Annotated in this window: 47 protein-coding genes (1 of these 47 running past the window's edge); 6 read left to right on the top strand and 41 right to left on the bottom strand. The window is 67.3% G+C overall.

What is annotated here, in order from left to right; genetic code table 11:
* From ABZW74_RS07065 to ABZW74_RS07010, 12 genes are all read right to left on the bottom strand, one after another.
* Positions 1–924: the 5' portion of an FMN-binding glutamate synthase family protein gene (locus ABZW74_RS07065; RefSeq protein ID WP_240855394.1), read on the bottom strand. 420 nt of this gene lie to the left of the window's left edge; the window shows 924 of its 1344 coding nt (coding positions 1–924); its start codon is at positions 922–924; its stop codon lies off the left edge, out of view.
* An 80-nt stretch (positions 925–1004) separates the two neighbouring features.
* Positions 1005–1688, bottom strand: a complete 684-nt coding sequence (locus ABZW74_RS07060) for a protein glxC (RefSeq protein WP_240855573.1) — start codon at positions 1686–1688, stop codon at positions 1005–1007.
* A gap of 44 nt (positions 1689–1732) precedes the next feature.
* Positions 1733–2629, bottom strand: coding sequence for a glutamine amidotransferase (locus ABZW74_RS07055; protein ID WP_240855397.1), 897 nt, complete (start codon positions 2627–2629; stop codon positions 1733–1735).
* A gap of 105 nt (positions 2630–2734) precedes the next feature.
* On the bottom strand, positions 2735–4078 hold the full coding sequence (glnT, locus tag ABZW74_RS07050) for a type III glutamate--ammonia ligase (RefSeq protein WP_355275201.1): 1344 nt from the start codon (positions 4076–4078) through the stop codon (positions 2735–2737).
* Positions 4079–4275: 197 nt separating this feature from the next.
* Entirely contained in the window at positions 4276–5628 is a 1353-nt protein-coding gene (locus tag ABZW74_RS07045) for an ammonium transporter (RefSeq protein WP_355275200.1), read from the bottom strand.
* Positions 5629–5690: 62 nt separating this feature from the next.
* Entirely contained in the window at positions 5691–6725 is a 1035-nt protein-coding gene (locus tag ABZW74_RS07040) for a DUF3445 domain-containing protein (RefSeq protein ID WP_355275198.1), read from the bottom strand.
* Positions 6722–7717 carry a PDR/VanB family oxidoreductase gene (locus tag ABZW74_RS07035; RefSeq protein WP_355275196.1) on the bottom strand — a complete coding sequence of 332 codons (996 nt, stop codon included), beginning with the start codon at positions 7715–7717 and terminating at the stop codon, positions 6722–6724. The genes ABZW74_RS07040 and ABZW74_RS07035 overlap by 4 nt, the downstream gene beginning before the upstream one ends.
* The gene (locus ABZW74_RS07030) at positions 7714–9228 is read right to left on the bottom strand and encodes a DUF3445 domain-containing protein (RefSeq protein WP_355275194.1); all 1515 of its coding nucleotides are present in this window, start codon (positions 9226–9228) and stop codon (positions 7714–7716) included. The genes ABZW74_RS07035 and ABZW74_RS07030 overlap by 4 nt, the downstream gene beginning before the upstream one ends.
* Positions 9225–10220 carry a PDR/VanB family oxidoreductase gene (locus ABZW74_RS07025; protein WP_355275192.1) on the bottom strand — a complete coding sequence of 332 codons (996 nt, stop codon included), beginning with the start codon at positions 10218–10220 and terminating at the stop codon, positions 9225–9227. Before ABZW74_RS07025 ends, ABZW74_RS07030 begins: the two co-directional genes overlap by 4 nt.
* A complete protein-coding gene (locus ABZW74_RS07020) occupies positions 10217–10831 on the bottom strand; it encodes a dimethylamine monooxygenase subunit DmmA family protein (RefSeq protein ID WP_240855405.1) in 615 nt (204 codons plus the stop codon). Before ABZW74_RS07020 ends, ABZW74_RS07025 begins: the two co-directional genes overlap by 4 nt.
* A gap of 6 nt (positions 10832–10837) precedes the next feature.
* On the bottom strand, positions 10838–11224 hold the full coding sequence (locus tag ABZW74_RS07015) for an ethanolamine utilization protein (protein WP_240855407.1): 387 nt from the start codon (positions 11222–11224) through the stop codon (positions 10838–10840).
* A gap of 219 nt (positions 11225–11443) precedes the next feature.
* Positions 11444–12787 carry a glycogen debranching protein gene (locus ABZW74_RS07010; RefSeq protein ID WP_355275189.1) on the bottom strand — a complete coding sequence of 448 codons (1344 nt, stop codon included), beginning with the start codon at positions 12785–12787 and terminating at the stop codon, positions 11444–11446.
* Between the two features lie 81 nt (positions 12788–12868).
* Here ABZW74_RS07010 and ABZW74_RS07005 point away from each other — a divergent pair, with 81 nt between their 5' ends.
* On the top strand, positions 12869–13549 hold the full coding sequence (locus ABZW74_RS07005) for an SDR family oxidoreductase (protein ID WP_355275187.1): 681 nt from the start codon (positions 12869–12871) through the stop codon (positions 13547–13549).
* 498 nt (positions 13550–14047) lie between these two features.
* Here ABZW74_RS07005 and nusB read toward each other — a convergent pair whose 3' ends face one another.
* From nusB to ABZW74_RS06990, 3 genes are read right to left on the bottom strand one after another with little or no spacing between them, the layout of a single operon-like run.
* Positions 14048–14530 carry a transcription antitermination factor NusB gene (gene nusB, locus ABZW74_RS07000; RefSeq protein WP_240858427.1) on the bottom strand — a complete coding sequence of 161 codons (483 nt, stop codon included), beginning with the start codon at positions 14528–14530 and terminating at the stop codon, positions 14048–14050.
* 6 nt (positions 14531–14536) lie between these two features.
* A complete protein-coding gene (gene efp / locus ABZW74_RS06995) occupies positions 14537–15100 on the bottom strand; it encodes an elongation factor P (protein ID WP_240858445.1) in 564 nt (187 codons plus the stop codon).
* A 36-nt stretch (positions 15101–15136) separates the two neighbouring features.
* Positions 15137–16252 (bottom strand): Xaa-Pro peptidase family protein, encoded by a 1116-nt coding sequence (locus ABZW74_RS06990; RefSeq protein WP_240858450.1) that lies wholly within the window; start codon positions 16250–16252, stop codon positions 15137–15139.
* Between the two features lie 131 nt (positions 16253–16383).
* Here ABZW74_RS06990 and ABZW74_RS06985 point away from each other — a divergent pair, with 131 nt between their 5' ends.
* Complete coding sequence (locus ABZW74_RS06985) at positions 16384–16890, top strand: B-4DMT family transporter (protein WP_240858452.1); 507 nt, start codon at positions 16384–16386, stop codon at positions 16888–16890.
* A 330-nt stretch (positions 16891–17220) separates the two neighbouring features.
* Here the strand turns inward: ABZW74_RS06985 and aroB are convergent, their stop codons facing one another.
* The 8 genes from aroB to alaS all read right to left on the bottom strand — a co-directional run bounded on the left by aroB (position 17221) and on the right by alaS (position 26615).
* Positions 17221–18360, bottom strand: a complete 1140-nt coding sequence (gene aroB, locus ABZW74_RS06980; protein ID WP_240858464.1) for a 3-dehydroquinate synthase — start codon at positions 18358–18360, stop codon at positions 17221–17223.
* Positions 18357–18851, bottom strand: coding sequence for a shikimate kinase (locus tag ABZW74_RS06975; RefSeq protein ID WP_240858673.1), 495 nt, complete (start codon positions 18849–18851; stop codon positions 18357–18359). Before ABZW74_RS06975 ends, aroB begins: the two co-directional genes overlap by 4 nt.
* Before the next feature lie 64 nt (positions 18852–18915).
* Positions 18916–20124 carry a chorismate synthase gene (gene aroC / locus ABZW74_RS06970; protein WP_240858475.1) on the bottom strand — a complete coding sequence of 403 codons (1209 nt, stop codon included), beginning with the start codon at positions 20122–20124 and terminating at the stop codon, positions 18916–18918.
* 62 nt (positions 20125–20186) lie between these two features.
* Positions 20187–20570 carry an A24 family peptidase gene (locus tag ABZW74_RS06965; RefSeq protein ID WP_240858481.1) on the bottom strand — a complete coding sequence of 128 codons (384 nt, stop codon included), beginning with the start codon at positions 20568–20570 and terminating at the stop codon, positions 20187–20189.
* A 133-nt stretch (positions 20571–20703) separates the two neighbouring features.
* The gene (locus tag ABZW74_RS06960) at positions 20704–21594 is read right to left on the bottom strand and encodes a shikimate dehydrogenase (protein ID WP_240858490.1); all 891 of its coding nucleotides are present in this window, start codon (positions 21592–21594) and stop codon (positions 20704–20706) included.
* The gene (locus ABZW74_RS06955; protein WP_240858497.1) at positions 21585–23489 is read right to left on the bottom strand and encodes an endolytic transglycosylase MltG; all 1905 of its coding nucleotides are present in this window, start codon (positions 23487–23489) and stop codon (positions 21585–21587) included. Before ABZW74_RS06955 ends, ABZW74_RS06960 begins: the two co-directional genes overlap by 10 nt.
* Positions 23490–23508: 19 nt before the next feature.
* A complete protein-coding gene (gene ruvX / locus ABZW74_RS06950; RefSeq protein WP_240858503.1) occupies positions 23509–23940 on the bottom strand; it encodes a Holliday junction resolvase RuvX in 432 nt (143 codons plus the stop codon).
* Positions 23937–26615 carry an alanine--tRNA ligase gene (gene alaS / locus ABZW74_RS06945; protein ID WP_240858518.1) on the bottom strand — a complete coding sequence of 893 codons (2679 nt, stop codon included), beginning with the start codon at positions 26613–26615 and terminating at the stop codon, positions 23937–23939. Before alaS ends, ruvX begins: the two co-directional genes overlap by 4 nt.
* Before the next feature lie 283 nt (positions 26616–26898).
* Between alaS and ABZW74_RS06940 the strand changes: the two genes are divergently transcribed.
* A complete protein-coding gene (locus ABZW74_RS06940; RefSeq protein ID WP_355275181.1) occupies positions 26899–27390 on the top strand; it encodes a hypothetical protein in 492 nt (163 codons plus the stop codon).
* Between the two features lie 12 nt (positions 27391–27402).
* On the opposite strand, the gene ABZW74_RS06935 is transcribed toward ABZW74_RS06940, so the two are convergent.
* From ABZW74_RS06935 to aspS, 6 genes are all read right to left on the bottom strand, one after another.
* Positions 27403–28776, bottom strand: a complete 1374-nt coding sequence (locus tag ABZW74_RS06935) for a replication-associated recombination protein A (protein ID WP_355275179.1) — start codon at positions 28774–28776, stop codon at positions 27403–27405.
* Between the two features lie 11 nt (positions 28777–28787).
* On the bottom strand, positions 28788–29927 hold the full coding sequence (locus ABZW74_RS06930) for a phosphotransferase (protein ID WP_240858548.1): 1140 nt from the start codon (positions 29925–29927) through the stop codon (positions 28788–28790).
* A 151-nt stretch (positions 29928–30078) separates the two neighbouring features.
* Complete coding sequence (locus ABZW74_RS06925) at positions 30079–30996, bottom strand: transglutaminase family protein (RefSeq protein ID WP_240858550.1); 918 nt, start codon at positions 30994–30996, stop codon at positions 30079–30081.
* Positions 30993–33704, bottom strand: coding sequence for a circularly permuted type 2 ATP-grasp protein (locus tag ABZW74_RS06920; RefSeq protein WP_355275214.1), 2712 nt, complete (start codon positions 33702–33704; stop codon positions 30993–30995). Before ABZW74_RS06920 ends, ABZW74_RS06925 begins: the two co-directional genes overlap by 4 nt.
* A gap of 26 nt (positions 33705–33730) precedes the next feature.
* Positions 33731–37198: a transglutaminase family protein gene (locus ABZW74_RS06915; RefSeq protein WP_355275176.1), complete on the bottom strand. Its 3468-nt coding sequence runs from the start codon at positions 37196–37198 to the stop codon at positions 33731–33733.
* Positions 37199–37341: 143 nt separating this feature from the next.
* The gene (gene aspS, locus ABZW74_RS06910; RefSeq protein WP_240858556.1) at positions 37342–39186 is read right to left on the bottom strand and encodes an aspartate--tRNA ligase; all 1845 of its coding nucleotides are present in this window, start codon (positions 39184–39186) and stop codon (positions 37342–37344) included.
* A gap of 196 nt (positions 39187–39382) precedes the next feature.
* On the opposite strand from aspS, the gene ABZW74_RS06905 reads away from it, so the two are divergent.
* Complete coding sequence (locus tag ABZW74_RS06905; protein ID WP_355275174.1) at positions 39383–40246, top strand: neutral zinc metallopeptidase; 864 nt, start codon at positions 39383–39385, stop codon at positions 40244–40246.
* Positions 40243–41910: a DUF885 domain-containing protein gene (locus ABZW74_RS06900; RefSeq protein ID WP_355275172.1), complete on the top strand. Its 1668-nt coding sequence runs from the start codon at positions 40243–40245 to the stop codon at positions 41908–41910. The genes ABZW74_RS06905 and ABZW74_RS06900 overlap by 4 nt, the downstream gene beginning before the upstream one ends.
* 307 nt (positions 41911–42217) lie before the next feature.
* Here the strand turns inward: ABZW74_RS06900 and hisS are convergent, their stop codons facing one another.
* Both hisS and ABZW74_RS06890 read right to left on the bottom strand, forming a co-directional pair.
* Positions 42218–43486, bottom strand: coding sequence for a histidine--tRNA ligase (gene hisS, locus ABZW74_RS06895; RefSeq protein WP_240858574.1), 1269 nt, complete (start codon positions 43484–43486; stop codon positions 42218–42220).
* Complete coding sequence (locus tag ABZW74_RS06890) at positions 43483–44235, bottom strand: MBL fold metallo-hydrolase (RefSeq protein ID WP_240858579.1); 753 nt, start codon at positions 44233–44235, stop codon at positions 43483–43485. Before ABZW74_RS06890 ends, hisS begins: the two co-directional genes overlap by 4 nt.
* Before the next feature lie 375 nt (positions 44236–44610).
* On the opposite strand from ABZW74_RS06890, the gene ABZW74_RS06885 reads away from it, so the two are divergent.
* Positions 44611–45498, top strand: coding sequence for a peptidylprolyl isomerase (locus tag ABZW74_RS06885; protein ID WP_276614953.1), 888 nt, complete (start codon positions 44611–44613; stop codon positions 45496–45498).
* A gap of 21 nt (positions 45499–45519) precedes the next feature.
* On the opposite strand, the gene ABZW74_RS06880 is transcribed toward ABZW74_RS06885, so the two are convergent.
* From ABZW74_RS06880 to ABZW74_RS06835, 10 genes are all read right to left on the bottom strand, one after another.
* Positions 45520–48063, bottom strand: a complete 2544-nt coding sequence (locus tag ABZW74_RS06880; protein WP_355275169.1) for a RelA/SpoT family protein — start codon at positions 48061–48063, stop codon at positions 45520–45522.
* 165 nt (positions 48064–48228) lie between these two features.
* Entirely contained in the window at positions 48229–48804 is a 576-nt protein-coding gene (locus ABZW74_RS06875) for an adenine phosphoribosyltransferase (RefSeq protein WP_355275167.1), read from the bottom strand.
* A 39-nt stretch (positions 48805–48843) separates the two neighbouring features.
* The gene (locus ABZW74_RS06870) at positions 48844–50511 is read right to left on the bottom strand and encodes an ABC transporter substrate-binding protein (RefSeq protein WP_355275165.1); all 1668 of its coding nucleotides are present in this window, start codon (positions 50509–50511) and stop codon (positions 48844–48846) included.
* Between the two features lie 9 nt (positions 50512–50520).
* Positions 50521–51750, bottom strand: a complete 1230-nt coding sequence (gene secF, locus ABZW74_RS06865) for a protein translocase subunit SecF (protein ID WP_355275163.1) — start codon at positions 51748–51750, stop codon at positions 50521–50523.
* Positions 51747–53426 carry a protein translocase subunit SecD gene (secD, locus tag ABZW74_RS06860; RefSeq protein ID WP_355275161.1) on the bottom strand — a complete coding sequence of 560 codons (1680 nt, stop codon included), beginning with the start codon at positions 53424–53426 and terminating at the stop codon, positions 51747–51749. The genes secF and secD overlap by 4 nt, the downstream gene beginning before the upstream one ends.
* Before the next feature lie 196 nt (positions 53427–53622).
* Positions 53623–54045 (bottom strand): preprotein translocase subunit YajC, encoded by a 423-nt coding sequence (yajC, locus tag ABZW74_RS06855; protein WP_240858611.1) that lies wholly within the window; start codon positions 54043–54045, stop codon positions 53623–53625.
* 163 nt (positions 54046–54208) lie between these two features.
* A complete protein-coding gene (ruvB, locus tag ABZW74_RS06850) occupies positions 54209–55309 on the bottom strand; it encodes a Holliday junction branch migration DNA helicase RuvB (RefSeq protein ID WP_240858615.1) in 1101 nt (366 codons plus the stop codon).
* A complete protein-coding gene (gene ruvA, locus ABZW74_RS06845) occupies positions 55310–55903 on the bottom strand; it encodes a Holliday junction branch migration protein RuvA (RefSeq protein WP_240858621.1) in 594 nt (197 codons plus the stop codon). It abuts the gene before it with no gap.
* Positions 55900–56469, bottom strand: coding sequence for a crossover junction endodeoxyribonuclease RuvC (gene ruvC, locus ABZW74_RS06840; protein WP_240858627.1), 570 nt, complete (start codon positions 56467–56469; stop codon positions 55900–55902). Before ruvC ends, ruvA begins: the two co-directional genes overlap by 4 nt.
* Before the next feature lie 196 nt (positions 56470–56665).
* Positions 56666–57292 carry a DUF5701 family protein gene (locus tag ABZW74_RS06835; RefSeq protein WP_240858629.1) on the bottom strand — a complete coding sequence of 209 codons (627 nt, stop codon included), beginning with the start codon at positions 57290–57292 and terminating at the stop codon, positions 56666–56668.
* Positions 57293–57671 lie beyond the last annotated feature (379 nt).

Here is a 57671-nt window from a genome sequence, read left to right as displayed (position 1 = left end):
ACCGGACACGATGAGCTGCACGCCGTCCTTGCCCGCCCGGTGCACGCCGAGTTCCTGCAGCGCCTGCACGGCCTGCGGGATGGCGGCCAGCGTCGGGATGCCGACGTGCTCGATGAACACTTCCTGGGTGGCGGCGGTGCCGCCCTGCATGCCGTCGACCACCACGACGTCGGCGCCGGAATGCACGGCCAGCTTCACGTCGTAGTAGGTGCGGGTGGCACCGACCTTGACATAGATCGGCTTCTCCCAATCGGTGATCTCGCGCAGTTCGTTGATCTTGATGGCGAGGTCGTCGGGTCCGGTCCAGTCCGGGTGCCGGCAGGCGCTGCGCTGATCGATGCCCTCGGGCAGCGTCCGCATCGCGGCCACACGCTCGGAGATCTTCTGGCCCAGCAGCATTCCGCCGCCGCCGGGCTTGGCGCCCTGTCCGAGCACCACCTCGATGGCGTCGGCCTTGCGCAGGTCGTCCGGGTTCATCCCGTACCGCGAGGGCAGGTACTGGTAGACCAGGTTCTTGGACTGTCCCCGCTCCTCGGGGGTCATGCCACCGTCGCCGGTGGTGGTCGACGTCCCGACCTCCGACGCGCCACGTCCGAGCGCCTCCTTGGCCCCCGCGGACAGGGCACCGAAGCTCATGCCGGCGATGGTGACCGGGGTGTCGAGGTGCAACGGGTACTTGGCATTTCGGGTGCCGAGCAGTAGGTCGGTGTCGCAACGCTCGCGGTAGCCCTCGAGCGGGTACCGCGACATCGACGCTCCCAGGAACAGCAGGTCGTCGAAGTGCGGCAGCTTTCGCTTGGCGCCCCAGCCCCGGATGTCGTAGACACCGGTGTCGGCGGCGCGCTGGATGGCTGCGATGGTGGTGCGGTCGAAGGTGGCGGACTCACGGAGCCCGCGCTGCTCGATGCTCAGGTTGTCGGTCATGATGTTCTTTCTGTGGAAAGGTGTAGCGGCCCTTCGAGGCTCGTCGCTAGCGCTCCTCGCACCTCAGGGACCGGAAGGCGTCAGTACGCGGACGTGTTGTCGCTGTGGAAGTGGTAGAGCTGACGGGCCGAGCCGTAGCGGGTGTAGGTGCTGGGATCGTCGTCCTTGTAGCCAGCGGCCTTCAGCAGTCCGGCAAGCTCTTCGAGGTGCTCGGCACGCATCGGCTTGGCGACGCAGTCGGCGCCGAGGGATTCGACGTTGCCGCGCAGATAGATTCGCGTCTCGTAGATCGAGTCGCCGAGCCCGTGTCCGGCGTCGCCGCGGATCACCAGGCGTCCGGCCTGCGCCATGAAGGCGCTGTTGTGGCCGACGCTGCCCCCGACCACGATGTCGATGCCCTTCATCGAGATGCCACAGCGGGCCGCGGCATCTCCCTCGATGACGAGCAGTCCGCCGTGCGCGGTGGCGCCGGCCGATTGGGAAGCGTTGCCCTTGACCACGACGGTTCCGCTCATCATGTTCTCCGCGACACCGGTGCCGGCGTTGCCGTCGATGGTGATCTCGGCCTGCTGGTTCATTCCGGCGGCGTAGTAGCCGACATGGCCGTTGACGGTGATCTTGACCGGCGCGTTGACGCCGGCGGCCACGCTGTGTGCGCCGGCCGGGTTGTCGATGACGATCTCGCCCGACACGTCGCCGTGCAGGGCCGAATTGACCTCGCGCAGAGGAGTCTCGGCGAGATCGAAATGATGAGCGGGATTCATGGTCTCCTCCTTCGGGATCGAAAGTTGTGGTTCCAGGGTTGCGGTCAGCGTGTCCATGCGTAGACCACCTCGGGCTCGGGCTCCCAGATGCGCGCGTTTTCGACGCCGGGAAGTCCTGCGAGAGCACGGTATTCGCTCGCCATCGCAACCCAATCGTCGGTCTCGGCGATCACCGCGGGCTTGCAGGCGATAGCATCGCGGACCACGGCGAAGGAGTCGCGGTTGGACACCAGCAGGGTGTAGAAGCCGTCGAAGGTGGCGCAGACCTCCTTGAGTGCGGTCTCGACGTCCTTGCCGGCGGCGAGTTGGTGGGCGACGAACCGGGCACCCACCTCGGTGTCGTTCTCGCTGTCGAATTCCACACCGGCAGCACGCAGGTCGCGGCGGATGCTCGCGTGGTTGGAGAACGAACCGTTGTGTACCAGGCACTGCTCGGGCCCGACGGCGAACGGGTGTGCTCCCGACGGGGTGACCGCGGACTCGGTTGCCATGCGGGTATGCCCGACGCCCTGCCAGCCCGACGCCTGTGCGAGGCCCCAATCTGCAGCGAGGTCGCGGGGTGCGCCCACGCCCTTGAGTACCGTGAGGTCGGCACCGAAGCCGGCGACGAGTGCGCCGGGATATGCCGCACGCGCAGCGCCCAGGAGTTCTTCGGAGCTCACCGGCGCCGACAGCACGAGGGTGGCGTCGACGTTCTGTGCGGCGACCGAAACACCCAGTGCCGCGCCGATCTTCGCCGAGGCATCGGCGGGTGTCACGTCGACCGCGAGCAGGCTGACGCAGCCGTGCCCCGACGGCGACCATGCCTCGTTGCCGTAGACCGCGATGCCGGCCGAGTCGGCGCCGCGGTCCTGCATCTCACCGAGCATCTCGGCGAGCAGGGCGCCCAGGCGCGGGTACAGATCTGGGTTGCGGAGATGGAGTCCGACTATGCCACACATGATTTGGGTCCTTTGCTGTGGTGGGTTCGGTATGTGTGGTCTCGACACGACGCCTCGCCTAGCGGCTCGGTGTCGGCTCGACCAGCGAGATGGGTGGGTGGGTGATCAGAAGGCGGTGAGGTAGGCGTCGACCTCCCACGGGGACACCGACGAATGCCATTTGAAGAACTCCTCACGCTTGAGGTTGGAGAAGTAGCTCGACGGCCGGTGATCTACCGCCCAGTCGTCGGGAAGCGCAGCGTCGAGCGCACCGAGGATCACGTCGTCGGACTCGAACGCCTCGACCGCGTGCAGCAGGGTGAGCGGCAGGTCCGAGATGTGGCCGGGGCAGGTCCCAAGGGCGCCGGGATCGAGACTGCGCTTGATGCCATCGAGGCCCGCGCCGAGTGCGGCCGCGATGGCCAGGTAGGGATTTGCCGAGCCGTCGCCGCCGCGCAACTCCACCCGCTGTTCGTCGGGGATGCGGACGTAATGGGTTCGGTCGTTGCCGCCGTAGGTCGCCTTGCGGGGTGCCCAGGAAGCTCCGGAACGGGTGGCGGTTGCTCCGGTTCGCTTGTAGGAGTTGACCGTCGGGGCCATCACCGCCTGCAGGGCGGGAGCATGTTCCAGAACACCGCCGACGAAGGCATATGCCTCCGCCGTCAGACCCAGGCCGCGCTCGTCCTCCTCGACGTTGCCCGGGAAGACCGGCTTGTCCGCCGAGGTGAGGGACAGATGGAAGTGCAGTCCGGAGCCGGTGCGCTCGGCGAAGGGCTTCGGCATGAAGGTGGCGATCATGCCGCGCTCGGCGGCGATGGTGGAGAGCAGGTAGCGCAGGGTGACCACCCGGTCGGCGGTGGTGAGTGCGTCGGAGTAGGCGAAGTTCTGCTCGAACTGGCCGTTGCCGTCCTCATGGTCGTTGGCGTAGTTGCTCCAGCCCAACTGATTCATCGCGGTGGACACGGCGGTCAGGTGGTCGTACATGCGGGTGAGGCCGCGTACGTCGTAGCAGGGCTGATCGGAGTCGTCGGAATCGTCTGCGGTGACCAGCGAGCCGTCCGCTGCCCGCTTCAGCAGGAAGTACTCCACCTCGGCGCCCACCCACGGCTCGAATCCCGCGTCACCGGCCTGCACGATCAACGACTTGAGGATGTTGCGTGGTGCGAACGGCCACGGCTTGCCCTCGACATGGGGATCGCAGTGGACCAGCGCGAGGCCGTCCTTGATGAAGGGAATCGGCAGGAAGGAGCTGACGTCCGGGATGGCGATCAGGTCCGGGTCCTTGGGTTCCTGGCCCATCGCACCGACCGCGTAGCCGGCGAAACCCACTCCGTCGGTGGCGAGTTCGTCGACGGCCTCGACCGGGACCAGCTTGGCGCAAGGCTTGCCGCGGAGGTCGACGAACATGGCGAGGATGAACGTGGTGCCGTGCGCCTCGCAGAGACTGGCGAGGGTGGGGGTTTCGGTCATGGCTTTCTCCGGTCGGTGGTGTTGGTAACCAGTATGTCTACTGTTGGTGTCCTTTGTCTACTTGAAGTAGACCCCCGAGTTGTTACGATCGTGTTTCTCGGTCGTGAGCGGTCGGTGTCGTTTCCCTGAGCACTTGGCCTGCGGAAACGACGGCAGGGGGCCCACCGCGTCGGTGGACCCCCTGCCGCTACTGCCGATCAGGACTGGCCGGCCGGAACTGATTGAGCCACAGCCTGTTCCACGCTCTCTGTGGTGTGACGCGACTGCGCTCCCAGGCCGGGACCGTGACCTACACCCGACGCCGGGATCTCGTAGGCACTCTCGGCGTGGATCGTCGAGTCCAGGCCGGTGGTCTCGGTCTCCTCGTCGACGCGCAGACCGATGGTCTTGTCGAGGGCCTTGGCGATCAGCCAGGTCATGACGAAGGAGAACGTGCAGGTGATCGCGATGCCGCCGAGTTCTCGCCACAGGATGTCGAAGTCGCCGCCGAACAGGATGCCCTGGACACCGGCCGGGGCCGACTCGGCCGCGAAGAGCACGATGCAGAGCGTGCCGACGATGCCGCCGACACCGTGCACGGCGAAGGCGTCGAGCGTGTCGTCGACCTTGAACTTGGACTTGAAGCTCAGCAGCAGGGCGACCACGGCCGAAGCGATCAGGCCGACCATCAGCGCACCCAACGGGTTCATCGTGTTGGCCGACGGCGTGATGCCGACCAGGCCGGCAACGGTGCCGGTGATGAGCCCGAGCGACGTCGCATGTCCCTCGCGCCACTTCTCGATGATGAGGAAGCCGATCATGCCCGAGCAGCCGGCCAGCAGCGTGTTGAGGATGACGACCTGGGTCAAGAAGCTCGCACCGAGCGCGCAGCTGCCGTTGAACCCGAACCAGCCGAACCACAGGATGCCGCCACCCAGCAACGCCAAGGGCACATTGTTGGGTCGCTCCAGACGCTTCCGGCGTGCACCGAGAACCAGCGCGAGTGCCAGCGCAGCAACACCGGAGTTCATGTGCACCGCGGTACCGCCGGCGTAGTCGTGAATCTTCAGGTCGTTCAGCAGGAATCCGCCCTGCGCGTCGTCGGTGTCGGCGCTGAACACCCAGTGCGCGACCGGCAGGTACACCAGGATCAGCCAGATCGGGGCGAAGACGAGCCAGGCGGAGAACTTCATCCGGCCCGCTGCACCGCTGGCCACGATGGCGATGGTGATGGCCGCGAACAGAATGAACCATGCGACGTAGTACAGGGTCTCGGTGGTACCGGTGCCCTCGTCGGACATCCACTTGGTCAATCCGAAGTAGTCGGTCGGGTCGCCGATGATGCCCCAGCCGCCGACCGACGGCCCCGACTGCAGGCCGTATCCGAAGAGCACATAGATGATGGCCGTGATGCCCAGGGTCGACAGGACCATGGTCATCATGTTCAGGATGTTCCGCGATCCGACCATGCCGCCGTAATACAAGGCGAGGCCGGGAAACATGAGCAGGACAAAGACGAATGCCGCGAGCATCCACGCCAGATCGGCGTTGGCGGCGATTACCGGTTCCATAGGGTGTTCCTCGGGTTGACGACAGGGTGTGTCGGGGTGGGTGATTCAAACAGCAGCGGGCGTCATTGCCCGCGGAGGTACGCGACCACGTCGTCGCGATAGTCGAGAAAGCCTTTGTACGATGCGATGTCCGGACTCAACGTCTCGATGACCGTGGCCAGTTGAGCGGACCATTCCGGAATCCGGCGCACCTCCTCGAGCGATGCCATGAAGGTGCGGATGTTGAAGGTGACCGCACCCGACATCGGCAGCCGGACAAAGTGTTCGAGCTCGATGCGGAGGCGCGCTCGAGCGAAGTCTCCCTCGGTGACCATCTGCGGAACGTCGTTCACCCATTCGGGCAGCTCCTCGAGACTCACGTCGAGTTTGTCGGAGTCCGATGCCGACAGGGTCCAGTTGACGCGCCGGTACACCTGGTCGGCGGGCAGGCGCCGCAGAAACTGCTCGGCTCGGGCCACGATCCCGTCCCGCGTGAGACCCGGTACCGGGGCGTGGATCTCGTACATGTCCATACCGACATCGAAGGAGACCGACCACGCGGCGGCGAAGGTGACCACGCCCGCGTCGAAGTAGAGGCGGCCGTCCCGTTCGACGACGAGCAACAGATCGTCGGGCACCTCCCGGGCCAGGAAATCCAACGGGCCGTTCGGCAGCGTGTCGTACTCGCCCAGGACAAACTCCTGGTCGGTGCCGAGAAGATCATTGCGCCAACGGAATCGGCCGTCACCCTGCTCGGTGAGATGCATCAGGTCGGGGTAGGTGAGATCGAGGTCACGCAGGTAGTAGAGGAGCAGATCCCAGCAGGCCAGTTCCATGCCGGGCATCACTCGCACACGCGACGGATCGGCGTCGAGTATCCGACGTCGTTCGGTCATGTAGTGCAGGTACTCGGCGCCGCCGAGGTCAACCAGGTGCCTGCCCCATTCACCACCACGGGTCCGGCGCGGCACCCGGGCCGGTTCGACGTTCACGGTGTAGGTGAACTCGGCGAGCTCGTCGGGGAACGGCCAGGGCAGGTTGGCCAGATGGTCGACGGGCTGGTCGAGATACCGGGCGACCTCCCCGTGAGTCGAGATCTCGTGCGGTGCAATGCTCATAGGTCCACCTCGATATCAGCGCCGCGGGACACGCAACACAGCATCGCGTCTCCGGCGGTCTTCTCCTCCTGGGTGAGCACGAAGTCACGGTGTTCGAGTTGCCCTGCGCGCACCGGGATTCGGCATTCTCCGCACACCCCCTGGCGGCAGAGGTTGGGGATCGCGACACCGTGCTCGAGGAGTCGCTCCAAGAGCGACACTCCCGCCGGGACCTCGACCTGCTCACCAGAGCGCAGGCCGACGGTGAACGGCTCCCCGGGATCCTGCTCGGGTGCGGTGAACCGCTCCAGATGAACTCGCGCCGAAGGCCATCCAGCCTCGGTGGCGATCCGCTGGTAGGTCTCGAGCAGAGCGGTCGGTCCGCACGCGTAGGCGTGAGTGCCCAGTGGTTGCCGGCGAAACATGGTCCGTAGGAGCGCGGCGGTCGCGTCGGCACCGTGCACCTCGTGCAGCGTGATGCCGGCCCGGGTCGCCAGGTCGCGCAGATCGTCGACATGCGCTGCCTGTCCCGGCCGATAGGAGTAGACGATCTCCGCTTGACCAGCATCGCGGACGATTGCCCGTGCGTGCGACAGCACCGGCGTCACCCCGATCCCACCGGCCACCAGCAATGCGCGCCGCTGGTCGAGAACGGGTGCGAACATCGATCGCGGCCCCTCGACCTCGACCACATCTCCCTCAGAGAGGTTGTCGTGCAACCAGTCCGACCCGCCGTCGGCTCCACGACGCAGCACCGAGATGCCGTAGCCGGTGGCGTACATCCCGTCGTCCACGAGCGAGTAGGCGTTGCGATGCTCGCCGGCCGACACGATCAGATGACTGCCGGGCGCGAAGGGTGTCACGGCAACCGAGCCCACATCCACCGGCGCGAAACGAAAGTGCTTGATGCGTTCGGTCAACGACCGGACCTCGGTGACCCGCATCGGCCGGGCGCGGGTGTCATACGACGGATGGAGGTGTCCGGGATGTCCCGGCTCGGCGACCGCCGTCATGACCGCTCCGAGCCGACTTCGGCCGCCGACGCCAGGAAGCTTCCCCGCACTGCGGAATGATGCGCGTGGATCTCCAGAATCCTTACGCAGCCGGGACATTCGACGACACTCCCCGGCGCGGCCTCGACCCGGAAGGTGTCGCGGCAATGCGCACAGTACATCGGCAGGTCACGGGTGTGCGTGACAAACGCGCTCAGCTCCGCGTCGGTCGCCCCGGCCTCACGGGCCAGCGCCAGAGCCATCATCACGTCGTACTGGCCGCCGGTCACCAGAATTCTTGTTCCCGTGCGTGCATCGTCGAGGGCATCGAGCAGCACGGCGAGATCGGTTTCCTCCGAAAGGGAGTCGAGGACCAGCAGCCGCGTGGGGCCGGCAGCCTCGGTGGCACCGACCCACAGGCGCGACACGTGGCCGGTCTGGGCGTCCTCGCCGATGCCGACGACGAGGAACGCGGCTCCGGTGGTGTCCACGGCAGGTGGTGTCGTCGGCCAGATGGGCATGCCGAGAGCCGGCACATCAGGAACACTCGCAGCCGCCCGCAGCCACTGGGCGGCCCGCTGCTTGTACTTGATCACGCCCTTGTAATCGGCCATGTCCGAGGGCAGTTCGTCGAACACCTCGGCCGCGCGCAGGCGCCACGCCTCCACGGTCGCGAGCTGCTCGAGCGGCAACATGTAGGTGCGGATGAGGAACATCAGCGCACCGGAGTCGGGCAGGCGGATGAGATGTTGTACCTCGACGCGCAGGTGGACGAGGCGTCCGAACTCGGCGTCGTCGACGTGCCCGATCATCTCGCGGTCGGGTCCCCACTCCGGGTAGCCCTCGGTCGATACGTCGAGGCGACGGCCGATGGTCATCGTCCAGTTGGTGCGTCGGTACGGCTTGTGCGGTTGCAACCGTTTGAGGAACTCGTGTGCGCGGGTGATGACGCCCATCTTGCGGACCCGGGGTACCGGTCCGTGGATTTCGAGGAAGCTCATGCCGACGTCGAAGCCGAAGCTCCAGTCCGCCGCGAAGGTGATGACACCCGCGTCGACGAACAGCGTGTCGCAGCGCTGATCGAGCAGAGCGATGTCTTCCTGAACCTGAGATGCGATGTAGCGCAGCGGTTCTTCCGGAAGTGTCGTCGAATCCCCGTAGCGGAAGGTCTGCTCGACGTCGAGCAGGTCGTTGCGCCAGTGCCAGGTGTCGGTGCCGGTCGAGGTGAGGTGCATGGTGTCGGGGTAGGCCGCCGACAGCGCGCGCATCAAGGTCAGCATCGCATCCCACGCCGCCGGTGCCATGTGCGGGAGCACCGCGTGACGGGTGGGGTCGGCCGCCAGGACCGCGGCTCGCTCGGCGAGCTCGTGGTGGTATTCGGAGTCGATGTCGACGACCGCGGCGCCCCAGCCGCCTCCGGCGGTGACCACCGGCTCGCCGGCCGGTTCGACGTTGGTGGAGTAGCGGTAGCGATCCTCGGGGAAGGGAAACGGGAACCCGGCGACAAGGTCGGGCGAGAGTGACACGGTCACAGCGGAACCTCCAGGGTGCAGCCGTCGGGGGCGCGGGAGACGCACGGCATGATCGCTTCTCCCGAGGACTTCTCCTCGTCGCTGAGGAACAGATCGCGGTGGACGGCCTCCCCGGCGGTCAGCGGTATGCGGCACTCACCGCACACACCCTGTCGACAGAGATTCGGGATCGAGATCCCGGTGGCCTCCAAGGCTTCGAGCATGCTGGTGCCCGACGGGACGTCCAGGGTCGTACTACTCTCGGTCAACCGCAGGCGGAACGGGTCGCCGGCATCGAGTGCGTCGATTCCGAAGCGCTCGAAGTGAATGCGCGATTCGGGCCAGCCCAGCGCCACGGCCGTCTCGACGACGTGGTCGATGAGCGGTCCGGGGCCGCAGGTATAGAGGTGGGTGCCGACCGGCTGCTCGCGCAGCACCACCGAGAGTCGCACGGCGAAATCGGCTCGCGCGGTGAACAGTTCGGCGTCGGTCCCGCCCAGTTCGACGACGTCGTCGACGTGTGCCGCGTTGTCGGGACGGAAGGTGTAGAGCACCTGCACCTTTCGCCCCCATCGAGCGGCGGCACGCAGGTGCGACACGATCGGTGTCACCCCGATCCCACCGGCCAACAGCAGATGTTTGGCCGCACGTGCGACGGGGGCAAAGGCACTGCGAGGTGGGAGGACACGAACCAGGTCGCCCACCCGCACGTGGTCGTGCATCCACGCCGAACCGCCCGCGCCGTCGGCGACGCGCAGCACCGAGATCGAGTACTCGATCGGGTCGGTCCCGTCGGAGGTGAGGCTGTAGGCGTTGGTGTGTGGACCTGCGTGAACCACCAGATGACTGCCGGGAATGAAGCCGGGTAGCGGTGCACCCTGCGGATCGGCGAAAGTGAACGTGCGGATCGACCTGCCGGACTGGGTGATCCCGGTGACGATCAGCGTCAGCGCACCAATGCTCGGGGCGGCGGTGTTCACCTCGCTCGACTCGGCGCTCACAGCGAGTTTCATCGGTCGGACTCCTGATGCGTCCCGGGCGCGCGGGCGGGCTCCTCGGCATCGACCATGTAGCCGAGGTACGAGCCCGTTCTGCGCGAAACGTGATAGTAGACAAGCAGATTGCGTGCGCATCCGTTGCAGGTGATCACGTCGTCGACCTCGGCCACGACCTGATTCACCACGCGACAATGGGAGCAGAAGACGTCGATGGCGCCCGAACCGGCGACGGTGACGTGGATCTCGTCGTCGTTGAGACCGGCATTCACACCCGAGGCGCGCACGGTGAGACACGCGCCGGCCGGACCGGACACGAGAACCCGTACGCCGACGACACTGCGTGACACAGCCGCGCGCAGTCCGGCCGCAGCGCCCGACGCGTCGGCGTGGGTGACCTGCGCAACGGGTGCCGCGTCGCCAATGGCGCGCGCCCAGGTGTCGACGTTCGCGCAGCCCTCATCGCCGATGCCGACGAGCACATACGAGGTACCAGCCGGGATCGGCAGATCGGCCGGCGACGCGGCGTCCTCTGCGATGGCGGGCCGGGCCCAGCTCGGGATGCTCGAGTATGCGATCTGTGTGTATTCCTCGCCGGCGGAAGCCGGCGAATCGACCAGCTCGGTCATTCCGCGTCAGAGCAGTGTCGCGTCGCGCTGACCGGTGTAGAAGGCCAGGGCGTAGCTCGGTGTGCTGAAGTAGATCTTCGAGCCCTTCGGGAAGAAGATCGCGTCCTTGGCCTTCGCGACCGACTTCTGCCCGGTCTCCTTGTTTTCCAGGAGGAACTCACCCTCCAGGACGACCTTCATCTCGTCGTACTCGTACTCGTAGTACAGCGGCGCATCGGTGTGACGGAGCTCGAAGAAGCCGCTGCACATGGGGCTGCCGTCCGGGTTCTCATACGCGTCTCCGATGAAGCCCTCGGTGCCGGGGTACTCCGCCTCCGGCATTCTGGGCAGGCCCTTCCAGGCGTCACTGGTCACACGGAATTCGGTCGCTTGGGTGGTGCTCTCGACGGTCACATTGGCTCCTTCGGGGGTTTCACGGGCTCGAAGACCGCTGGATCATCTCAGTGGACTTCGTTGCATGCTATGAAACATAGTGACTGTTTCGAACGTGTGACATGTGTGTTTATGCGTGAGAAACATCGTCTTCTACAGTGAGACTCACATCACATTCGTGCATTCGCGAAAAAACGGACACAGTGGCCGTGCTTCGTTACCCGGCCACCTGTGGGGAGTTCAGTCGAGCCAGTCGAGCACGGACGCCGCCGTCCAGCTCTGCTGCATGCTGCCGAGCGGCTCGCCGGTGAAGGGCTCGTAGTATTCCGCGAACGAGCCGTCGGTGGCCTGTCGCAATCCCTCGTCACGCAGTCGGGCGGATCGTTCCGTCCAGCCACGCCGAGCAAATGCCCAGCTGAACAGCCAGGTCATCACCGGCCATACCGGCCCACGCCAGTATTCGCGGGGGCGGAAGTCCGCCGAGATCGGCGACGTCGACGGTGGTACCGCGTACCGGAGGTCGGGGTGCCCGCAGAACCGCGGACCGTCGAACAGACGCAGCAGAGCCCGCTCACGTTCGCGGGAGAGCCCGCCGCACAGGAGCGGGGCGAACACCGCGATGGTGTCGGTGTTGATCCAAACATTTCCTCGCAGATCGAAGTCGCGCGCCGCGCCGTTGCGATCGTTGGCAGCCGCGACGACGCCGGCGCGGAAGCGATCCGACCAGGCGCGGAGGTCGCGCACATCCGACCGCGGCTTCGAGTAGTCCTCGCCGATGGTGGCCAGCACGTCGCAGGCCACCGAGAAGATGGCGCTGACGAACACGTCCTCGACGGCGAAGTCCATCGTCTTGGGCAGCACCGCGTCGTCGTAGTTGGCGCGCTTCATCTGCTCCACCAGCCAGATGTAGCGGTCGTACTCGAGGTTGGACGGTCGCATCGACGCGTCGCCGCCGACGTGGTCGAGATCGGCCCGCTTGTAGGGCGGAAGGTCAGCTCCGGGAACCACATTCGAATAGGGCTTATCCCACCGTGGCGAGTTGTCCATGCCGGATTCCCAGCCGTGGAAGATGGTGATCCGGCCGCGGCCGCTGGGATCGCGGGCGTCGGCGAGCCACCGGTGCCACCGCATCAGCGCACCCCAACGGCGGTCGATGAACTCGTTGGCCGCGGCTCGAGTGGTACGACCGTGCCGACGTGAGTGGTCGAGGATGCGCTGCACGGCGATCGCGTGGACGGGCGGCTGGGTGATTCCGGAGGTGTCGGGGAAATCGGGCGAGCAGTCGGCCAGCCGGGCGCACTCCCAGCGCGACGGTCCGGGAAAATAGCCATCCCGGCCATTGGCGAAGACGATGTGCGGGATCATGCCGTTGCGCCACTGCGCGGACAGGAGCGTGTCCATCTCGATGACGGCACGCTCGACGGACAGCGGCGCCAGCCCGACCGTCACGAACGCGGCATCCCAGCTCCACATGTGTGGGTAGAGGCGGGGCGCGGCGCTCGTCATCGTCCCCAGGTCGTTGCCGCGCAGGAGATAGGCGGCCCGGGCCGACAACTGCGTTGGGGTGAATCCGTACCGTGCCACCCGTCGATTCTGCACTGACTCCTGTGCGTCCGCTGCGCGAGTGTCTTCGTCGGGCCACTGAGCATCGGTAGGGTCGGATGGGTGCCCACCGCATTGATCACCGGGGCCAGCCGCGGCCTCGGGGCCGAGATCGCCCGCCAGCTCGCGCCAACCCACGACCTGCTGCTCGGCGGACGGCCGTCACCGCAGCTCGACCATCTCGCCACGCAACTCGACGGGGCGAGCACATTTCCCGTGGAGCTGACCGACTACGACGAGGTCGCGGCCGCCGTCGAAGCTGTTTCCGAGCTCGACGTCCTGGTGCACAACGCCGGTGTCGGGAGCAGCCTCGAGATGGTCGCCGACACCCCCGTCGAGGAGTGGCACCACGTGCTCGAGGTGAACCTCGTCGCGGTGGCCGAACTCACGCGGCTGCTCCTGCCTGCGCTGCGCTCCGCGCAGGGACACGTGGTGTTCATCAACTCCGGCGCGGGCCGCAACGCCCGTGCGCACTGGGCGCCCTACGCCGCGAGCAAGTTCGGGCTGCGCGCACTCGCCGACGCGCTGCGCGCCGAAGAGCCGACGCTGCGCGTCACATCCATCTACCCGGGCCGTATCGACACAGACATGCAGCGCGACCTGGTCGCCATCGAAGGGCGCGACTACGACGCCGCCCAGTTCCTGCGGCCCGAGACGGTCGCCGCCGCGGTGGCGCACGCCATCCACACCCCCGCCGACGCGCATCCGCAGGACATCGTGCTTCGGCCGACGGGTCGCGGCTGAGGGGTCGTCAATCGAAATCGTCGGCGGACCAGATGATCGACGTCCGGCCGCTCGCCGCATCCGGAACCGCCCACAGCCGACGCTCGACGTGGTGACCGATGCGGCGCGGTGGGCGTAAGAGTTTCCACAGGTCAGGAGCCGGAAAGCAGTACTCCTCGGATCAGCGACCCACCCGCCGCCTGCGGCGGCGATCGTGGAGGCGGGAAGAGGGCCGTGGAGCGCGACGCGGCAACGATGATCCACGAAAAATAGGGGAAGAAACTCGTCCCCTATCCCTGGAGTCCTCCCCGCGAATTTTCTCGCGGACGACTCAACAAGCAGGGACAGAAAGTAGGGGAAGAACCTTCCCCTACTTTCAGTGGCCCGGCGCCTCGCTGACGTGGCCCGTTCACCTGCCCTTCGAGGCATCCCTCGGCCGGCGCCTCGGGCACCTCAGAGAGCGGTGGGGTGGTGGACGCTTATGTGCAGGTCAGAGCGCTAATCACCGAACTCTTCGGATCAGCGCGCGGGTCCGTCGGTTCTGCCGTCAGCATCACCTGCGGCGGCCGCGGCCCGCACTTGCGGGGCAAGCTCGGCGATCTTCCCGAGCACGCCGTTGACGAACGCGGGCGAGTCGTCGGTGGAGAGTTCCTTGGCGAGCTCGACCGCCTCGTCGACGACGACGATGGTGTCGACGTCGACCGAATTGAACAGCTCCCACGTCGCGAGACGCATGATCGCGCGGTCGACGGCGGGCAGCCGTTCGAGCGTCCAGTCACGCAGGTGCGATGACAGGACGGCGTCGATCTGTGGCTGATCGGTGGCGAGTCCCTCGATCACCGTCGCGGTGTAGTCGTGGATGGCGCCGACACTCTCATCGTCGCGCACGAGTTCGCGGCGTTCGGCGACGAGCGCAGCGGGGCTGACCTGCTTGGCTTCCGCCTCGAAGAGCAGGTCGACGGCTCGGCGTCGCGCCTTGTGCCGGGTTCCGGGTTGTTTCACTGGCTACTACGAGTTGACGCGGCCGAGGTAGCTGCCGTCGCGCGAATCGACCTTCAGCTTGTCTCCGGTGTTGATGAACAGCGGCACGTTGATCTCGGCACCCGTCTCCAGCTTCGCGGGCTTGGTGCCACCGGTCGAGCGGTCACCCTGCAGGCCGGGATCGGTGTGCTCGACGATGAGCTCGACGGTGACCGGGAGCTCGACGAACAGCGGGTTGCCCTCGTTGAGCGAGACCTGGACGGTCATGTTCTCGAGCAGGAACCGCGCGCCGTCGCCGACGGTGGCCGGCGGGATCGCGAACTGCTCGTAGTCCTGCTGATCCATGAAGACGTAGTCGGTGCCGTCGTTGTACAGGTACTGCATGTCGCGACGGTCGACGGTCGCGGTCTCCACCTTGACGCCCGCGTTGAAGGTCTTGTCGACGGTCTTGCCCGACAGCACGTTCTTGATCTTGGTGCGCACGAATGCGGGTCCCTTGCCGGGCTTGACGTGCTGGAACTCCAGGATCTGCCAAAGCTGATCGTCCATGCGCAGCACGAGGCCGTTCTTGAAATCGGCGGTGGTCGCCATAATCGTCAGTCTCTTCTCTCTACATCGAAATGCCCGTCAGATGACGGTGAACGTCTTGTCGGTGGCGGTCAGCAGGTCCGGTTCACCATCGGTGACGACGAGTGTGTCCTCGATGCGTACTCCACCACACCCTGGGAGGTATACGCCGGGCTCCACGGTCACCGCTGCGCCGCATGGCAGTGTACCCGCAGCGAGTTTCCCGATTCCCGGCGCTTCGTGGATTTCCAGGCCGACGCCGTGTCCGAGGCCGTGCACATAGCGCTCACCGTGTCCGGCCGCGTCGATGACGTCGCGTGCGGCGGCATCCACCGCGCGCAGGTCTGCGCCCGGCCGCAGGGCCGCTCGACCGGCCGCCTGCGCGGTCGCCACCAGCTCATAGAGCTCGCGCTGCCAATCGGCCGCCCGGTTCAGCACAAGAGTCCGGGTCATGTCGGAGTGGTATCCGGCATAGACCGCCCCGAAGTCGATCTTGACCAGGTCGCCGTCGGCCAGCGCGGCATCGGTCGGACGATGATGCGGAACAGCCGAGTTGGCGCCCGCTGCGACGATGGTCTCGAACGCTATCCCGTCGGCACCGAGCCGGTACATCGCCCATTCGAGCGCCCTCGCGACCTCGCGTTCGGTGGCGCCCGCCCGGATCACCCCGTCGGCGATGATCCTGGCCAGTGCGGCGTCGCCGATCGCGCATGCCGCTCGGAGCAGGGCGATCTCGTGGGCGTCCTTGACCGCTCGGAGTTCCTGGACCAGGCCCGAGATGCCGATCAGCTCGATGCCGGCGTCGGCGAACCGCTCGCTCAAGCCGTGGTGTGCGGCGACGGTCATCGTGTCGGATTCGAAACCGATCCGTGTCCGACCGGCACTGCGTGCCTGCTCGATGAGCGCGGGAGGACAGTTGCGTTCGATCACGGCTTCGAGGTCGGGCACCTGACGGGCCACCTGGGTCAGGTAGCGGCCGTCGGTGCAGATCCGGTCGAGTCCGGGATCCTCGGCGTCGATGAGAACTGCGGCGTTGGACCCGGTGAATCCGGTCAGGTAGCGGACGTTGATCAGGTTCGACACCACGAAGGCCGCCACCGGCTCATCCGCCCCCGCCAGCTGGTCACGGACCCGCTGTCGCCGAGCCTGGGTCGTTGCCGTGCTTGTCGTTGCCACGACTGCCACGCTACGACGGTGCACGGCGCGGTGTCGTATTCGGGTCCCGCCGAAGTCATCCCCCGTCGCTCCGCTCGCCCCGGCGGGGGCATGTGTTCCGTAACACGTCGACGCTGGGTAGCCTGTCCGCTATGACTTCGTGGTTGCCCCGTGGCCTGGTGATGGCCGCTGTTCACATCCTCGCGCGTGTCCTGCTCGGTGTGGCCGTGGTCCAGGCCCCGCTGCACTCGACCGTGTGGAAGACCATCGCGGTCGCTGCCGTCGTGCTGGTCGCCCTGGTGTGGGGTGGCATCGACGGCATTCGCGACGCCCGGGCCAACCCCGACCCCGACGACTACGAGGACCTCACCGTTCGCTGGCTGCAGGCCGGTCTGGTTGCGGGCGTTCTGTCCGGTCCCATCTGCTGGCTGCTCGGCACCCTGTGGTTCGCCGGCATCGGACAGTCCAGCTTCTTCGTCGAACTGATCGCAGGTGGTTCATTCACCGCATTGCTCGTGTTCGTTCCCGCGTTCGTGGGCGCCGCTGTGGGTCGCTGGATCATCCGTCGCGATCAGAACAAGAACCGCGACGACGATTGGTCGGTCCGTGAGGACAACGACCACGACGACGCCGAGACCACCGAGGTCGCCACGCGCTGACTCTAAGAGCACTGCCTTCGGCCCCCTGAACTGCGGAAACGTATTGCTGGTTGAGTAGCGCCGTGTGAGCCTGCGAGCACGCGCGTATCGAAACCACGCAAGCCGACAATGTCAGCGACCGCAGGGCGTGGACACATCTGTCTCGCCGGATTTCGATATACAACGTTTCCAATGACCTACGCCGTAGATTTCAGTCACCACCTGGCGCAGATCTACGGCGTTGATTCCTGCCTCCACGGTCGCCGACGATGGCGGGTAGGTCGCGTATCCGAATAGTCGGGTGGCCAGCGCCGAAACACGAGAAATACGCTGGGGAATACGACCTGACGATCAGAGCAGCACGGACGACCCGTGGTCGGTGCTGTCGCCGGCGACCACCGAGTATGCGGCGGCGATCAGCGACGGGTCGGGGCCTTCGAGGCGGCCAGGGTTGGCCAGGCCGTCGAGCACCACGAAGCGCAGAACACCCGACCGGTTCTTCTTGTCCCCCGCCATCCCCTCCATGAGGTCGCCGAGCGCCTCGGGGTCATAGCTGGTGGGCAGGCCGACGAGTTGGAGGACCGACTTGTGGCGATCCGCGGTGGCGTCGTCGAGACGCCCGGCCATTCGGGCGAGCTCGGCCGCGAAGACCAACCCCACCGACACTGCCGCGCCATGGCGCCACCGATAGCGTTCGCGACGTTCGATCGCATGCCCGAGCGTGTGCCCGTAGTTCAGGATCTCGCGCAGCGACGATTCCTTGAGATCCGCCGACACGACGTCCGCCTTGACCTGGACAGACCGACGGATGAGCTCCGGCAGGACGTCGCCCGTCGGATCGAGCGCCGCCTCCGGGTCGGCTTCGATGATGTCGAGGATGGTCGGGTCGGCGATGAAGCCGGTCTTGATGACCTCGGCGAGCCCCGCGATCACTTCGTTGCGGGGCACCGTTTCCAGGGTTCCGATGTCGATCAGCACCGCGTCGGGCTCGTGGAACGAGCCGACCAGGTTCTTGCCGGCGTCGGTGTTGATTCCGGTCTTTCCGCCGACCGCAGCGTCGACCATGGCCAGCAGCGTTGTCGGGACGTGGATGACGCCGATGCCCCGCATCCAGGTGGCGGCGACAAAACCGGCGAGATCCGTGGCGGCGCCGCCGCCGAGGCTGACCACCTTGTCGTTGCGCTTGAGCCCGATCCGCCCGAAGACCTCCCAGCAGAAGGCAGCCACCGACAGGTCCTTGCCCGCCTCGGCATCCGGGATCTCAATGCGATGTGCCTCAAACCCCTTGTTGGCCAGGAACTCTCGGATCTGTTCGGCGGTCTTCGCAAGCGGCGGTTGGTAGAGGATCGCGATTCGGTCGGCACCGGCGGCCGCCGTGGCCAGCTCGCCGAGCAGGCCGCGTCCGATGATCACGTCGTACGGTGCACCCGCATCGACCCGGATGGAGACGGGCTCGGGTGAGATGGGTTCAGCCGAGTTCGGCTCGCTCATGTCGTCCTCTCGGGTAGCAGTTCACGGGCGAGTGCGGTGACGATCTCGTCGGCGACCGACTCCGGGTCGGCATGCGCGTCGACCTCGATGGTGGCGACCCCGGCATAGGTGTCGGCGCGCTCGGCAAGCAGTTCGGCGTAGCGGGCCCTGGGATCGTCGGTGCCCAGGAGCGGACGGTCGGTGCCGGCGACCCGGGCGAATCCGGCGTCGGGTCCGATGCGCAGATGCACGACGCGGTGTCCGATCAGCGCCTCGCGGATCTCCGGGGTCGTGACCGCTCCGCCACCGAGCGAGACGATCCCGGCATGATTGCGCAGGACGTCGGCGACGACGTTGCGCTCGATCTTCCGGAAACCCGAATTGCCGTCGGCGACAAAGATCTCCGGGATACTGCGACCGGTTCGCCGGACGATCTCGGTGTCGGTGTCGACGAAGTCGACGCCCAGACGGTCGGCGAGCAGGCGACCGACGGTCGACTTTCCCGCACCCATGAAGCCCACGAGCACCGCCGCGGGTTGCCTGCCCGACGGGCGCGCCGGTGTCGGGGTCTCGCTGTCAGCCACGAGGCGGCCGGGCCTCGATGACGGCGCGATAACGCTGCGCGTTGTCCGCGGTCTCGGCCGCCGAATCGCCACCGAACTTCTCGAGCGCAGCCTGGGCGAGCACCAGCGCGACCATCGCCTCCGCGACCACACCCGCGGCGGGCACCGCACACACGTCCGAGCGCTGGTGGATCGCGCTCGCCGTCTCACCGGTCGACATGTCGACGGTCGACAGCGCCCGGGGCACCGTCGAGATGGGCTTCATCGCGATCCGGACGCGCACGTCCTCGCCGTTGGTCATACCGCCCTCGAGTCCTCCTGCACGGTTGGTCGATCGCAGCACGCCGTCCGGGCCGGGCACCATCTCGTCGTGCGCCTGACTCCCCCGCCGACGCGCCGTGGTGAACCCGTCACCGACCTCCACGCCCTTGATCGCCTGAATGCCCATGAGCGCACCGGCAAGTCGCGCGTCGAGTCGGGTCTCGCCGCTGACATGGGACCCGAGTCCGACCGGCACCCCGGTCGCCACGACCTCGACCACGCCACCGAGTGTGTCGCCGTCCTTCTTGGCGGCTTCGATCTCGGCGATCATCGACTGTTCGGCGTCGGCGTCGAAGGCCCGCACCGGACTCGCGTCGATCGCGACGAGGTCGTCGTAGCGCGGTGGCATGCCGGCGTACGGTTCGCTGTCGCCGATGGAGATGACGTGCGAGAGAACCTCGATACCGAGAACTTGCCGCAGGAAGTTGCGTGCGACGGTACCGGCGGCGACGCGGGCCGCCGTCTCCCGTGCGCTCGCGCGTTCCAGGACGTTGCGAGCATCGTCGAAGCCGTACTTGAGCATCCCGGAATAGTCGGCGTGGCCGGGCCGAGGACGCGTCAGCGGCGCATTGCGCGCACTGCCCTCCAGTTCGGCCGGGTCGACGGGATCGGCCGACATCACGGTCTCCCACTTCGGCCACTCGGTGTTGCCGATCTCGATGGCGACCGGACCGCCCATCGTCGCGCCGTGCCGTAGCCCGCCGATCAGGGTCACCTTGTCGGCCTCGAACTTCATCCGCGCGCCACGGCCGTAGCCCAGACGGCGACGGGCCAATTGTTCGGCAATGTCGGACGAGGTGACCTCGACTCCGGCCACCATGCCTTCGACGAGGGCGACGAGTGCCGGGCCATGTGACTCTCCGGCGGTTATCCAGCGCAACACAGTCGTCAATTGTTCCATGCGCGCCAAAACTCAGCGGCACCCGTCCGGCACCCGTCGATCACGCCCGATCACCACCTTGATCACCAGGGCCCGGCGATCACGATCGTCGCCGCGACCAGGAACGGACCATGGGCGCCTGCCGCCCCGCCACGACGCAGCGCAAACGCACCGGCGTTGGTCAGCGCCGCGACGGCCACCAGGACCAGTGCGGCATCCCAGTGCGCCGCGAGGCCTCCACACACCAGGGCGAGCTTGACGTCTCCTCCCCCGCACCAGCCCGCGCGATGGCACCACAGGTACGGCGTCAGGGCGACCGCCGCCGCGACGCCGACCTGCGGGTGCACGACCGCGGTGGCCGATACCGCACAGATCCCCGGCCACACGAGAACATTCGGAATCCGACGAGTGCGGCGATCATGCTCGCCGATGCTCACCAGCCAGATCAGGACCGCCCAGGAAGCCATCGCCTCAGCATGGGGGCACGGTCGACCTCTGGCGTTCGACCATCCACAGGGTTCTCCCGACGCCGCGCACTCTGTGTTGAATCGGGCCATCTGTGTGCTGCAGCACACAGATTCTCCAACAGGACACAGAGTGTCAGGGGTCGAGCGCGGCGGTCATCGCCTCTCGTGGGGCGGGCAGGCCGGTGAACTGTTCCACCTGGCTGAAGGCCTGGTTCAGCAGCATCACCAGGCCCCCGACGACCTGCCCGCCCGCGGCGGTGACCGCCTGCGCCAACGGGGTCGGCCATGGGTCGTAGATGACGTCGACGACGCGGCTCGCATGCGCCACCGAGGTGGCCACGGTGGCCGCCCCCGAGGCCGGGACGGTCGACACCGCGACCCCCGCGTCGCGACACCGCTCATCCAGCGTCGGCGTCGGTTCGAAGGGCAACACCGTGGTCGCGATTCCCAGCCGATCGCACAACTCGATCACCGACCGGGCGCGGGCCGCGTCGCGCGCCACCACGGTGATCTCCTCGAAGCCCGTGGCAGCCAACGCGGCCACCGTCGGGAGTGCGGTGCCACCGGCGCCGACGAGTACCGCAGTAGGCTGCGCCGCATCGACATCCAGTGCGCGCAGCGCGCCCAGCATTCCGTCGATGTCGGTGCAGTCGGCACGCCAGCCGTCCGCGGTCCGCACCAGGGTGTTGGCCGAGCCGACCAGACGCGCGCGCTCGGTACTGACGTCGGCGTGGTCGAGCGCAGCCAGCTTGCCGGGCATCGTCACCGACAGGCCGACGAACTCGGCGTCGAGTGCGTCGACCAGAGCCGGCAATTGCTCCGCCGTGCACTCGATGCGCTCATAGGACCAGTCCGGCAGACCGAGAGCCCGATACGCGGCGAGGTGCAGATCGGGTGATCGCGAGTGCGAGACCGGTGATCCGAGCACCGCCGCACGACGAGCCGTGCGGCCGCCGGCCGGGTCGCTGAGGTCGGGACGCCCGAGTACCACCGCCGAGTCCATGTGTCGTCCGGTCAGTTGCACGTGATGAAACCGTTCGCGCAAGCGCGACCGATGTTGCGGCGATGCTGGTTGAAGTCCGCGGTGAACAGCGTGGTGCCGTTGGAATCGATGGTCACGAAGTAGAGCCAGTTTCCTTGTGCCGGACGCTCCATCGCCTCGAGCGCCTGCTCATCCACCGCGCCGATCGGCGTCGGCGGCAATCCCTTGTGCACGTAGGTGTTCCACGGCGTGTCGCCCTTGAGAACGTCGCTGTGCACATTCAGATCGGTGACCTTGGCCGCATAGTTGGCGGTCGAGTCGAACTGCAGCCGTTGGCCTTTGTCGAGGCGGTTGATGATGACGCGGGCGACCTTGGCGTAGTCGTCGGGCTGACTCACCTCACCCTGCACCAAGGACGCGGCGATCAGCGTGTCGTACGGCGAGAGGCCGGATTGGATCTGCCCCGGCAGACCCCACTGGGCGAACTGACGGGCGCTCTGCGTGATCATGTCGTGCAGGATCTGGAGCGCGGAATGAGACGGGTCGATCCGCTCCCAGGCGATCGGCACGATCAGACCCTCGATCCGCCGATGGTCGCCGGTGAGTGCGTTCACCGGTTCACGGGCCCAACTCGGCACGCCGAGGGCTTCCGGAGATGCGGTCGCCGCGGTCTGCTCGAGTTCCTCGACGGTCACACCCTCTTGCACTCCGTTGACCGTGACACCCGTTGCGGTGGCGATCATCTGGAAGATGCCCGGCGTCACCATGCCGTCGGCGCGGGTCTTCGTATCGAGTTGCCGGCCGGCGGGAATCACCACACGGCCGACCCGGTTCTGGGTGCCGTCGGTCAGCATGTCGACGGCGGTGGCGGCCGGGATCTCGGTGCGCAGCTTGTAGATTCCGCCCGAGATTGCTTGTCCGTCGGCGGCTTTCGTAAAAGCACGGACACTCCCGACAACATTCTTGTCGACGAGGATTTCTCCGAAGTCCTGCAGCGTCGAGTTGTCCGGGATGTCGACGATGACGTCCGCCGTGCCGGCCGCATTGGTGTAGTCCTTGCGCGAATCGAGCAGCCCGAAGCTGCGCGCTCCGACATAGCCCACGCCGATCACCAGGACCAGCATGCAGGCGAGCGCGAGAGCGATCACCACACGCCGACGCTTCCGCTTGCCCCGCCGACGCGGACGCCCTGCGAGCAACGTGTCGGCCTCTGCGACATCGAGATCAGCGGCGTCGAGATCAGCAGCGTCGGGTGTGGCGGCGTCGAACGTGTGAGTTGCGTGCGGATCTGCGTCCACATCGTCATGTCCGAAGTACTCGGTGTCATGTCCGAAGTACTCGGTGTCGAGCAGATCGGTGTCGTGCAGGTCGAGGTCATGCAGGTCGGTGTCGGTGACGTCGGCATAGACAGCACCGTTGCGAGGACCCGTCACGGTACGGGCGTGTGTGGCATCCACCTGTTCGGTGTCGGCGGCGACAACGTCTTCGGTACGCGGTTCGACAAGCGGCCGCGACCGCTCGCGCATGCTCGTCGTCTCCGGCGTCGCGATCCGGCCGGTTTCGGCGACGGGCACAACCGTGGGGCGGTTGTCGACCGGCCGGGTTTCGACAGTCTGGGTGTCGGCGGGCTGTGCCTGGGTGTCGAGCTGATCTGTGACCGCACTCGGCTCACGATCTCGACGCGGTTCGGGAGCGGACGGCTCGGCGGGAACGGGCGGCTCGACCGTCGGCGGCCGCGGCGGAATCCGCTGCGGCATGGCCCGCTCGGTGGGCCGTACCACCGGCACCGGACCGGTGGTGGCAGAGCCTCGCCTGCGCCGATGGCGCGTGTGGGACGTCCCGGCCGCCGGCTGGGTGAAATACCGCAACCGTTCGAGGTCCACGCCCTCCTGGTCGGCATGCTCGCGGTGTCGGCTGCGACGCCGCTCTTCGCTCACCGGATGGTCCCTCCCCCGATCATCGTCGCGCATCCAACCACCCCTGCAGAATAGCGACCGCCGCAGCCTGGTCAATCACCGCGCGAGACGATTTCGCATTTCGGCCGCTGGCCCGCATGGCCTGATGTGCGGTGACCGTGGTCAGCCGCTCATCGTGATATTCGACGCCGACCGGCGCGATACGGGCCGCGAGCCGGTCACCGAAGTCCTGTGCGGCGACGGCCGCGGCGCCGGTCTCGTTGCGCAGGGTCTTCGGCAGCCCGACCACCACCCCGACCGCCTCGTACTCGCCTGCCAACGCCGCTATCCGTGCCACATCTGCATCGCCGTCCGGGGTCCGCGCCACCGTCTCCACCGGGGTGGCCAGGATGCCGTCCGGGTCACACACGGCGACACCGATGCGGACGCTGCCCACATCGACGCCCAGGCGACGTCCGCGAGTCAAGGTCATCGGGCGATGAGCTCCCGCACCCGGGCAATGGCGGCGTCGATACCGCCCGGCTCGGTTCCGGAGCCCTGCGCGAGATCGGGCTTACCGCCGCCCCGTCCGCCGACCAGGGGCGCCGTCTCCCGCACCAGGTCGCCGGCCTTGATGCCCTTCTCGCGCGCGCCGGCCGTGGTCGCGATCGCGAACGGCACCTTGGCCGCAGCGGCGTCACCGTCGCCCGTCGCGGAGAACAGTGCGATCACCGCAGCACGATCACCGATCCGACCACGCAGATCCGTCGCGATGGTGCGCAATCCGTTGGCGTCGAGCCCATCCGGCAGCCGACCGCCCACCAGCAGCGTCGAACCGAGCGTCTCAGCGGTGTCGAGGAGTCCACCCGCCGCCGATCGTGCCGCCTCGGCACGAACCTTCTCGAGTTGCTTCTCCGCGTCCCGCAATCGGGTGACGAGTTGTTCGACCCGGCCCGGCACCTCCTCCGACGGCACCTTCAGCGACGACGCGAGGCCGGCGAGCAGGGCGCGTTCCTTGGACAGGAACCGGAACGAGTCCATGCCGACATAGGCTTCGACGCGGCGCACACCCGAACCGATCGACGACTCGCCGATCAGGGTCACCGGACCGATCTGCGCGGAGCTCGCGACATGGGTGCCACCACAGAGCTCCATCGAGAACGGACCGCCGATCTCGACCACACGCACCACATCGCCGTAGTTCTCGCCGAACAGTGCGAGCGCGCCCATCGCCTTGGCCTCGTCGAGGCCGGTCTCGAAGGTGTGCACCGGATGGTTGGCCTCCACTGCGGCGTTGGAGATCTCCTCGATCTCACGCTTCTGACTCTCGGACAGCGGCGACGCCTGGTGAAAGTCGAAGCGCAGGTAGCCCGGACGATTGAGCGAACCGGCCTGGGTGGCCCCGGGACCGAGTACTTGACGCAGGGCGGCATGCACCATGTGCGTGCCGGAATGGCCCTGTGTCGCACCGTGCCGCCAGTGCGCGTCGACAGCGGCGATGACCTCGTCGCCGACGGCGACCTCGCCCTCCTCGACGACCACCTTGTGCAGCCACACCGACTTGCCGAGCTTCTGCACGTCCTTGACGCTCAGCCGTACTCCGGAGCCCGTCGTGATGGTGCCGATGTCGGCGATCTGACCACCCGATTCGGCGTAGAGCGGAGTGCGGTCGAGGATGACCGTCAATTCCTGGCCCGGGGTCGCGACGGGCACCGTGACACCGTCCGAGACGAGGCCGAGAACCTTTGCCTCCGAGATCAATTCGTCGAAGCCGGTGAACTCGGTGGGTCCGCGGTCGAGGAACTCTCGGTACACGGCCGCGTCGGCGTGGCCGGTCTTGCGGGCGGTCGCGTCGGCCTTCGCGCGCTGCTTCTGCTCGGCCATGAGGTCGGTGAACCCGGCCTCGTCCACGTCGAGACCGGCCTCCGACGCCATCTCGAGCGTCAGGTCGATGGGGAATCCATAGGTGTCGTGCAGCGTGAACGCATCGCTGCCGCTGATCGTGGCCTTCTTGGCGGCCTTGGTGGCCGCCGCCGCGTCGGCGAAGAGTTTGGAGCCGGCCGCGAGAGTCTTGCCGAAGGTGTTCTCCTCACCCACCGCGACGTTCACGATGTGGTCACGCTGCGCGGCCAGTTCCGGGTACGACGGCGACATGAGCTCGATTGCCGCGCCGATGAACGCACCCATGGTGGGCTGGTCTGCCCCCAGAAGTCGGGCCGATCGCACGACGCGACGCAACAACCGCCGGAGAACGTAGCCGCGCCCGTCGTTGCCGGGCAGCACTCCGTCGCCGATGAGCATCGCCGCGGTCCGCGTGTGGTCGGCGATGACCCGGAACTTCACGTCATCATCGTGCTGTTTGCCGTAGGCGCGACCGGTCACCTCGGCGGCCAGGTCGATGATCGGTTTGAGCAGATCGGTCTCGTAGACGTTGTCGACGCCTTGCAGCAGGCACGCGACGCGTTCGATACCCATGCCGGTGTCGATGTTCTTCTTCGGCAGCGGGCCGAGGATCTCGTAGTCCTCCTTGCCGCCGCCTGCCCCGCGCTCGTTCTGCATGAACACGAGATTCCAGATCTCGATGTAGCGATCCTCGTCGGCCTCGGGACCACCCTCGACACCGTATTCGGGGCCGCGGTCGTAGAAGATCTCCGAACACGGACCGCACGGGCCGGGTACGCCCATCGACCAGTAGTTGTCCTTCATCCCGCGACGCTGGATCCGCTCGGCGGGCACACCGATCTCGTCACGCCAGATGGCCTCGGCCTCGTCGTCGTCGAGATAGACGGTCGGCCAGAGCTTCTCGGGGTCGATGCCGTAGCCGCCGTTCTCGACGCTGCCGGTCAGCAGGGTCCAGGCGAAGGTGATCGCCTCTCGTTTGAAGTAGTCACCGAACGAGAAGTTGCCGGCCATCTGGAAGAAGGTGTTGTGCCGGGTGGTGATGCCGACCTCGTCGATGTCGAGGGTGCGCACACACTTCTGCACGCTGGTGGCGCGGTCGAACGGCGGTGTCTGCTCGCCGAGGAAGTACGGCTTGAAGGGCACCATTCCGGCGTTCACGAACAGCAGGTTGGGATCGTCGAGCAGCAGCGATGCGCTCGGCACCTCGGTGTGACCGGCCTTGATGAAGTGATCCAGGAATCGCTTGCGGATGTCATGCGTCTGCACTGGGTTGTCTTCCTCGATCGGTGTGGTGCGTGTGGTCTCGTCGTCGGCTCGCCGGCTCGTTCACCAGCTTGAACACTTGATGTCGAACATGCATGCGGGCCGGGAACTGCGACTCACCAGAGTACCGCCACGCCGTCGATCCACCCACGACGCACCCGGCGTCGGCGCGGTCGACGTGGGCGTGACCGCCAACTTCGCGGCAAATCCCGTAAACGCTCGGCGAGGTACAGCGATACGGTTAGCAGAGCTAATAAGTCTCGTAGGCCGCAACGATAGGACTGCCATGACCCAGCGCAAACGACTTCTCACGTCCGTTCTCGCCGTTCTGTTCACCGTGACCGTCTCCGCACTCGGAGTCGGCGCCGCCACCGCCAAGACCTATTCGATGCCAAGCCCGCGCACGCTCTGGCAATACTCCACCAACCGCTGCAACGCACTGAGCCCCAACATCGTCGACAACACCTACTCCGGTGGCATCTCCACCACGCAGAACCTGCGTAATCGTGGAGTGATCGACATCTCCGTGACCGCCAGCCAGAGCTTCTGGGGGTACAACAACCGAGTCGCCCTGCGCTGGGACAACCTGAACACGCACCGGTCGGGCGTCCTGCGGACGTCCATGCGCACCACCGGGGCGTCCGGTGGTTCGATCCACGACTTCCGAAGAGTACGCACCGGCGCCGGCAAGGTGCGTATCGCACTGGCGCCCGTGAACCACGGCGCGTTCCTGACGCTGTCCGGCGGCAACTGCTCGGACGTCTTCATCGTGAGGTAACCGACCGGAGGCTCAGCGCCGCTTCGAGACACGCCGGATGATCGAGCGCAACTTCACCAACCGCGGACCGAGTTCACGCTCGAACCCGTGATCGGTTGGCCGGTAGTAGTCGATGCCGACGAGATCGTCGGGCGGATATTGCTGTGCCAGCACCCCATCGGGATCGTCGTGCGGATACCGATACCCGACCCCGCTGCCCATCTTGGTGGCGCCCGGGTAATGACTGTCGCGCAGGTGCGCAGGGACCGCGCCCGCCTTGCCGGCCTCGACGTCGGCAAGCGCGGCACCGATCGCGGACACGACCGCACCGGATTTGGGGGCCGTCGCGAGGTGAATGGTCGCCTGGGACAGCGCCAGTTTCGCCTCCGGCATCCCGACCAGCGCAACCACCTGGGCGGCCGCGACCGCGGTCTGCAGCGCGGTCGGATCGGCCATCCCGATGTCCTCGCTGGCGTGGATCATGAGCCGACGCGCGATGAATCTCGGGTCTTCGCCGGCCGCGATCATCCGGGCCAGGTAGTGCAGCGCCGCGTCGACATCCGATCCGCGAATCGACTTGATGAACGCACTCGTGACGTCGTAGTGCTGATCGCCGTCGCGGTCGTAGCGCACCGCGGCGCGGTCGATCGCGGCCTCGACGTCGGGCAGGTCGATGACGGCGGTTGCATCGCCCTCGGTCGACAGTTCGGCACCGTCCGCGCTCGCCTCGAGCGCCGTGAGCGCACGACGCGCGTCGCCCCCGGACACCGCGACCAGATGGTCATAGGCCGCGTCGGTCAGCTCGAATCGGCCGTCGAGCCCGCGCGGATCGGCGACAGCTCGCGCCAGGACCTCACGGACGTCGTCATCGGAGAGCGACCGCAGTTGCAGCACCAGCGACCGGGAAAGTAGCGGCGCGACGACCGAGAACGACGGGTTCTCCGTGGTCGCGGCCACGAGGAGCACGATCCGGTTCTCCACGGCGTCGAGCAGTGCGTCCTGCTGTGTCTTGGAGAATCGATGGACCTCGTCGATGAACAGCACCGTCTGCTGACCGTCGATCAGCCGCCGACGCGCGATGTCGATCACGCCGCGCACCTCTTTGACACCGGCGGACAGCGCCGACAACGCCTCGAAACGCCCTCCCGTCGCACGCGAGATCAGCGAGGCCATGGTGGTCTTACCGGTGCCGGGTGGTCCATACAACAGGACCGACGCCGCACCGGAACCGCTGATCAGACGCCGCAGCGGCGACCCGGGGCCCAGAAGGTGCTGCTGCCCGACGATCTCGTCCAGCGATTGCGGCCGCATCCGCACCGCCAGCGGGGCCGACGGTGAAACGACTCCTGGTTGCGCCGTCGCGCTGCCGTCCGCGGCGTCACCGGGCGGATCGAACAGTCCGTCCATGGCGGGTCCCGTCAGGACAGCCAGGTGCGCTGCAACGCAGACCCCACCGCCACGGAGAACGCCGCGATGGCCTCATCGCCGCCGCGTCCCGCTGCCGCGGCGAGGTCGGTCCATCGCGCGACGATGACGCGCGGGTCGTTGGTGTGCAGGGCCCAGTCGTGGGCGTAGCCGGGATCGGAGATCGACACCTCACCGGGCAGCATCCACACCGTGGACAGCCAGACCCAGAGCAGCCGGGCGATCAGCACCTTGTGCTGCATCTCGCGTTCGTGGCCCAGCGCAGGCCAGATGCCCATGACCTCCGACCGCCACGCGTCCACCATCGACACCTCGAGATCGGTGGCCCGGGCGACGCCGCTGGGCCCGAGCTGGGCGGTGAAGGTGACCAGTGCGTACGCGATGTCGAGCGTCGAGTCGCGGAAGCCACCCCACTCGTAGTCCATGAACTGCACGCCATCCTCGTTGAGCAGGATGTTCTCCGGACCGACATCCGACGGGCTGAAGGCACGGTGGTCGCCCTCGTCGAACAGGTCAGACGCACTGCGCAACGCTGCGACGACCGGGTCGGGCAAGTCGACGTCGATCAGCGCGGTGTCGCGGCCGACCTCGGACACGGCACGACGTGCGGTGTCTCGGACGATGTCGTGCTTGTCGGCGCCGGACGGTCCGCGACGCAGCAGGGCCAAGAAGTCGCCCTCACCGCCGACCGTCGCCGCGTGCATGCGGCCCAGCGCCTGACCCCACGCGCTCACCGCGCGAGACGTCTCGACCGGATCGACGCCCGAGAGCAGGCTCGTCATCGACTTGCCATGGCCCAGATCGGACAGCACCATCAGCCGGATGTCGGAATCGGAGGCGATGAGTTGCGGGCCCGGGCGGGATTCGTTGGGCAGCGCGGTGGCGTACTTGTAGGACGCGATCTCCCGGTGGAAGGCGTGCGGATCCTCGTGTTCGGGGAGCGCCTTGATGACCAGGGAACGGTCGAGGGAAAGCGGGTTCTGGGCCACTCGAACCCGAACCACCGTGGTTCGCCCGCTGCCGCCGAGATCCTCGGGATCGTCGAGTACAACCGCTGATCCGGCGCGATGTGACAGCAGCGCCTCTGCCGCCCGCACCACGCTCATGATGCGGCTTTCTGTTAGGACCGTCATGTCGCCTTCCAACCTACCCAATCGGTCCGACGGACGTCACGACTGTTGTCCCAACTGCAATATGGTTGCCGGTGGTAAAGCCCGGTCGGCACCGGAACCGCAACGCGCACAAAGCCGGTCATGTCCGTCGAACGATCGACAACCGCGCTGATCACCGGCTCTCGCCGAGTTCGACCACCCCTGCAGGGTCGTCCTGCGAAAGGGGGCTGACGTCGACGGAGACGTCGATTCGACTCTTCTTGGACTCGGTGTAGATGACACCGCGCAGGGGCGGCACATCGTCGTAGTCACGTCCCCACGCGAGGGTCACGTGTCGTTCGTCGACCAGCTTGTCGTTGGTCGGATCGAAGGCGATCCAGCGATCGCCGGGCAGCCACACGGCAGCCCACGCGTGACTCGCGTCGGCACCGAAGATGCGTTCGCGTCCCGGCGGCGGATCGGTGGCCAGGTAACCCGACTCGTACCGCGCGGCGAGGCCCACCGATCGCAGACAGGCGATGGCCACGCGAGCGAAGTCCTGACAGACGCCCTCGCGCCGTGCCATCACCGTGTCGACCTTGGTGCTGATGGCGGTAGAACCGGACCGGTAGGTGAAGTCGGTGAAGATACGGGTGGTGAGGTCGGTGATCGCCTCGATCAGCGGACGCCCCGGGGTGAACACCGATGCCGCGTAGGCGACCACGGCCGGGCTGATCTCCGGCGGGTCCAGATCCAGGACGAACTCGGCCGCGAGACCTCGCTCGGGACGCGCGGCCTCCCATGGTCCTCGGGCGGCGTCGGACAGCAGCAGCTGCGGATCCACCGGGTCCACGTCGACCAGTGATTCCGCGGTCACCTCCAACGCTCGATGCGGCGATCGGACGTGGAAGTAGGTGTCGTTGTTGCCGTACACGTCGACGCCGGTCGAGCGGTCGTCGGGCTCCGGATCGATCTTCACGCTGCTGGTGTGCACACGCTGATGCGGCAGCTCGCGCGGCGTCAGATAGCAGCGCCCGTACGACGAGGACACCTCGTCGTCGTAGGTGTAGCAGGTTCGGTGCAGTACGCGGTAGCGGCGGGGCGCGGTCACGATTCCCCACCACCCCAGATCGGCTGCGCCTGGCGAGGCGGCGCGAAGCGCGTCCGCGTCAGCAACTCGGACAGCTCCTTGGCACCGTCGCGCAGTGTCGTCATGAGCTCGACGAGATCGCCACGACGCCGCGCGGTGTCGACGTGCACCAGGTCGGCCGGGTCGCTGCGGCGCAATCCGGCGATCATCTCCTCCACCGACCGCTCACAGCCCGCCGAACGCAGGGTTTCGGGCACACCGGCCAGATCGCGTCGAATCCGGTCGAGCTGGTAGATCATCGACCGGGGGTTGGTCTCGTCGAACAGCAACAACTCGGCCACCGACGCCAACTGATACATACCGCGATTACGTCGCCGGTAGATCACCGACGACTCGCTCGCGGTGAGATACGACTCGAGCAGTGCCTGTTCGATGTCGATGTCGCGGGCCTGTCCGAACATTGCGACGGTCAGATCGGCGAGGGTGATGACACGCTCGATGCGCCGGCCGACGTCCATGAACATCCAGCCGGCGTCGTGCACCATCGACTCCGACTGCAGACCCGACAGCGCCAGCACGCCGTGCAGGATCTCCTCGTGGGTGCGGGCGAGGTCCGGGCCGAGATCGAGTGCGGCGTCGCCGAGAATGCCGCCCGGGGCGGTCGGCTCCGAGCGGGCACGCGTGACCTGACGCGTCAACGCCTCGACCGCCCGCTCCACCGGTGTGAGCACCATCCACGTGCTCGTCGACATCTGGTCGCGGACGGCGCGCACGGTCCCGACCAGCCGGTCCACCGAGTGGGCGACGGTGCCCGGGATCGCCCGGGCGATGGTGAGATCGGCGATCTTCACGATCGCCTCGTTGACCTGCTCCGGCGATGGCGGAGTGTCGGTCCCGGAGCTCAACAGATCCGCGGTTGCCAGGTAGCCGGCAGTGCCGGTCACCGTCGCGACCGCGTGCAGCAGCAGTGGTACGGCGGCGGTTCCGGTCATCCACGGGCGGTACTGGAAGTCCTGATAGCGCTCGCGCGACACCTTGGCCATCCGCGTGACCAGTTCGGTGCGTTCCCCGTACCGGCCGAACCAGAACAGGTCGGCGAGAACGCGCGGGCTCGCGGCGGCGGCCACGTCGGAGTAGCCGATGGCTGCCGGACGGTTGGTGCGGATGACCGCCATTTCCTCGGCCGGTTCGGTCCGCGACTCCGGTCGGCGCGACACGTGCCCACCGACCTCGGCGCTGGTCACCCAGACGTCCTTGGCGGCGACCGCTTGATGAGCGGCACCCGCCACACCGTCGGCGAGTACCGAACCGAGCCCGCCGGGCATCACCGCATAGCTCGGGCCCTGGGCGACGCTGAAGACGCGCAGCGAGACCGGCGCAGCCCGGACCGGGGACCCCGGAGGGCCGGGCAGGATTCCGGGCGTCATGGTCGGTGCCACCGAGTACTGCTCGAGCGCTCGGCCGACCCACTGCCAGGACTCGACGTCCAGGCGGGCGGCGAGGTCCTCCCGGGTGGCGTTGTCGGCATAGGCCCCGATGTGTTCTTCGCCGGTCCGGATGTTGGTGAGCACCAGGCCACCGAGATCGGCGAGCATCTTCGATCGTTCTCGGTCGTCGCCGGCCCAGTACGTGGTCACCGAGCCGAGCGCGAGTTCCTCGTCGATCAGTGCCGGCGCAATCCGCTCGAGCACGGTGTGCAACGCCGGATTCTCGAGCACACCACTGCCGAGCGTGTTGAGGACGGTCACATTTCCGCGGGAGATCGCCTCCACCAGACCGGTGACCCCCAGCCGGGAGTCGGTGCGCAGATCGAGCGGATCGGCGAACGCAGCGTCGAGGCGTCGGAGCAGGACGTCGACCCTCTTGTAGCGACCCATCGACCGCATGTACACGGCGCCGTCCCGGACGGTCAGGTCGGCGCCCTCCACCAGAGGGAAACCCAGCACGGAGGCGAGGTAGGCCTGATCGAAGGCCGTCTCGGACATGCTGCCCGGGCTCAGCACCGCCACGGTCGGGTCGTCCACCCCCGGCGGCGCGTAGTCGAACAGCGCCAACCGCAGGGTGCCCGCGAACGTCGTCATCGGGCGGGGCGCACACGACTGGAACAGCTGCGGATAGGTGCGCGACACCAGCCGGCGGTCGACGATGGCAAAGCCGATGCCCGACGGCGCCTGGGTGCGGTCGCCGTACACCACGAACCGGCCGTCGGAGGTGCGGGCGATGTCGGCAGCATGCATGAACAAGGCGTGCGGACCGGACACCTCGAGTCGGGCGGCCTTCCGGATGTACCCCGGATGACCGAAGACGATCTCCGGGGGGATCAGTCCGGTGCTGATCGTGCGCTGGTCACGGTAGAGATCACGCAGCAGCAGGTCGAGAAGCATCGACCGCTGCGTGAGGGCCTTCTCCAACTCGGCCCACTCGACACCGTCGATGATCAGCGGGACGGCGTCGACCTGCCAGTCGCGGGTGACCGTCTGCCGGCCGTCGAAATCGTTGTAGACGACACCGTCGTCGCTGACCGCGGTCGCCAGACGCGCCGCGGCAACCTGGAGTCGGGAATCTCCGCGCAGCCGATAGCCGGATGCCAGTTCTTCCCACGCGGGTCGCACACCGCCGGTCGGGTCCAGCATCTCGTCGTAGTGCCGGCCGCTCGTGCCCGATGCCGGCGCGCCGAACTGTTCGACGTCGAACAGGGTGCCGCCATCGGTGCGATACCGATCGAACACCCCGGGCGTCTCGCCCGACGAAACAGTCACCGGAGAACTGTACGTGCCCGCCGCAGATCAAGAATCCCGGGGACCCCGAAGTCGGTGGCCAGGCGTGCTTGTCGCTCACGGAGCAGTCCGGTGTCGACGGTGCCCGAGGTGTGTCCCGATGCCTCGAAACGCCCGTTGCGGCGCGATTCCGCCTCGACCGCGTTGACCGGCGGACGGTCGTAGGCGCGACCGCCGGGGTGGATCACGTGGTAGGTCGCGCCACCGATCGACCGGCCGTTGACCGTGTCGACCAGGTCGAAAGTCAACGGGGTGTCGATCGAGATCGTCGGATGCAGGGCACTCGGCGGCTGCCAAGCGCGGAACCGGATGCCCGCGACCCGCTCGCCGGTTCGCCCGGTGGAGCGCAGCGGGATGGGATATCCGTTGCAGGTCAACAGGAATCGGTCGTCCTCGCCACCGAGTACGCGCACCTGCACCCGCTCGATCGAGGAGTCCACGTATCGTGCGGTGCCGCTGCCGGTCGACTCCTCGCCCAGGGTGTTCCACGGCTCGATCGCACCGCGCAGCTCGACCTCCTGGTCGCGGATCTGCACGGTACCCAGCCGGGGGAACCGGAATTCGGTGAAGGGGTCGAGCCACGATGTGTCGAAGGCATAACCCGCGGCACGCAGTTCTTCGGCGACCGCGGCGATGTCGGCGATCACGTAGTGCGGCAGGAGATGTTTGCCGTGCAGGTCGGCGCCGTGCCGGATCAGCCGGCTGCGGTACGGGTTCTCCCAGAACCACGAGACCAGGCTGCGCACCAGCAGCGACTGCACCATCGCCATTTGGTGATGAGGCGGCATCTCGAACGCGCGCAACTCGAGCAATCCGAGTCGGCCACGAGCCGAATCCGGACTGTAGAGCTTGTCGATGCAGAACTCGGCGCGGTGCGTGTTGCCGGTGATGTCGGTGAGCAGGTGACGCAGCGCCCGGTCGGTGACCCACGGATTCGGCGGTGCCTCGGTCTCGCCGCCGAACGCGCCCTTCGCCGACAGCCGGTCGATCTCGGCGAAAGCGATCTCCAGCTCGTAGAGCGACGATTCCCGGCCTTCGTCGGCCCGGGGTGCCTGGGAGGTGGTGCCGACGAACTTGCCCGAGAACAGATAGGACAGCGAGGGGTGCCGCTGCCAGTACGTGAGCATCGAGACGAGCAGATCGGGGCGGCGCAGCATCGGTGAGTCGGCCGGGGTGGTGCCACCCAGGGTGATGTGGTTGCCGCCGCCGGTGCCGCCGTGGCTTCCGTCGAGGTCGAAGGTCTCGGTGCCCAGGCGAGCGTGCCTCGCGTGGTCGTAGAGCGATTCCAGCAACTCCGACTGCTCGGCGAAACTGCTGGTCGGCTGGATGTTGACCTCGATGACACCCGGATCGGGGGTCACGGTGAGACTCGTCAGTCGACCGTCTGCGGGTGGACCGTAGCCCTCGATGACGACCGGCGTGCCGGTGGCCTCGGCCGCCTCCTCGACGATGCCGATGATGGCGAGGAACTCCTCGAGTTCCGAGGTCGGCGGCATGAACACGTGCAACACGTCACCACGCACCTCGGCGACGAGCGCCGTCCGCGGAAGGAACTCCTTCGGGTCGGCCTCGACGACCTTGTGGCCGAGTGCCGCGGCGGGATCGGCAGGTAGATCGTCGGGGCGCGCGGTCGGATCGGCCTCGAAGAATGTCGGGGCCGGCCCCCACGAGAGCGAGTTCAGCGGCAGACGCAGGCCGGCCGGCGACGTGCCGGGGGTCAACACCACACGTCCGCGGCGGGTGGTCCACTTGGCGCTCTGCCATGCGGTTCCGTCCTCCGAACGGCTCAGCGGCAGGAGATATGCGGTGGGCTGATTGACCGCGGCGTCGAGCTTGGCCAGGAGCTCTTCTCGTGCGGCGGTCGAGTCGGCGGGTGGGTCGATGTCCTCGTCGTCCTCCGCCTCCGCTGCGGCCTCGGCCAGTGCGGCCGCACGGGCCGTCTGCACGGTCGGATCGGCGCTGGGCTTGCCCGGTGGCAGGGCGACGAGCTCCCCCATCCGGACAAGTGGGTCCTCGTAGGCGGCGAGCACCTGCTCGGTCGGCAGGCCGAGGGCTTTCGCGAACGCCGTCAGCAGCTTCTGCGCCGGTGTCGCGTCACCGGGCGAATCCGGCGACGGTCCACTGGTCTCCACGTCGATGCTGCGGGCGCAATCCTCGGCGGTCGCCCACGGATCGGCCAGCAGGTCGGGGTTGCGCCAGATCGGCTCGCCGTCCTCGCGCCACATCAACGCGATCTGCCAGCGCGGCAGGGGTTCACCCGGATACCACTTGCCCTGGCTGCGCTGGACGAGTCCGGACGGCGCGTATGCCTCGCGAAGTCGTTCGGACAGCCGCGAGGCCAGCAGGCGCTTGTGCGGACCGTCTGCGGCGGTGGTCCACTCCGGGTCCGTCTGGTTGTCGATCGATACGAACGTCGGTTCGCCGCCCATCGTCAGCCGGACATCCCGGCGTTTCATCAGCGCATCCACCTTGGCGCCGAGTTCCACCACCCGATCCCACTGATCGGGGGTGTAGGGCAAGGTGACCCGCGGATCCTCATGGAACCGGGTGACCGTGTTGGAGAAGTCGAGGGTGGCGTGGCACGGACCGGTCGCACCCGTGATCGGCGCCGCACCGCCCGGATTCGGTGTGGCGGCCAGCGGGATGTGGCCCTCACCGGCGAACAGACCCGACGTCGGATCCATGCCGACCCAACCGGCACCGGGCAGGTACACCTCGGTCCAGGCATGCAGATCGGTGAAGTCCGCGTCGGGACCCGACGGGCCGTCGAGGGATTTGACGTCGGAGGTCAGCTGGACCAGGTATCCCGAGACGAACCGGGCCGCCAGACCGAGCTCACGCAGCAGCGCGACCAGCAGCCAGGCCGAGTCGCGGCACGACCCGATGGCACTCGACAGCGTGAATTCCGGTGTCTGCACACCGGACTCGAGTCGAACGGTGTACCCGACAGCGTCGCGAACCGCCTGGTTGAGGGCGACCAGGAAGTCGATGATGCGGACCTTGCCGACCGGCTTGTGCTCGGCGGCGAACGCGGCTATAGACGGGTGGACGGGGGCCCCGGCGAACTCCCCTTCGGTCACGCCGACGGGCCTCAGGAAGATCTCGAGATCTGCGTGCAAGTCTTCGGGATACTCAAACCCGTAGTGCTCGGCCCAGTCTTCGATGAAGAAGTCGAACGGGTTGATGGCGGTCAGGTCGGCGACCAGACTCACGGTGATGCTCAGCGTCGTCGAGGGGTCCGGGAACACCAGGCGCGCCATGTAATTGCTGAACGCATCCTGCTGCCAGTTGAGGAAGTGATCGCCCGGTTCGACCTTGAGCGAGTAGGCCTCGATGGGCGTGCGCGAATGGGGTGCCGGCCGCAGCCGCACCACATGGGGGTGGATCGTCGTCGGGCGGTCGAATGCGTAGCTCGTCCGATGTTCCAACGCAACCTTGATCGTCACCTGATCGCCTCCCGACTCGAGCCCCGAAACCTACTACCCATGGTCTGAAATCTCATCACACATGAGACGCAGATGCCGAGTGGACAGGGTCCGGCTCGCGGCCGGGTGTACCCAAGATCACCGTCGAAGTCAGGAGCCCGACATCAGGCCGTCGGCTCGGCTCCAGGCGCCTTCTCCCCTGCCGCTGCACGGACCACCGGCTTGGCGTCGATGCCCGACTCCTTGCGCTGCTCCGGCGTGATGGGGGCCGGCGCGTCGGTGAGCGGGTCGACGCCACCGCCGGACTTGGGGAACGCGATCACCTCGCGAATCGACGATTCGCCGGCAAGCAGGGCGGTGATGCGGTCCCAGCCGAAGGCGATGCCGCCGTGCGGCGGCGCGCCGAACGCGAACGCGTCGAGCAGGAAGCCGAACTTCTCCTGCGCCTCGTCGTGGTCGATCCCCATGATCGCGAACACCCGTTCCTGGATGTCGCGACGATGGATACGAATGGAGCCGCCGCCGATCTCGTTGCCGTTGCACACGATGTCGTAGGCGTAGGCCAGCGCAGATCCGGGATCGGTCTCGAGCGCATCCACCGACTCCGGCTTGGGTGCGGTGAACGCGTGGTGCACCGCGGTCCACGCCCCCGAGCCCACCGCGACATCGCCGGATGCGGTGGCGTCGCCGGCCGGCTCGAACAGCGGCGCGTCGACGACCCACGTGAATGCCCAGGCCCCACTGTCCGTATTCGGCCCGCTCGCTTCGCTCCCGGCGCCGGGGATCAACCCCAGACGGGACGCGATCTCGCCGCGCGCGGCACCGAGCAACGCTCGCTGGGCATTGGCGGGGCCCGCTGCGAAGAACACACAGTCACCCGGGGCGGCGCCGACGTGGGCGAGGAGACCGTCGCGCTCCGCGTCGGACAGGTTCTTGGCCACCGGTCCGCCCAACGTGCCGTCCTCCTGCACGAGGACGTAGGCGAGCCCCTTGGCCCCACGTTGCTTGGCCCACTCCTGCCACGCGTCGAGCTGCCGGCGCGGTTGCGAGGCACCACCCGGCATGACGACCGCACCGACGTAGGGGGCCTGGAAGACGCGGAAAGGGGTGTCGGAGAAGAACTCCGTGCACTCGACCAACTCGATGCCGAAGCGGAGATCGGGCTTGTCCGAACCGAATCGGCGCATGGCGTCTGCGTAGGTCATGCGCGGGATGGGTGTGGTGATCTCCACCCCGATCAGCCGCCACAGCGCCACCAGGACGTCTTCGGCCAGCGCGATCACGTCGTCTTGGTCGACGAAGCTCATCTCGATGTCGAGCTGGGTGAACTCGGGTTGGCGGTCGGCGCGGAAGTCCTCGTCGCGGTAGCAGCGCGCGATCTGGAAGTAGCGTTCCATGCCCGCCACCATCAGCAACTGCTTGAACAGCTGCGGGCTCTGTGGCAGGGCGTAGAAAGTGCCGGGTTGCAGACGTGCGGGCACCAGGAAGTCGCGGGCGCCCTCCGGCGTCGACCGCGTCAGGGTGGGGGTCTCGATCTCCACGAAGTCGTGTGCAGCGAGCACGCCACGCGCGGCCGCATTCACCTTGGAGCGCAGACGGATCGCGGCACTGGGCCCCTCCCGGCGCAGATCCAGGTAGCGGTAGCGCAGGCGGGTCTCCTCACCGGGCGTCTCGTCGAGCTGGAACGGCAGCGGCGCCGACTCGTTGAGCACCTCGAGGGAGGCGGCGTTGATCTCGATCTCACCCGACGCGAGGTTGGGGTTCTCGCTGCCGTCGGGCCGCACCTCGACGACGCCGGTCACCGCGACACAGAACTCCGCACGCAGCCGGTGCGCCGCGGCGGCCACCGCCTCGTCGCGGAACACCACCTGCACGAGTCCGGTGGAATCGCGCAGATCGATGAACACCACACCGCCGTGGTCTCGACGCCGCGCCACCCAGCCGGCGACGGTGACGGTCTGCGTCGCGTCGGCGCGACGAAGCGAACCTGCGGAATGCGTGCGAAGCACTGAAGGGTCCTTCCCCAGAGAGATCAAAGCGGGCGCGGCGGCGCACGACACTCGTGCACCTGACCGGTAGTCCATGGTGCCCCATCCCCGCAGGCACGCCACACCCGGCCACCGGAAACGACGCTCGCCGCGGCGCGGGGAATCGGCGTCGCGACAATCTCCGGGGAAACCGAGTCGCACGTGCCAGAATCAGGAGGTGACCTTCCAAGGCAGTGGATCGATCGAGGGTGCCGACGTCTCCGGTGGCGGAGGTGGCGGCGGCGGTGGGCGCATCGCACTCGGCGGCGGCGCCGGCCTGATCATCACAATCGTCGCCCTGCTGTTCGGGGTGAACCCCGGACAGATCCTGGGCAACTCGACCAACGACCAGAGTTCGACCACGTCGTCGCAGACCGCGATCGATCAGCATCTGGCCTCCTGCACCTACGAGATGGCCAATCAGGGGGACGCGATCTGCCGGATCAAGGCGACCGCGGCCAGCCTCAACGTCGTGTGGCCGAACCTGATGGACGGCTACACCGCCCCGCGCACCAAGGTCTTCTCGGGCTCGGTGAACACCGGCTGCGGTGCCGCGACGTCGGCCACCGGTCCGTTCTACTGCCCGGCCGACCAGACCGTCTACGTCGATCCGACCTTCTTCGACGATGTTCTCGTCGGTCAACTCGGTGGCAGCAACGACGCCCTGTCCCAGGAATACGTGATCGCCCACGAGTTCGGACATCACGTCGAGAACCTGACCGGCGTGCTGACAAAGGGACAGCGGATGGGCAACAACGGGTCGGTACGCATCGAATTGCAGGCCGACTGTCTGGCCGGGGTCTGGGCCAACCACGCCGACGATGGCAGCGGAGATGCCTTGCTCAAGCCACTCACTCCGGCCGACATCCAGCGTGTCGGGCAGACCGCCAAGGCCATCGGCGACGATTCCATCCAGGGAGCCAACTCCAACCGAGAGGGCTGGACCCACGGGTCCGCCGAGCAACGGTCCCGCTGGTTCGGAATCGGTTACCAGTCCGGTGACCCACGCAAATGTGACACCTTCGCCACCAACGACCTGTGACGACGATCCCGGCTCCTGAGGATGCCAGACGCTCACCCACCGCGGTCGACGCCGTCGCCGAACGTCACCTGTACCGGCTGGCCACCCTGGATCCGCTGTTCGCCACCGAGGTCGGCATCGCCGAGCACGATCATCTACTCACCGATTTCTCTGCCGCCGCGCAGGCCGGCCGTCGGGCCGCGGCCGCCGACACCCTCGCAGCGCTGGGCGTGGCCCCGATCGCCGACCATGTCGACGCCGTGACCGTCGCCACGATGCGCGCGACCCTGACACGTGAGATCGCGCTGGCCGACGCCGGCGAGAGCACCGGGGTGTGCAATGTCATCGCGTCGCCGCTGCAGGCGATCCGCGACATCTTCGACCTCATGGCCACCGATACCGAGGAGCAACGCGAGGTGTTCGTCGAGCGCGTCGCAGGGATTCCGGCGTGCCTCGAATCCGTTGTCGACGGTCTCGAACACCGGCGCAGATTCGGGCCGCCGTTGGCCCGCAGACAGGTCGAACGAGTCGCCGAGCAGGCCGTCGGCGCCGCGCGGGCGATTGCCACGAACACGTCGTCGATCGCTGCTGATCCGGCGATGTCGCATTCCCTTCGCCGCGCACTCGACGCAGCCGACGATGCGTTCCACCGGTTTGCCGACCATCTTCGATCCGACGTATTGCACGATGCCCAGGTCGCCGACGGCGTCGGCCGCGACCGGTACCTGCTCCATCTCCCGGTCTATCTCGGCGCCGACATCGACCCGGACGAGGCGTATCACTGGGCGTTCGACCGGCTCGACGCGATCGTCGCCGAACAACGCACCATCGCAGCGGATCTCGTGACGAGCGGCGAGGTCGCCGAGGCGCTCGAGCACCTGGACACCTTGCCGCAGTACCAGATCAACGATCGTCACGCCTTCGTCGCGTGGATGCAGGAGACGTCGGACGCCGCGGTGGCGGGCCTCGCCGGACGTCATGTGGAGATACCCGAACGACTCACTCGGCTCGAATGCCGTCTCGCCCCGTCGGCAACCGGGATCATCTACTACACCCAGCCGACGGCCGACCTGTCACGCCCGGGCCGCATGTGGTGGTCGGTGCCCCCGGGTCAGACGGTCTTCCACACGTGGCGCGAGAAGACGACCGTCTACCACGAGGGTGTGCCCGGCCATCACCTGCAACTGGGTTCGTCGATTGTCGATCCCGATCTGAATTCCTGGCGCAAACTCGCGTCCTTCACCTCGGGCCACGGCGAGGGATGGGCACTCTATGCCGAACGTCTGATGGCCGAACTCGGCTGGCTCGACGATCCGGGCGACCGCATGGGCATGCTCGACGGTCAGCGGTTCCGTGCCGCCCGGGTTGTGGTGGACATCGGCGTGCACTGCGGACTACCGGCTCCCGCGTCGCTCGGCGGCGGTGTCTGGGATGCCGAGAAGGCATGGGTGTTCCTCAACAACTCGGTGGCGATGGACGCCGCGGTGCTCCGGTTCGAACTCGACCGCTACCTCGGGTGGCCCGGCCAGGCCCCGTCCTACGCACTCGGACAGCGGGTGTGGGAACAGGCCCGGACCGACGCACTCGCCGCCCACCCCGACTGGACGCTCAAGGACTTCCACACTCGCGCACTGGTATTGGGCGGCGTGACCCTCGACGTCCTGTCGGCCGAGATGGCCCGCTGACGGCCGCCCCCGGCGTCGTTCCGCCGCTTCGCTCGCACCTCGGCCCCGATCCGTGGAAGGCAGAGCTGAGCCCGAAATTCCGCTGCCTGAGGTGCGACGAGCGCTGGCGAGGAGCCTCGAAGGCCTGGTGACCGTCGCTACTTGGTCACCGAATTGCCCTGTCTCACCAGCCCTTCGAGGCTCTCGACTAGCGCCTCGAGCACCTCAGGGAGCGGAGGTGGGCCGGTCTGCGTCGTTGCGGACATCCTTCGAGACGCTTCCACGGATCCAGGCGCAGGGAGCGGGAGAGGCAGACGCGTTAGCGCGGTCAACCGGCGAGCGCGCCGACCACCTCGTCGACGATTCGGTCGAGCGACACCCGACGCTGCTCCCCGTTGGTGAGGTCCTTGACCTCGACCACCCGTTCCTCCAGTTCACGGTCCCCGAGCACCAGCGCCAATCGCGCACCGGAACGGTCCGCGGCCTTCATCGCGCCCTTGAGCCCGCGGTCGCCGTAGGCCAGGTCGACGCTGACTCCGGCGGCACGCAGTTGTCCTGCGACGCCGACCAATTCGGCCTTGGCGGCCGCTCCGAGCGGCACACCGAAGACCGCGCATCGCGCGGCCTCGACACCGGCCACACCTTCGGCCTCCAAAGCCAGCATGGTCCGGTCGACACCGAGACCGAAGCCGATCCCGGACAGGTCCTGTTTGCCGCCGAGTTGCTTCATCAAACCGTCGTAACGTCCGCCGCCACCGATGCCGGACTGCGCACCGAGTCCATCGTGGACGAACTCGAAGGTGGTCTTCGTGTAGTAGTCGAGGCCGCGCACCAGACGAGGGTTGAGTTCGTAGGGCACCCCGAGACGGTCGAGGTGGGCCAATACGAGGTCGAAGTGGGCCCGCGCGTCGTCGGTGAGGTAGTCGATCAGCAGCGGCGCGTCGGCGGTCGCGGCCTTGATCTCGGGCCGTTTGTCGTCGAGGACCCGCAACGGGTTGATCTGTGCCCGCTGCCGGGTCGGTTCGTCGAGGTCGAGCCCGAAGAGGAACTGCTGCAATGCTTCTCGATAACGAGGCCGACTCTCGTCGTCCCCCAGCGAGGTGATCTCCAGGCGGAAGCCCGACAACCCGAGCCGCCGGTACCCTTCGTCGGCGATCGCGATCACCTCGGCGTCCAGCGCCGGATCGTCGACGCCGATCGCCTCGACGCCCACCTGCTGCAGTTGCCGGTAACGACCGGTCTGCGGCTTCTCGTAGCGGAAGAACGGGCCGGCGTAGCTGAGTTTCACCGGCAGTTGCCCGCGGTCGAGGCCGTGCTGGATCACCGCGCGCATCACGCCGGCGGTGCCCTCGGGGCGCAGCGTCACCGAACGGTCGCCGCGGTCGGCGAAGGTGTACATCTCCTTGCTCACCACATCGGTGGACTCGCCGACGCCGCGGGCGAACAACGCGGTGTCCTCGAACACCGGCAGTTCGATGTGGCCGTATCCGGCACGACGCGCCGCGTCGGTGAGGGTGTCGCGCACGCGCCGGAAATCCGCGGATGCCGGCGGGTAGTAGTCGGGAATGCCCCGAGGCGCCTGAAAGCCTCCGCTCACAGTCCGAATCGTCCCTTCTTGATTGCCGCCGACGACGACGGGTCGCCCTGTGGTGCGAGATCGACCAGGAACGGGTTGGTGGCCCGTTCCGCACCGATCGACGTCTGGGGTCCGTGCCCGGGCAACACCTGGGTGTCATCGGGCAACGGCAGCAGCTTCGTCGCGATCGACGTCAGCAACTGCTGATGATCTCCCCCGGGCAGGTCGGTGCGCCCGATGGACCCCGCAAACAAGACGTCACCGGCGAAGCACACCCCGATCACTTCCGGGGTGGAGTCGGGCGCCGCGTCCTGCGCCACGACCGGCACATCGAGACCCAACAGGACCGAACCCTGTGTGTGGCCGGGCGCGAGGTCGACGGTGAAACGCAGGCCGGCCAATTCGACGGGCTCGCCGTCGACGAATTCGATCACCTTCTCCGGTTCGCGAAAACGCAGTGCACCGACCATCGGAGCCAGGGCGCGTCCGAGACCCTTGCCGGGATCGGCGAGCATCGGCCGATCGGCCGGATGGATGTAGGCCGGGATCGAATACTCGTCACACAACTCCTGCGCATTCCAGGTGTGGTCGAGATGCCCGTGAGTGAGCAGGACCGCGACGGGCGTGAGATCGTTCTCGGCGAGCAACTCGCGCACCCGGGCGGCCGCATCCTGGCCGGGGTCGACGATCACCGCGTCACTCCCCGGACCTGACGCGACGATGTAGCAGTTCGTCTGGAACATCCCCGCGGGGAATCCGGTGATCAGCATGTCGACCATTGTGTCATTCGACCCGGTGCGCGAAGTTCACAGGCAGTGCTGGCAGACTGCATGGGGTGTCCGGCGCCACTGCCCGGTCACCGTCGCAGCGCATCAGGAGGGCGTTAGAGCGTGTCGAGCAACAAAGAGCCGAGCGATCCGACCGATCCCAAGGACAAACTGGACCCCGACAGCGACACCCCGGACAGCGTCACCGACGATGACGCCACCACGGTCGACGTCAGTAAGAAGGACGTCAGCAAGAAAGACGGCGGGGACACCGACGGCGGGGATGACAAGAAGGACACGGCGGACGCCGACACCGTCGTCGCGGCGAGTACCCGCACGACGACCAACACCGAGCGTCGCGAGGCGGCCAAGCGCAAGCTGAAGGCACGCCTCGACGCCGAACAGCGGGCACGCAAGAAGCGCAAGATCATCATCTCGTCGGTGTCTGCTGCAGTGGTGATCGCGATCGTCGGCACCGCGACCTACTTCATCGTCGACAAGATCCAGACCGACCGGTTCAACGCCGCTCACAAGGACTGCACCTACACCGACAAGCCGAACAACCTGCAGACCGTCCCGGTGCAGCCGCCGCCGCAGGTGCAGCCGAATCAGTACGAGCTGTACCGCAAGTTCGCGACCGAGACCAACGAGGCCGTCCGGCTGGGCCAGGCCAAGATCCGCACGGTGCCGAAACCCGATGACAAGCAACCCAATTCGGGTACGACGCAGGGCTCGTTCAACACCAATCAAGGCGCCATCCCGGTCACCTTCGACCACGCGTCGGCACCGTGCAACACCGGTGCGGTCATCTCGCTGATCGACGACAAGTTCTACGACGGCACCCCGTGTCACCGCATGACCACCGGCGCATCGCTGAAGGTGTTGCAGTGCGGCGATCCCACCGCCACCGGGCAGAGCGGCCCAGGATGGGCGAGCCCCGACGAACCGCCGACGAACCTGCAGCCCGCAGGGCCCCCGAGCCCGTACGGCGGTGCCGGACCGGTGATCTACCCGCGCGGCACGATCGCGATCGCGAACAGCAACAACAGCGGACAGGCGTCCAACACCGGCTCCAGCCAGTTCTTCCTGGTGATCCAGGACAGCCAGCTCGCCGCGGATTACTCCGTCGTCGGCAAGGTCGACGAGGCGGGGCTGGCGGTGCTCGACAAGATCTACGCGGGCGGCATCACCCCGGGTCCGGCCGGTCAGGCACAGGACGGGCGACCCAAGTTGCCGGTCGAGATCCAGACCGCCACAGTCGACTGACGCCGCCGTCACCTCGGCCGTTCAGGCGGCCGAGGTGACCCGGTAGACGTCGTAGACACCCTCGACGTTGCGCACGACGTTGAGCACGTGACCGAGATGCTTGGGGTCGCCCATCTCGAAGGTGAACTTGCTGATGGCCACGCGATCGCGGCTGGTCGTGACCGAGGCCGACAGTATGTTCACCCGTTCGTCGGCGAGCACCTTGGTGACGTCGGAGAGCAGGCGGTGGCGGTCGAGGGCCTCGACCTGGATGGCCACCAGGAACACCGACTCAGGTGACGGCGCCCACGCGACGTCGATGATGCGTTCGGCCTGCTGGCGCAGCGATTCCGCATTGGTGCAGTCGGTCCGGTGCACGCTGATCCCGCCGCCGCGGGTCACGAATCCGAGGATTTCGTCGCCGGGGACCGGCGTGCAGCACTTGGCGAGCTTGATGACGACGTTGTCGACACCTTCGACGACGACGCCCGCGTCACCGCCCTGCCGCGCGCGTGTCGGCATGGTCGACGGGGTGGACCGTTCGGCGATCTCCTCGGCCGCGTCGTCGATCCCGCCGAGTGCCGCGACCAGCCGGTTGACCACGTGCCGTGCCGACACGTGGTTCTCCCCGACCGCCGTGTACAACGCGGTGACGTCGTTGTAGCGCAGTTCCTTGGCGATTGCGGCCATCGATTCGGCGCTCATCAATCGCTGCAGCGGAAGGCCACCGCGGCGGACCTCTTTGGCGATCGCGTCCTTGCCGGTCTCCAGGGCCTCTTCGCGACGCTCCTTGGCGAACCACTGCCGGATCTTGGCCTTGGCGCGTGGTGACACCACAAACGACTGCCAGTCCTTGGACGGTCCGGCGTTGGGCGCCTTGGAGGTGAAGACCTCCACCACCTCACCGTTCTCCAGCTGCCGCTCGAGGGCGACCAGACGACCGTTGACGCGGGCACCGATACAGCGATGACCCACCTCGGTGTGCACCGCGTAGGCGAAGTCGACCGGCGTGGAACCGGCAGGCAGCGTGATGACGTCGCCCTTGGGGGTGAAGACGAAGATCTCCCGCACCGCGAGGTCGTAGCGGAGCGACTCCAGGAACTCGCCCGGGTCGGCCGCCTCCCGCTGCCAGTCGAGCAGTTGCCGCATCCAGGCCATGTCGTCGATCTCGGTGATGTCGGAACGACGCTTGCGGTCTTTGTAACCGCCCTCCTTGTAGCGCCAGTGCGCGGCGATACCGAACTCTGCGGTGCGGTGCATCTCCTCGGTCCGGATCTGCACCTCGAGAGGTTTTCCCTCGGGTCCGATCACCGTGGTGTGCAGCGACTGGTACACGCCGAACCGCGGTTGGGCGATGTAGTCCTTGAACCGGCCGGCCATCGGCTGCCACAGCGAATGAACGACGCCGACGGCCGCGTAGCAGTCGCGTACCTCTTCGCACAGAATCCGCATGCCGACCAGGTCGTGGATGTCGTCGAAGTCGCGGCCCTTGACGATCATCTTCTGGTAGATCGACCAGTAGTGCTTGGGGCGACCTTCCACCGTCGCGTTGATCCGTGCCCCCGACAACGCGTTGTTGATGTCGGCGCGCACCCGCGCGAGATAGGTGTCCCGGGACGGGGCGCGATCGGCCACCAGACGCACGATCTCCTCGTACCGCTTGGGATGCAGGATCGCGAAGGACAAGTCCTCGAGTTCCCATTTGACGGTTGCCATCCCCAGCCGATGCGCAAGCGGCGCAATGACTTCCAGCGTTTCACGCGCCTTGCGCGCCTGCTTCTCGGGCGGCAGGAACCGCATCGTGCGCATGTTGTGCAGTCGATCGGCCACCTTGATGACGAGCACCCGCGGATCCCGCGCCATCGCGATGATCATCTTGCGGATGGTCTCGGCCTCGGCGGCGCTGCCGAGTGCCACCTTGTCGAGTTTGGTGACGCCGTCGACGAGGTGGGCGACCTCGGGCCCGAAGTCCTTCTCGAGTGCGTCGAGCGTGTAGCCGGTGTCCTCCACGGTGTCGTGGAGCAACGCCGCCACCAATGTGGTGGTGTCCATCCCGAGGTCGGCCAGGATGGTGGCGACGGCGAGCGGATGGGTGATGTACGGGTCGCCGGACTTGCGGCGCTGACCGCGGTGGCGTTCATCTGCGACGTCGTAGGCGTGCTGCAGCAGCGCGACATCGGCCTTCGGGTAGATCTCGCGATGCAGCGTCACCAGCGGTTCGAGGACCGGTCTTACCTGGCTGCGGGTCGCCGTCATCCGGCGGGCGAGTCGAGCGCGGACCCGCCTCGACGCCGACGACGTCTGCGACGCCTGCGGTCGCGCAGGCGGCGTGTCGGCGGTGTCGGCGCCCGGGGCCGTTGCCGGTGGCGACACGGGTGCCACAGCCTGGTCTGGCCCTGTCTTGTCCGGCCCTGTCATGTCCGGGCCTGTCTTGTCGGACTCGGTGGTCGTCGCGTCGTTCGACCGTCGGCCGTCACCGCCAGGTGTGTCCAGGCCAGAGTGGGCGCCGAGCTCGGTGTCGGCGGAAGCACCGTTGCGGACGACTGTTCCGGAGTCCCGCGCGACGATGTCGGGTTCGTCGGTCATCGGCTGCTCCTCCCGCTGCGGTCGTTGTCGATCGGTCCAGTCTATTCGCCATGTCACACCGTTGGATCTCTGTACCCCTCAGCCCGACCATGTGCACCATGCACGTGGTCGGGCTTCCAGGTACAGATTTCCGACGGCCGGCGGGTCGGTCACGCACTCCGGGGATCAGTCGACCGCGACCGAATGCACCGGGAGGTCGGTCCCCAGCCCGCGCGCGATGGTGCCGCGGCCGTCGAGCCCGCCGAGTTCCATGATCACCGCGACCCCGACGACACGAGCCCCGGAACCGTTCAGCAACTCCGCGGCGGCGACGGCCGTTCCGCCGGTCGCCAGGACGTCGTCGACCAGGAGCACTCGTAGTCCGCTGATGTCGATGCCGTCCGCCGGGATCTCCAGGGTTGCCGTGCCGTACTCGAGGGTGTAGCTCACCGACTTCACCGGAGGGGGAAGTTTGCCGCCCTTGCGAACGGCGAGGACACCGACACCGAGCTCACGAGCGACAGCGCCGCCGAGCAGGAACCCGCGCGCATCGATACCCGCGACGAGCTCGATGTCACGGCAGCCGTGGGTCAACGCGGTGACGATCGACGACAAGCCGGCGGCGTCGGCGAGTACCGGTGTGAGGTCCTTGAACGCGATGCCCGGGCTCGGGAAGTCGGCCACCCGTCGGGCGTGACGATCGATGGCCGCACGCGCCCGGGTGAGCGCAGGCCCGGTCGTATCCGGAGATGACGTGCCCATCAACGAACCCCCGCGCATTGATCACTCATCATCGATCACTCACCGCAGAAACCACCGATCCATATTCCAGCCGGTACCCGAACGTCCGAGCCCGGCAACCACATTGCCCACCCGATCATTCCACCGGTACACGCGGGGAGCAGCGAACAGCGGGATCGACGGGAGGGCCGTCCACGCAGCGTTCTCGATCGCCCGGATCAGTGGCAGACGCTCGGTGACCGAGTCCGACACCGCGAGTTGGTCGACGGCCCGACTCACCTGCGGGTCACGGAAGTCGGACAGGTTGAGCGGGTCACCGCCGCGCAGGGCATAGGCGTCGCGTGTCGGATCTGCGGCTCCGGCCGCAGCCGACGTCGCTCCCGACGCGACGAGCAAAGCGTCCGCGGTTCGACCGAGTTCCGTCGGACCCATCTGGGGTGTCGACACATCCTCGACGGTGATGTTGGCTCGTGCACAGGAGTCGGCGATCACCCGAACCATCTGCTGCCACCGGGCCGTCGGGCCGAGATAGCCGATCCGCACCCGCACCGCCCCTGCGCCCTGCCGACGCTGCTCGAGAAGGTTGCGGGCGCGAGGAAGGTCGGGCCGCTGGTAGGCGCGGCCGAATTCGTTGTTTATCTGGCCGGCGAGATTGTCGGCGGGTGCGAGGATCCGCTGATTCCACATCCGTGCACCTGCCCCGAACTGTCGCGCCAACCCATCGCGCGGGACGCACGACGCGAATGCCCGACGGACACGCACGTCGGCGAAGACTCCGCGATCGGCCAGGACCAGTTGTTCCACGGCGAGCGCTCGAGCGGGATTCGTCGGACTCGACCCGGACACCTCCGCGTCGACCATGCCCGTGGTGATGTCGGCGATGTCGAATCGGCCGTCGGGGAGCCTCCGCGTGGCGTCCGTTCCGCGGCCCCACACGACGATGCGCCCGGCTTTGGGGCGATCCCCCCACCATTTCTCGTTGGGGACGAGCACCAACCCGTCGGTCCGCGAGTACCGGTCGACCCGGAAAGGTCCAGACGCAGGCAGGCGGGCCGCGTCGATCGGCCCTGGCACGAGCGGGAATCCGTTGTTCCACGCACCGGCGATCCGCCGGATGACGTCGTCGTTGCCCGCTCGGATGGGGTCGACGATGTCGGCGATGCCGGCGTCGCTCGCAACCACATGGGCGGGCATCATCGTGCCGGCACCGAACAGCGCCGCCCAGTCCTGGTACTCACGACCGGGCTTGAAGGTGACGGTCGCGGTCCGCTCCCCGGCCGCGCAGTCGACCGATTCGATGTCGCGATAACCCGCGGTGGTGGCGGGGGTGAAGCCGTCGAACCGCCCGCTCATCGCCGCCCACGCCAGCAGCAGGTCGTCACAGTCGAGAGCGACGCCGTCGGAGAACGCCGCCTCGGGGTCGAACTCGTAGCGCAGCGTCAGACGAGAGCCGGGTACGCGGGTCACCACGCCGACATCGCGGTCGGGCACCACCTGCCCCTGCGGGCCGAGCAGACTGAACCCGGGCAAGAGACGACCGGTCACCATGAGGGCGCCGTCGGAGTTGCCCGACACCGTGTTGGCGTTGTAGGTGATCACCCGCGCGTCGACGACGTAGTTGATGGACGGCGGCCCGTCGTCGCCACATGCCGAGACCAATCCGGCAAGGAGCGACAGGCCGAAAAGCACCGAAACCGCGCGCACCAACGACCTGGACCTCGTCACCACGAGCCGAGACTAGCGCGCGCGCCGGCGTTTTCCGGTGGGCCGCGCGTCGTCCGTGTCGCCCGCGCCCGATCTGGCCTTCGCGCCGGCCCGGCCCGGCGCACCCGAAACCTTGCTGGTGCTGACCCGACCAGCACGTCCGCTGCGCGGACGGAACTCCTCTGCAGGTTCCACCCCGGCACGACGGTCGAGCACCTTCTTGGTGTGCCGGGCGATCTCGGGGCGACGCTCCTTCAGCGTCACCAGCAGGGGCGCGGCGAGGAAGATCGACGAGTAGGCGCCGACGACCACGCCCACGAGCTGGATGAGGGCGAGGTCTTTCAGCGTGCCGACGCCGAGCAGCCACACCGCGATCACCATGAGCGCGATGATCGGCAGCACGGAGATGACGGTGGTGTTGATCGAACGCATCAGGGTCTGGTTGATCGCCAGGTTCGCCTGTTCGCCGTAGGTGCGACGCGTGGTCTGCAGCACCGACCGCGTGTTCTCGGACACCTTGTCGAACACGACGACGGTGTCGTACAGCGAGAAACCGAGAATCGTGAGCAGTCCGATCACGGTGGCGGGCGTGACCTCCCAGCCGACCAGCGAGTACACACCGGCGGTGCAGAGGATGTCGAAGAACAGCGACGCCATCGCCGCTATCGACATCTCTCGATCGAAGCGCACCGCGATGTAGACGAACACGATGACCAGGAACACCGCGAGCGCGATCAGCATCTTCTCGGTGATCTCGCGACCCCAGGTGGAACTCACGTCCGAGATGCTGATCTCCTCGGTGGTGAGTTCGGGCCCGAACTCCGCCACGAGAGCCTGATTGACGGCCTCGGCCTGCTGCAAGGACAGCGTCTCGGTCCGAACCTGCACCGTCTCGCTGCTCCCCGAACCCGCGGTCTGCACCGACTCCGGCGCACCCCCGAGGGTGTCGCCGACGATCTTCTCGACCGAGTCGGCATTGACCCCGGTCGACACCGGGATCGAGATCTGGGTGCCACCCTCGAAGTCGATGCCCAGGCTGAACCCGCGCACACCGATGGACAGCGCACAGATCAGCAGGATGCCGGCGGTGATGCCGTACCACATGCGGCGTCGGCTGACGATCTCGAACGCACCGGTTCCGGTGTAGAGCCGGGACAGGAAGGAGCGGCGAGTGTCGGCGACGAAGTCGGCGTCACTGCCTGCCGCCGGCTCGATCACATCGGTCTTGCCGTCGCCCGCGGAACGGTCGGTGGGTTTGGTCATTTCGCCGATCCTTTCGCCGCGGTGGTCGTGTCCTGCCTGCCGTCACTGGTCTGATCCGTCGCACGGGTGGAGACCCGACGCTGGCGGGCGACCTCGGCCACCGCGCCCAGACCGTTCACGCTCGGCTTGGACAGGAAGCTGTTCCGCGAGGCCAGCACCACCAGCGGGTGGGTGACCAGGAACACGACCACCACGTCCAGGATCGTGGTCAGACCCAAGGTGAACGCGAAGCCACGGACCTCACCGACGGCAAGGATGTAGATCACCGCGGCTGCGATGAAGCTGACCGCGTTACCCGACCAGATGGTGCGTCGAGCACTCGCCCAACCCCGCGGGACCGCGGACCGGAAACTTCGGCCCTCGCGCATCTCGTCTTTTATTCGTTCGAAGTAGACGACGAACGAGTCCGCGGTCATACCGATACCGATGATCAGACCGGCGATGCCCGCGAGATCAAGGGTGAAGCCGATCCAACGCCCGAGCAGCACGATGATGCCGTAGACCATCAGCCCCGAGAGCACCAGCGACGCGAACGTGAGGATGCCGAGCATCCGGTAGTAGGCCAGCGCGTAGATGAGCACCGCCAGCAGACCGATGGCACCGGCCAGCAGGCCCGCCTTCAGCGACGACAAACCGAGTGTCGCAGAGACGGTTTCGGCGTTCGACGCGGTGAACGACAGCGGTAGCGAACCGTATTTCAGCACGTTCGCGAGGTCGCCTGCGGACGCCTCGGTGAACGGGTCGGCGGTGCCGCCGCTGATCCGGGTCGACCCGCCGGGGATGGCGTCCTGGATCACCGGTGCCGAGACGACGCGGGTGTCGAGGGTGAACGCGGTCGCCGTGCCCCGATGGGTTGCGGTGTACTGCGGCCAGAACTTGGCGGCGTCGCCCTTGAACTCGAGGGTGACGATCCACTCACCGGTTTGCGGGTCGGTCGACGCGCTCGCTTCCTTGATGTCGCGGCCGTCGATGATCTCCGGACCCAGCAGATAGACCTGGGTGCCGTCCTGGGAGCACGCCACCAGGTACTGGTCGGGCAGATCGTTACCCATCAGCGGGTCCGACGTCGTCTTCGAGCAGTCCATCTTGGCCATCTGCGCCTGGAGCGCGGCGATGGTCTTCTGGTCGGCGTTGCCAGGGGCCTGGCGGAGCTTGCGCTGCTCGGCGATCGCGGCCTGCACCTGCTGAGATTGCGGTGTGTTCGCCGGGTTCTGGTTCTGATCGTCGGGCTTGCGCGGCTGCGGCGTGGCCGGCACCGGTTGACCGACGACGGGCCGGACGTAGAGGCGCGCGGTCTGCCCCAGCGACTTGGCCTGCGAGCCGTCCTTGCCGGGGACGGTGATGATCAGGTTGTCACCGTTGATGACAACCTCTGATCCGGACACGCCCAGGCCGTTGACGCGCTGCTCGATGATCTGCTTTGCCCGATCGAGCTGTTCGCGGTTGGGTTGTTGACCGTTCTCGGTGCGAGCGGTCAGCGTGACGCGGGTGCCGCCCTGCAGGTCGATACCCAGCTTGGGTTCCAGGGTTTTGGCACCGGTGAAGAAGATGAGGCCGTACACGACGGCCAGCAATCCGAGGAAGACGACAAGCGGCTGCCACGGCGGGATCTCACGGCTGGGTCCCGACCGCTTCGCCCGCCGTGAACCTGTCGCTGCGCGGCGAGTTGTTGTCACTGCTCTTCGAGTCTCCTTTGACTGCACGGCCAACCGGCCGGGTGGACAGTCGCTAACGTATCCGGGGGCCAACTTATCGGGGGCCGACGTACCGGGGGCCAACCGTACCGGCCCATACCACCGCGGGTTATATCCGACCTCGCAGTGGTGTCCGTGTCGTGCTGTTTGTCAGGTGAGCCGGGGATGGCTCGCCGGGCTACTTGTCGCCGTCGCGCTTCTGATCGGCGGTGTCCGGGGCGGCGTCGGCGTCGTCGACGTTCTTCTCGAGGTCGATGCCCTCGGCCTCGAAGTCGTCTGCGTCAAAGTCGTCTGGATCGGCCTCGGGCTCGATGTAACCCGCGTAGGTCGCCGCGGCCTCATCGGTCGGGACGACGCGCATGATCGCGAGCCGGTTCCAGCGCGTCACCACGCCGGTCGCGATCTCGACGTCCACGGTGTCCGAGGAGGTCGCGTCGATCACGGTGCCGAACAGACCGGAGGTCAGCTGGACACGGGTGCCGGTGGCAACGGCGCTCTGCATCTCCTGCATCTCGGACATGCGCTTCTTCTGCTTGCGCATGGTCATGAACATGAAGACCGCCAGCATGGCCAGCAGCAAGGGGAAGAGCAGAGACTCCATGGTGAAACGTCAGTCCTTTGTCGGTGTGGTGGCCGACGGGCGTACCCGGCGGTCTTGTTGCGTCGACCTCGGTGGACTGCGCCCACAACACGGACGCGCTGGTCGACGGCGCTCCTCCCAGTGTGCCATGCCGCCCGGGATGCCCGATCTCGCAGGTCACCGATCAGAGGTCGTCGAAGAGGGTGCCGTTCCCCAGATCACGTGGACGAACCCCGAATGTCGCGTTGAGGGCGCCCGCAGGCGGGGTCAGCCCGAGATGGTGCCAGGCAGCGGCGGTGGCCACTCGACCGCGAGGTGTACGCGCGACCATGCCCGCACGGACCAGGAACGGCTCGCACACTTCCTCCACCGTCGCCGGTTCCTCGCCGACGGCGACCGCCAGCGTCGACACCCCCACCGGACCGCCGCCGAATGCCCTGATCAACGCATTGAGAACGGCGCGGTCGAGGCGGTCGAAGCCCAGTTCGTCGACGTCGTACACGGCAAGGGCGGCGCGTGCGATGTCGACGGTGATCGTGCCGTCGCCACGCACCTCCGCGTAGTCGCGGACCCGGCGCAACAGCCGGTTGGCGATGCGCGGGGTGCCGCGGGACCGGCTTGCGATCTCCGACGCGGCGTCGTCGCGCAACACGATCCCGAGAATCCCCGCCGACCGGCGCAGCACGAGGACCAGTTCGGATGTGTCGTAGAACTCCATGTGTGCGGTGAAGCCGAATCGGTCGCGCAGCGGGCCGGTCAGCGATCCGGAGCGGGTGGTCGCGCCGACCAGGGTGAAGGGCGCGACGTCGAGCGGGATCGAGGTGGCACCCGGCCCCTTGCCGACCACGACGTCGACCCGGAAGTCCTCCATGGCGAGGTACAGCATCTCCTCGGCGGGTCGTGCGATGCGGTGAATCTCGTCGATGAACAGCACGTCGCCCTCGACCAGGTTGGACAGCATCGCGGCCAGGTCACCGGCCCGCTCGAGGGCGGGGCCGGAGGTGACGCGGATGGCTGCCCCCATCTCGGCGGCGATGATCATCGCGAGAGAGGTCTTGCCCAGACCGGGTGGTCCGGACAGCAGGATGTGGTCGGGCGTGCCGCCGCGGCCCTTCGCTCCGTGCAGAACGAGTTCGAGTTGCTCACAGACCCTCGGCTGCCCGATGAAGTCGGCCAGCGAGCGGGGCCGCAGTCCGGCGTCGAGATCGCCGTCGGACCGCACGGGCAGTGCGCTGACCTCCCGCTCCTGCTCCTCGGACGAATACCCGCCGTCTCGATCCGTCATCTACGACGCCTTCCCGAGCATCGCCAACGATCGGCGAAGCGCTGTGGATGCGTCGGCGTCGGGGGTGTCGGCGAGCACCGCGGCGACCGCCTTCTCCGCAGGCCCCGCGGTGAAACCGAGTCCCACAAGGGCGTCTGCGACCTGCTCTCGAATCCCACCGACCACTGCGACCGCCGCCGTGTTGTCGCCGGTTGGGCGGTCCACCTTGTCGCGCAACTCGACGACGAGGCGTTCGGCCACCCGTTTGCCGATCCCCGGCACCGAGGTCAGCGCCTTGGTGTCGGACTCGGCGAGCGCACGACGCAGCGACTCGGGTTCCAGAACGGCCAGGGTGGCCATCGCCAGCCGCGGTCCGACGCCGGTCACGGTCTGCAGCAGCGCGAAGAGCGCTCGTGCGTCGGGTTCGGTGAAGCCGTACAGGGTCATCGAGTCCTCTCGCACGATCATCGATGTGAGCAGCGTCGACTCGTCGCCGCGATGCAGCCTCGACAGCGTCGCCGGCGTGGCCAGCACCCGGTAACCCACACCGCCGCAATCGATCACGGCGTGGTCGAGGGCAATCTCGAGGACCGGACCCCGAACTGATGCGATCATGCGTCCCTTCCTGCGCGCGCGGCCGCCACGCGTCGGCGGTGCCGTGCGGCAACCTCGTCGGCCTGCCGTTGTGCGGCCGCCATACGTTCCATCATCGGTCCGCGCCAGCAGTGACAGATCGCCAGCGCGAGTGCGTCGGCGGCGTCGGCCGGGCGCGGTTTGGTCTGCATTCCGAGAATCCGCGTCACCATCGCCGTCACCTGCGCCTTGTCGGCCCGGCCACTCCCGGTCACCGCGGCCTTGACCTCCGACGGTGTGTGAAACCGGACTGGCACGTCCCGTTGCCCGGCGGCCAGCGCGATCACTCCACCCGCCTGAGCGGTGCCCATCGCGGTGGACACCTGATTCTGCGCGAAGACCCGTTCGATCGCGACCACGTCGGGCTGATGGACATCGAGCCAATGGCACGCCGCGGTGTACACGGCGAGCAGCCGATCGGCCAGGTCCATGTCACCGGGCGTGCGGACCACGTCGACGTCGAGTGCCGTCACCGCGCGGCCACGCCCCGATTCGACCAAGGCGATGCCGCACCGGGTCAGTCCCGGATCGACCCCCATGACACGCACACAACCTCCCGGAATACTGCCGAACAGTTGTTCGAGATTCTAGCGGCGGCGACGGACATTTCCGCGGACCAACACGGCGTCGGTCCCCTCCCGCGAGCCTCGTAGCCCCGTTCGGTCGTCATCAGGTGGTCATCGATAGCGGCGAGCGCGATCCGTGTGACGTTGAGTCCGGAATCCGGACACAACTTCATACGGATCAACCCACCGCTAGTCGTGCGGTACCCGACGCGAATCCGAGCCAGGTGTGCCGGTTGCCCGCCCAACACCAGCCCACTTTCGGGGCGTCGCGCCGCTGGGTCCCGTCGCGCCCGGTGCCTCCGGAGATCCAGATGCCCGGCGTTCGTGCATCGAGTTTCCCGTTCGGCTTGACGCGCCGCGAACCGATCGTCATGAAGCAGTGGTTGGGTTCGAGCAGTTCGGGCTGCTGCAGCAACCAGCAGATCCCCTCGCTCAAGGTCAGCGGGGTGCGCCCAACCCGCTCGAATTCGACGATGGCCTCGTTGGGCGAGGCGTTTCGGAGGTGATCGCCGCGGTCGAGATCGGTCACCAGGTAGAGCGCTGTGTCCGGCAACTCGACGGGAGCAACCGGTGCGAACAGGTCCACGTCGGTCATGTCCTCGACCACGAAACCGGGCTTGTCGGCGCGGCGCAAGAACCCGGACAGGACCGACGCCGGCACCACATCGGGACTCAGCGCGAGCAGCGAGCCCGGTGGAGTCGGGCCCGCCAGGGTCAACTCCGCAGGCATGCCCGGAACACCGAGGTCGGCGAGGCGGCGAAACTGTGTCTGCAGATCAGGGAGCGTCGTCGTCGCGATGGTCATGCGGGGCCTCCTCGGTTGGGTGCCACGCAGTAACGGTCGAGCGGCGTCGTTGGTTCCCGTCGCCCCTCACCCGACGCCCTCCCCTCAACCGTCACAGAGACCTCGCTTCTGGTCAGAAACCGTCGCCAGTTCCGAAGGTCTCTGACCAGAAATGAGGTGCCTGTCGCAGTACACGTCCTCGGACCTCGGGGTCCGGCGCGGGTGCGAGCCCCGAAGCCCAGGCGAGACGACACCGTCGTCTCACCAGCAGTACTCCTCGGATCAGCGGCCCACCCCGCCGACGGCGTCGGCGATCGTGGAGGCGGGAAGGCGGGTCGGGCCGGTGGCCAAGATCGGGCCCCTGAGGGTGGTCCTCCGGGAATGTCCCGGAAGCGGACGC

The organism is Gordonia sp. NPDC003585 (assembly GCF_040610755.1).
Taxonomy (GTDB): domain Bacteria; phylum Actinomycetota; class Actinomycetes; order Mycobacteriales; family Mycobacteriaceae; genus Gordonia.
Note: the sequence above shows the minus strand (reverse complement) of the source record. Positions and strands in the feature narration are given on the sequence as shown.

What these genes read in the sequence shown, in the direction of transcription:
- ABZW74_RS07060 (WP_240855573.1), bottom strand. Translation starts at nt 1,688, where the DNA reads ATGAATCCCGCTCATCATTTCGATCTCGCCGAGACTCCTCTGCGCGAG.
- ABZW74_RS07055 (WP_240855397.1), bottom strand. Translation starts at nt 2,629, where the DNA reads ATGTGTGGCATAGTCGGACTCCATCTCCGCAACCCAGATCTGTACCCG.
- glnT (WP_355275201.1), bottom strand. Translation starts at nt 4,078, where the DNA reads ATGACCGAAACCCCCACCCTCGCCAGTCTCTGCGAGGCGCACGGCACC.
- ABZW74_RS07045 (WP_355275200.1), bottom strand. Translation starts at nt 5,628, where the DNA reads ATGGAACCGGTAATCGCCGCCAACGCCGATCTGGCGTGGATGCTCGCG.
- ABZW74_RS07040 (WP_355275198.1), bottom strand. Translation starts at nt 6,725, where the DNA reads ATGAGCATTGCACCGCACGAGATCTCGACTCACGGGGAGGTCGCCCGG.
- ABZW74_RS07035 (WP_355275196.1), bottom strand. Translation starts at nt 7,717, where the DNA reads ATGACGGCGGTCGCCGAGCCGGGACATCCCGGACACCTCCATCCGTCG.
- ABZW74_RS07025 (WP_355275192.1), bottom strand. Translation starts at nt 10,220, where the DNA reads ATGAAACTCGCTGTGAGCGCCGAGTCGAGCGAGGTGAACACCGCCGCC.
- ABZW74_RS07020 (WP_240855405.1), bottom strand. Translation starts at nt 10,831, where the DNA reads ATGACCGAGCTGGTCGATTCGCCGGCTTCCGCCGGCGAGGAATACACA.
- efp (WP_240858445.1), bottom strand. Translation starts at nt 15,100, where the DNA reads ATGGCGACCACCGCCGATTTCAAGAACGGCCTCGTGCTGCGCATGGAC.
- ABZW74_RS06985 (WP_240858452.1), top strand. Translation starts at nt 16,384, where the DNA reads ATGACTTCGTGGTTGCCCCGTGGCCTGGTGATGGCCGCTGTTCACATC.
- aroB (WP_240858464.1), bottom strand. Translation starts at nt 18,360, where the DNA reads ATGAGCGAGCCGAACTCGGCTGAACCCATCTCACCCGAGCCCGTCTCC.
- ABZW74_RS06975 (WP_240858673.1), bottom strand. Translation starts at nt 18,851, where the DNA reads ATGGGTGCGGGAAAGTCGACCGTCGGTCGCCTGCTCGCCGACCGTCTG.
- aroC (WP_240858475.1), bottom strand. Translation starts at nt 20,124, where the DNA reads ATGGAACAATTGACGACTGTGTTGCGCTGGATAACCGCCGGAGAGTCA.
- ABZW74_RS06965 (WP_240858481.1), bottom strand. Translation starts at nt 20,570, where the DNA reads ATGGCTTCCTGGGCGGTCCTGATCTGGCTGGTGAGCATCGGCGAGCAT.
- ruvX (WP_240858503.1), bottom strand. Translation starts at nt 23,940, where the DNA reads ATGACCTTGACTCGCGGACGTCGCCTGGGCGTCGATGTGGGCAGCGTC.
- ABZW74_RS06940 (WP_355275181.1), top strand. Translation starts at nt 26,899, where the DNA reads ATGACCCAGCGCAAACGACTTCTCACGTCCGTTCTCGCCGTTCTGTTC.
- ABZW74_RS06935 (WP_355275179.1), bottom strand. Translation starts at nt 28,776, where the DNA reads ATGGACGGACTGTTCGATCCGCCCGGTGACGCCGCGGACGGCAGCGCG.
- ABZW74_RS06930 (WP_240858548.1), bottom strand. Translation starts at nt 29,927, where the DNA reads ATGACGGTCCTAACAGAAAGCCGCATCATGAGCGTGGTGCGGGCGGCA.
- ABZW74_RS06890 (WP_240858579.1), bottom strand. Translation starts at nt 44,235, where the DNA reads ATGCTGATCACCGGATTCCCCGCGGGGATGTTCCAGACGAACTGCTAC.
- ABZW74_RS06880 (WP_355275169.1), bottom strand. Translation starts at nt 48,063, where the DNA reads ATGACCGACGAACCCGACATCGTCGCGCGGGACTCCGGAACAGTCGTC.
- ABZW74_RS06875 (WP_355275167.1), bottom strand. Translation starts at nt 48,804, where the DNA reads ATGGGCACGTCATCTCCGGATACGACCGGGCCTGCGCTCACCCGGGCG.
- secF (WP_355275163.1), bottom strand. Translation starts at nt 51,750, where the DNA reads ATGACCAAACCCACCGACCGTTCCGCGGGCGACGGCAAGACCGATGTG.
- yajC (WP_240858611.1), bottom strand. Translation starts at nt 54,045, where the DNA reads ATGGAGTCTCTGCTCTTCCCCTTGCTGCTGGCCATGCTGGCGGTCTTC.
- ruvB (WP_240858615.1), bottom strand. Translation starts at nt 55,309, where the DNA reads ATGACGGATCGAGACGGCGGGTATTCGTCCGAGGAGCAGGAGCGGGAG.
- ruvA (WP_240858621.1), bottom strand. Translation starts at nt 55,903, where the DNA reads ATGATCGCATCAGTTCGGGGTCCGGTCCTCGAGATTGCCCTCGACCAC.
- ABZW74_RS06835 (WP_240858629.1), bottom strand. Translation starts at nt 57,292, where the DNA reads ATGACCATCGCGACGACGACGCTCCCTGATCTGCAGACACAGTTTCGC.